The 57671-nt window shown below is 40.9% G+C and carries 38 protein-coding genes (2 of these 38 cut by a window edge); 3 read left to right on the top strand and 35 right to left on the bottom strand.

Going from position 1 to position 57671, the window contains the following annotated elements:
- The 25 genes from GM920_RS01770 to GM920_RS01650 all read right to left on the bottom strand — a co-directional run.
- Positions 1–2892, bottom strand: partial view of an efflux RND transporter permease subunit gene (locus tag GM920_RS01770; RefSeq protein ID WP_182952896.1) — the 5' portion only. 354 nt of this gene lie to the left of the window's left edge; only the first 2892 of its 3246 coding nucleotides appear in the window; its start codon is at positions 2890–2892; its stop codon lies beyond the left edge, outside the window.
- Positions 2889–6149, bottom strand: coding sequence for an efflux RND transporter permease subunit (locus GM920_RS01765; protein ID WP_182952895.1), 3261 nt, complete (start codon positions 6147–6149; stop codon positions 2889–2891). Before GM920_RS01765 ends, GM920_RS01770 begins: the two co-directional genes overlap by 4 nt.
- Positions 6150–6158: 9 nt before the next feature.
- Entirely contained in the window at positions 6159–7352 is a 1194-nt protein-coding gene (locus GM920_RS01760; RefSeq protein ID WP_182952894.1) for an efflux RND transporter periplasmic adaptor subunit, read from the bottom strand.
- Positions 7353–7375: 23 nt separating this feature from the next.
- Positions 7376–8740 (bottom strand): TolC family protein, encoded by a 1365-nt coding sequence (locus tag GM920_RS01755; protein WP_182952893.1) that lies wholly within the window; start codon positions 8738–8740, stop codon positions 7376–7378.
- Positions 8741–8920: 180 nt separating this feature from the next.
- Positions 8921–9826: an SMP-30/gluconolactonase/LRE family protein gene (locus GM920_RS01750; RefSeq protein WP_182952892.1), complete on the bottom strand. Its 906-nt coding sequence runs from the start codon at positions 9824–9826 to the stop codon at positions 8921–8923.
- Positions 9827–9892: 66 nt separating this feature from the next.
- Positions 9893–12535, bottom strand: coding sequence for a glycoside hydrolase family 2 TIM barrel-domain containing protein (locus GM920_RS01745; protein WP_182952891.1), 2643 nt, complete (start codon positions 12533–12535; stop codon positions 9893–9895).
- A gap of 90 nt (positions 12536–12625) precedes the next feature.
- Positions 12626–14500 carry a RagB/SusD family nutrient uptake outer membrane protein gene (locus GM920_RS01740; RefSeq protein ID WP_182952890.1) on the bottom strand — a complete coding sequence of 625 codons (1875 nt, stop codon included), beginning with the start codon at positions 14498–14500 and terminating at the stop codon, positions 12626–12628.
- A 12-nt stretch (positions 14501–14512) separates the two neighbouring features.
- Positions 14513–17599, bottom strand: coding sequence for a SusC/RagA family TonB-linked outer membrane protein (locus GM920_RS01735; protein WP_182952889.1), 3087 nt, complete (start codon positions 17597–17599; stop codon positions 14513–14515).
- A 305-nt stretch (positions 17600–17904) separates the two neighbouring features.
- A complete protein-coding gene (locus GM920_RS01730) occupies positions 17905–19788 on the bottom strand; it encodes a 7TM diverse intracellular signaling domain-containing protein (protein ID WP_182952888.1) in 1884 nt (627 codons plus the stop codon).
- 99 nt (positions 19789–19887) lie between these two features.
- Positions 19888–20391 (bottom strand): FUSC family protein, encoded by a 504-nt coding sequence (locus GM920_RS01725; protein WP_182952887.1) that lies wholly within the window; start codon positions 20389–20391, stop codon positions 19888–19890.
- A gap of 145 nt (positions 20392–20536) precedes the next feature.
- The gene (locus GM920_RS01720) at positions 20537–23038 is read right to left on the bottom strand and encodes a glycoside hydrolase family 2 TIM barrel-domain containing protein (RefSeq protein WP_182952886.1); all 2502 of its coding nucleotides are present in this window, start codon (positions 23036–23038) and stop codon (positions 20537–20539) included.
- A gap of 151 nt (positions 23039–23189) precedes the next feature.
- Complete coding sequence (locus GM920_RS01715; RefSeq protein ID WP_235964399.1) at positions 23190–23558, bottom strand: (R)-mandelonitrile lyase; 369 nt, start codon at positions 23556–23558, stop codon at positions 23190–23192.
- Positions 23559–23688: 130 nt separating this feature from the next.
- A complete protein-coding gene (locus GM920_RS01710) occupies positions 23689–24843 on the bottom strand; it encodes a TlpA family protein disulfide reductase (protein ID WP_182952884.1) in 1155 nt (384 codons plus the stop codon).
- Between the two features lie 7 nt (positions 24844–24850).
- Positions 24851–25528, bottom strand: coding sequence for a hypothetical protein (locus tag GM920_RS01705; protein WP_182952883.1), 678 nt, complete (start codon positions 25526–25528; stop codon positions 24851–24853).
- 162 nt (positions 25529–25690) lie between these two features.
- On the bottom strand, positions 25691–26065 hold the full coding sequence (locus tag GM920_RS01700; RefSeq protein WP_182952882.1) for a hypothetical protein: 375 nt from the start codon (positions 26063–26065) through the stop codon (positions 25691–25693).
- A 123-nt stretch (positions 26066–26188) separates the two neighbouring features.
- The gene (locus tag GM920_RS01695; protein WP_182952881.1) at positions 26189–26569 is read right to left on the bottom strand and encodes a VOC family protein; all 381 of its coding nucleotides are present in this window, start codon (positions 26567–26569) and stop codon (positions 26189–26191) included.
- 65 nt (positions 26570–26634) lie between these two features.
- On the bottom strand, positions 26635–27609 hold the full coding sequence (egtD, locus tag GM920_RS01690) for an L-histidine N(alpha)-methyltransferase (protein WP_182952880.1): 975 nt from the start codon (positions 27607–27609) through the stop codon (positions 26635–26637).
- Positions 27610–27619: 10 nt separating this feature from the next.
- Positions 27620–28825 (bottom strand): ergothioneine biosynthesis protein EgtB, encoded by a 1206-nt coding sequence (gene egtB, locus GM920_RS01685; RefSeq protein WP_182952879.1) that lies wholly within the window; start codon positions 28823–28825, stop codon positions 27620–27622.
- The gene (locus GM920_RS01680) at positions 28825–30432 is read right to left on the bottom strand and encodes an ABC transporter permease/substrate-binding protein (RefSeq protein WP_182952878.1); all 1608 of its coding nucleotides are present in this window, start codon (positions 30430–30432) and stop codon (positions 28825–28827) included. The genes egtB and GM920_RS01680 overlap by 1 nt, the downstream gene beginning before the upstream one ends.
- Positions 30425–31429 (bottom strand): ABC transporter ATP-binding protein, encoded by a 1005-nt coding sequence (locus GM920_RS01675; RefSeq protein ID WP_182952877.1) that lies wholly within the window; start codon positions 31427–31429, stop codon positions 30425–30427. The genes GM920_RS01680 and GM920_RS01675 overlap by 8 nt, the downstream gene beginning before the upstream one ends.
- 66 nt (positions 31430–31495) lie before the next feature.
- Positions 31496–32875 (bottom strand): mercuric reductase, encoded by a 1380-nt coding sequence (locus GM920_RS01670; protein ID WP_182952876.1) that lies wholly within the window; start codon positions 32873–32875, stop codon positions 31496–31498.
- 215 nt (positions 32876–33090) lie between these two features.
- Positions 33091–34227: an efflux RND transporter periplasmic adaptor subunit gene (locus tag GM920_RS01665; protein ID WP_182952875.1), complete on the bottom strand. Its 1137-nt coding sequence runs from the start codon at positions 34225–34227 to the stop codon at positions 33091–33093.
- Between the two features lies 1 nt (position 34228).
- Entirely contained in the window at positions 34229–38569 is a 4341-nt protein-coding gene (locus tag GM920_RS01660) for a CusA/CzcA family heavy metal efflux RND transporter (RefSeq protein ID WP_182952874.1), read from the bottom strand.
- A gap of 79 nt (positions 38570–38648) precedes the next feature.
- A complete protein-coding gene (locus tag GM920_RS01655) occupies positions 38649–39125 on the bottom strand; it encodes a hypothetical protein (RefSeq protein ID WP_182952873.1) in 477 nt (158 codons plus the stop codon).
- 35 nt (positions 39126–39160) lie between these two features.
- A complete protein-coding gene (locus GM920_RS01650) occupies positions 39161–40972 on the bottom strand; it encodes a right-handed parallel beta-helix repeat-containing protein (RefSeq protein WP_182952872.1) in 1812 nt (603 codons plus the stop codon).
- Positions 40973–41154: 182 nt separating this feature from the next.
- Here GM920_RS01650 and GM920_RS01645 point away from each other — a divergent pair, with 182 nt between their 5' ends.
- The gene (locus GM920_RS01645) at positions 41155–41769 is read left to right on the top strand and encodes a hypothetical protein (protein WP_182952871.1); all 615 of its coding nucleotides are present in this window, start codon (positions 41155–41157) and stop codon (positions 41767–41769) included.
- 68 nt (positions 41770–41837) lie between these two features.
- On the opposite strand, the gene GM920_RS01640 is transcribed toward GM920_RS01645, so the two are convergent.
- Positions 41838–44315 carry a mechanosensitive ion channel family protein gene (locus GM920_RS01640; protein ID WP_182952870.1) on the bottom strand — a complete coding sequence of 826 codons (2478 nt, stop codon included), beginning with the start codon at positions 44313–44315 and terminating at the stop codon, positions 41838–41840.
- A gap of 108 nt (positions 44316–44423) precedes the next feature.
- Between GM920_RS01640 and GM920_RS01635 the strand changes: the two genes are divergently transcribed.
- Together GM920_RS01635 and GM920_RS01630 are read left to right on the top strand one after the other, a co-directional pair.
- Positions 44424–45272 (top strand): hypothetical protein, encoded by an 849-nt coding sequence (locus GM920_RS01635; protein WP_182952869.1) that lies wholly within the window; start codon positions 44424–44426, stop codon positions 45270–45272.
- A 68-nt stretch (positions 45273–45340) separates the two neighbouring features.
- Positions 45341–45892, top strand: a complete 552-nt coding sequence (locus GM920_RS01630; RefSeq protein WP_182952868.1) for a hypothetical protein — start codon at positions 45341–45343, stop codon at positions 45890–45892.
- 25 nt (positions 45893–45917) lie between these two features.
- Here GM920_RS01630 and GM920_RS01625 read toward each other — a convergent pair whose 3' ends face one another.
- The 9 genes from GM920_RS01625 to GM920_RS01585 all read right to left on the bottom strand — a co-directional run.
- Complete coding sequence (locus tag GM920_RS01625) at positions 45918–47333, bottom strand: aminotransferase-like domain-containing protein (RefSeq protein ID WP_182952867.1); 1416 nt, start codon at positions 47331–47333, stop codon at positions 45918–45920.
- 55 nt (positions 47334–47388) lie between these two features.
- Complete coding sequence (locus GM920_RS01620; RefSeq protein WP_182952866.1) at positions 47389–47769, bottom strand: hypothetical protein; 381 nt, start codon at positions 47767–47769, stop codon at positions 47389–47391.
- Between the two features lie 74 nt (positions 47770–47843).
- The gene (locus GM920_RS01615) at positions 47844–48497 is read right to left on the bottom strand and encodes a hypothetical protein (protein ID WP_182952865.1); all 654 of its coding nucleotides are present in this window, start codon (positions 48495–48497) and stop codon (positions 47844–47846) included.
- Between the two features lie 3 nt (positions 48498–48500).
- On the bottom strand, positions 48501–49976 hold the full coding sequence (locus tag GM920_RS01610) for a hypothetical protein (RefSeq protein ID WP_182952864.1): 1476 nt from the start codon (positions 49974–49976) through the stop codon (positions 48501–48503).
- 3 nt (positions 49977–49979) lie between these two features.
- Entirely contained in the window at positions 49980–53543 is a 3564-nt protein-coding gene (locus GM920_RS01605) for a hypothetical protein (RefSeq protein WP_182952863.1), read from the bottom strand.
- 6 nt (positions 53544–53549) lie between these two features.
- The gene (locus GM920_RS01600; protein WP_182952862.1) at positions 53550–54998 is read right to left on the bottom strand and encodes an FtsZ/tubulin family protein; all 1449 of its coding nucleotides are present in this window, start codon (positions 54996–54998) and stop codon (positions 53550–53552) included.
- Between the two features lie 11 nt (positions 54999–55009).
- Positions 55010–55459, bottom strand: coding sequence for a hypothetical protein (locus tag GM920_RS01595; protein WP_182952861.1), 450 nt, complete (start codon positions 55457–55459; stop codon positions 55010–55012).
- 1 nt (position 55460) lies between these two features.
- Positions 55461–56723 carry a hypothetical protein gene (locus tag GM920_RS01590; RefSeq protein ID WP_182952860.1) on the bottom strand — a complete coding sequence of 421 codons (1263 nt, stop codon included), beginning with the start codon at positions 56721–56723 and terminating at the stop codon, positions 55461–55463.
- Between the two features lie 8 nt (positions 56724–56731).
- A protein-coding gene (locus GM920_RS01585; RefSeq protein WP_182952859.1) for a type I restriction endonuclease crosses the window boundary here: on the bottom strand, positions 56732–57671 show its 3' portion. 152 nt of this gene lie beyond the right edge of the window; 940 of the gene's 1092 nt are visible here — the last part of the coding sequence; the start codon falls outside the window, past its right edge; the stop codon is at positions 56732–56734.

The raw sequence follows: 57671 nt of genomic DNA, 5'->3' as shown, positions 1-57671 counted from the left end.
GGCTTCTCCTAGATCTACCCTTACTTTAGCAAATTCCACAATCAAGATTGCATTCTTCGCAGAGAGCCCGATCAGGGTAATCAAGCCAATCTGTGCATACACATTGTTGGTCAATCTGGGGAGTAGGCTAAGCACAAGAATGGCCCCAAAAGCACTGATTGGAACTGCAAGCATGACAGACAAAGGAACGGTCCAACTCTCATACAAGGCAGCCAGAAACAAGAATACAAACACAATGGAGAGGAGAAATATATAAACAGTGGTCGTTCCTGCCCGAATTTCTTCATAGGTCAGGCCGGAAAATTCATAGGTATAACCGGCTGGCAAAACCCGCTTTGCGGTTTCTTCCAATACTTCAATTCCCTGGCCGGTGCTATACCCTTGAGGCGTGGAACCATCCACTTCCGCAGAGCGAAAGAGGTTAAAATGAGAAATCAATGGCGTGGTTTCCGTTGGCTCATAACTAATCAGTGTGGCCATTGGAACCATCTGCCCGGCAGCATTACGCACCTGGTACTTACCAATATCAGAAACCAAGGCTCTAAAATTAGTATCTGCCTGAACAACTACATGGTAAGTTCGGTTATATAAAGTAAAATTATTAACCAACATACTACCCATATAAGCCTGCAACGTATTGAATACGGCAGAAACTGGCACGCCCAATTTCTCGCATTTCAATCGATCTACGGTCAGGTTATAAGATGGGGTATGCGCCGAATAATAGCTGAAAGCAGTGGCCGTGGCTGGGTTTTTATTCAGCGCAGCTACATATTGCTTCACAACCTTTTCAAATTGATGTACATCGTCGGTCGTATTGCCTTGTTGAATCTGGATGCTAAAGCCAGAAGCTTGTCCGACACCACGAATGGGTGGCGGCGGAATGACCACAACATTTGCGTTTTTAATCCCGGAAGCTGCGATCCGTTTCTTCATCTCGACAATAATTCCGGGAATCTGCCGACTGGCTACCGTTCTTTCTGCCCAGGGTTTCAGCATACAGAATATCGTTCCATTGTTGGAGTTACTCCCTGAATTGAGCACATTTAATCCGGAAAGCGCAGCATAATGCCCAACACCTGGTGTACCGGAAACTATTTTCATCAACTTCGTGATCAGGGCAACAGATTCTACCGTTGCAGAGGCTTCAGGCAATTGATAAGTGACGTACAAGCGGCCATCATCTTCTGGTGGGATAAACCCTGATGGCTTGTGCTTAAATAAAAAGATAGTCGCCATACAAATGACAGCTAGTAAAGCCAACATCCATCCCGTAGATTGGATACATCGTTCCACCCCACGTGCATATTTCTCTGTGACCTTGGTAAACCAGGTATTGAAATGATAAAACAGCTTATCGATATTTTTAGACTTAGGATTAATACTGGTTGGTCTTAGCAATAAAGTACAAAGTGCAGGTGTCAGCGAAAGTGCTATAAATGCGGAAAGCATCACAGAAATGGCAATCGTTAAAGCAAATTGCTGGTAAAGTTTCCCAACAATTCCAGGAATGAATCCTACAGGTAAGAACACTGCTGCCAGAATCAATGCTATGGCCACAACGGGACCTGATATATCCTTCATTGCCTGATAAGTACCCGCCTTTGGTGACATTTTTTCTTTATCTATATAGTGCTGAACGGCCTCCACTACAATGATCGCATCATCCACCACAATACCAATTGCCAGCACAAAACCAAACATGGTTAAGGTATTCACAGTAAAGCCAAGCGGGATAAAAAAGCAGAACGTTCCAAGGATAGATACGGGAATCGCTAGAATTGGAATCAGGGTAGAGCGCCAGTTTTGTAAGAAAAGAAATACAACCAATGCAACCAGTCCCAGGGCCAGGAACAACGTCTTTACCACTTCGGTAATGGAAACCTTTATGATGGTAATGGACTCAAAAGGCACCATGTAAGCCATGTCCCCAGGGAAAGACTTTTTCAAATTGTCCAAGGCAGCGTAAATGTTATCGGCAGTTTCCAGCGCATTACTTCCGGGGGTTTGATAAATCTGAAGAAAGGAGGCTCTTTTACCATCTGCAAAGGAATTACTGGAAAAAGTAAACTTCCCCAACTCTACCCTGGCCACATCTTTAAGAAAAACGAGCTTTCCAGTCGCAGGAACAGCCTTTACAACCACTTTCTCATATTCTGAGGCCTTATTAAGTTGCCCTTGTATCAATATACTTTGTTCCAATTGTTGGGAGCTCAACTGTGGAGGCGTGCCTACTGAGCCTGCAGCCACTTGCACATTCTGAGAAACCAGGGCGGTAATTACATCCTGAGGAACCAGGCCATAAGCGGCCATCTTTTGGGGATTCATCCAGATCCTCATGCTAAAATTATCGGTACGGGTACTGATGTCTCCCACCCCTGGCACCCGCAGCAAGGCATCCTCAATAAAAACATTAGTATAATTATCCAAGAAGGTGATATTATGCGTGTTATTCGGAGAAAATATAGCCACCATCATCAACATACTTGGATTTCTGGCACGAACAGTCAGGCCCAATTGACTCACTACCACTGGTAAGGAAGGCTTGGCGATGGCTACCCGATTCTGAACATTCAGGGCGGCTACTTTAACATTAGTACCTAAGTTAAAGACGACACTAATGTTCATACTTCCCGTATTGGTATTGGTGCTTTGCATGTATTCCATGCCGGGCGTTCCGTTTACCTGTTCTTCCACAGGTGTAGTCACAGTTTGTTCTACAGTCTGCGCATCCGCACCGGAATACTGGCCGGAGATAGACACCGATGGTGGGGTAATATTAGGATACTGGTCTACAGGTAAGGTAAAAAGGCAAATCAGCCCGGAAATCATGAGCACAATAGAAACCACTATCGCGGTGACTGGTCGTTTTATGAATGTATTGGCAATCATTGCTGCTCAGGTTTAGAGAGATCCCTTGATTTTTTCAATTCATATTCCAGCTCTGCATCAATATTCTGTTCTTCTACTTTCGCTGCTTTCTTCATTAACTCCTCATGGTTTTCCTGCAACCAGGCTAGTTTTTTCTTGCCATAGGATAAGCGGGTGATGACCACAAACAAGACCGGCACAATAAAAATGGCTAAAGTTGTTGCCGCAAGCATCCCACCAAAAACGGTCAAACCAATCGTACGCCTTGCGATTGCACCTGCACCTGTTGCAAATACCAAAGGTAAAACCCCTAAAATGAAGGCCATGGAAGTCATCACAATCGGTCTTAAACGTAGCGTTACTGCCTCTAATACGGATTTTATCAGCTCTTCTCCCCGATCTACCCTTACCTTCGCAAATTCTACAATCAAGATGGCATTTTTAGCAGCGAGGCCAATCAATGTAATCAGACCAATTTGAGCGTATACATTGTTCGTTAAGGCCGGGATGCAGGTCAATGCTAAGATGGCGCCAAATACCCCGATAGGAACAGCCAGAAGTACCGAAAACGGAACGGACCAGCTCTCATACAATGCAGCGAGGAATAAAAACACAAAAGTGATGGAAAAAGCAAAAATGTAAATAGTTGCTGAGCCTGCCTTCATTTCCTCATAACTTAGTCCTGAAAACTCATAAGTATACCCTTCCGGCAATACCTTTTCAGCGGTTTCCTGCAAAGCGGCAATGGTCTGTGTGCTGGAGTAACCGGGTCCGGAAGCGCCATCAATCTCCGCAGATCGGAAAATATTAAAGTGTGAAATGAACGGTGCCGTTTCCGTTTGCTTATAGCTCAGCAAGGTTCCAAGAGGCAACATCTGCCCCGCTTGATTCCGCACATAATACTTATCGATATCAGAAACCACTGAGCGGAACATCGTATCCGCCTGAACCACTACATGGTAAGTACGGTTATAGGTGGTAAAATCATTGACATACAAACTGCCCATAAAAGCCTGTATCGTGGTAAATACATCACCAATATTGACGCCCAATTTCTCACATTTATCGCGGTCTACGGTGAGGGCATAACCTGGAGTTTTGGCAGAGAAAAAACTATAGGCATTGCTGATGCCGGGATGCTGATTGGCAGCAACCGTAAATTGATGAACCACCTTTTCAAATGCGGGTAAATCATCATTGGTATTGCGTTGCTCGATTTGAAAATTAAAACCTATTGTTGCTCCAACTCCTGGAATTGGCGAGGGTTGAATCACCTCAATATTTGCATTGTTAATTCCTGCTTTGGCGATTCTACTTTTCATCTCGGTGATGATACCGGGAACTTTTTCTGATGCTTTCCCCCGATCACTCCATGGCTTTAACTGCACGTAAATTGTTCCTCCATTAGAATTGGTTGCGTTATTGATCACGTTTAAGCCGGATAAGGCGGCGTAATGACCAACACCGGGTGTTGCTGCCACCACTTTCATGAGCTTGTTCATCACCGTTACAGACTGACTGGTTGAGGATGCCGGAGGCAACTGGAAGGTCACGTATAAATTACCATCATCCTCTGAGGGAATAAAACCTGTGGGCTTATGGTATAGGAGTAAAAATGCGGCGACACAAATACCGAGCAACAACAGGATCGCAAAACGAAATCCTTTGATACTTTTCTGAACCCCTTTAGCATAGCCTTTAGTGACCCGGTCAAACCAGTTATTAAATTTAGCAAACCATTCCCCTATCCCCCTGCTGCCTTCATTTGCGGGGGTTGGTTTTAACAGTAAAGTACAGAGTGCCGGAGTAAGTGAAAGCGCAATGAATGCTGAAATAATCACAGAAATGGCGATGGTAATGGCAAATTGCTGGTAGAGGCGACCTACAATCCCTGGAATAAATCCTACGGGAACAAATACTGCGGCCAGAATCAAGGCAATCGCAATCACTGGTGCTGCAATATCCTTCATCGCATAATAAGTCGCTTCTTTTGCGGACATCCCATGTTTGTCTATATAGTTCTGAACAGCCTCCACCACAATAATGGCATCATCTACTACGATACCGATGGCCAGAACAAAACCGAACATCGTCAGGGTATTGATGGTAAAACCCAATGGAATGAAGAAGCAGAAAGTTCCTAAGATGGAGACGGGAATTGCCAGTACAGGAATCAGTGTAGAGCGGAAATTTTGCAGGAACAGGAATACGACGAGCGCCACTAATGCCAGGGTCAGCAGCAAAGTAGTCACCACATCTACCATGGATACTTTTACTACTGTAACCGCCTCAAAAGGGACACTGTAGGTCACATCTGCAGGAAAAAACTGCTTCAACTTTGCCAAGGCGGCGTACACGCCATTTGCTGTTTTCAGCGCATTACTTCCTGGGGCCTGATAAATAAGCAGGTAAGATGCCCGATGTCCATCTACAAAAGAGTTGCTGGAAAAAGTAAACTTCCCCAGCTCTACTCTGGCCACATCTTTAAGGTAGACAAGCTGGTTGATTGCGGGAACGGCCTTGACTACAATATCCTCAAATTCAGTCACCTTACTCAGTCTGCCGTTGACCAGAATACCGATTTCAAAGGCCTGTGTTTTTTGCTGAGGGGGAACGCCTGCCGAGCCCGCAGCTACCTGTACGTTTTGCGAATTTAGGGCGGCAATTACATCCGCGGGTGTAATGCCATAGGAGGCCATTTTATTTGGGTTCATCCAGATACGCATGCTAAAATCATCGGTGAACCGGTTGATACTCCCCACACCGGGCACCCTTAACAACGCATCCTGCACAAAAACATTGGTATAGTTGTCCAGAAAAGTAATGTCATGAGTTCCTTTTGGCGCATAAACAGCCACCATCATCAACATACTTGGGTTCAATGCCCGAACGGTAATTCCTAACCTACTGGCAACAGTAGGAATTAAAGGGGTAGCGATACTCACCCTATTCTGCACATCCAGGGCGGCGATGTCGATATCCGTTCCAATGCCAAAAGTCACATTCATAGACATCAGCCCATTATTGGTGCTGTTACTTTGCATGTATTCCATGCCTGGCGTACCATTAACCTGTTCTTCTATGGGGGTCGCAACAGTTTGCTCCACCGTTTGTGCATCAGCCCCGGTATATTGAGCATTAACCTGTACGATAGGCGGCGTAATATCCGGGTATTGATCTACGGGTAAATTGAGGATACAAATCAACCCTGTAATCACCAATACGATCGATATTACAATTGCTGTTACCGGCCTTTTTATAAATGTATTAGCGATCATAACGCGGCCTTATCTATTGGTTTTCATTTGGTGATACTTTCCCGGAGCGATTGGTGTCCCGTCATGCAAAGATTGAATACCGTCTACGACGATCTTGTCTCCGGGATTAATCCCTGAAACCACGATAACATTGGCACCAATGGTTGCGCCAGTCTTAATCTTTTTTTGAACCGCCATCAGATTTGAACCATGATGAATTGGCTTAGCCCGGTTTGACTTGGCTTCTGAACCAGGTTTTTTCCTGCTGCTGGTATCAGGTTGGGCAATAAATACAAAATACTCCCCCATTTGCTCCGTAACCGCCCTACTCGGGATGAGCATCTGTGGCTGGGTATCTAAATTATGAACCCTGATTAAGCTACTCATTCCTGATTTGAGGGTTTGTTTTGGATTGGGAAAAATAAGCCTGACTAGAATAGAGCCCGTTTGCGGGTCTACTGCCCGGTCAATAAATGAAATTGATCCTTGTTGGTCGTAAAGCTCATTATTGGGCAATAGCAGTGTAAATAAGGAATCCGGACGCGCGGAAGCCTTCGCATTCAGCAGTCTTTCAAAATCCGGCAATTGTTTCTCATTCAATTGAAAATCTACCGCCATGGGATCATTGGTAGAAATCGTGTTTAATATCGTCTGACCAACATTAACCATATTACCCAGTTTCACCTGACTGATGCCAATAGAACCACTATATGGCGCCCTAATCACCGCATAATTCAGGTTGTCTTTTGCTGCTTTCAATACCTGATTTGCGGCTTTCACCTGGCTTTTTGCCACTTGTAAGGCGATCATGGCATGATCATATTGTTGCTTTGCCACTGCTTTATAATTATTCAGGTAAGTATAGCGGTCTGCATCTTGTTGTGCTTGAGTTAAATTATCCTGTGAGACTTTCAGATTTGCCGCCTGCTGGTCATAGGTAGATTGATACACCCGTTTATCAATTTCATACAATACCTGTCCCTTTTTCACCTGACTGCCGTCTTTAAAGAAGATCCCGGTAATTAAACCCTGCACTACGGGTAATAAATTCACCTGATTAAGCGCCTGCATCGTTCCAGGATAATTATCGTAGTACACCACCTGATGTTTATCCACCTGATATAAATTGACTGGCACAGGCGGAACATCCGGCTGTGCCTTTCTATTGCAGGAGAAAAGCCCGAAGCAACACATTAAACCTGTCATTAGTGATACCCTGTTCATAAAAAAACCGATTTATATAAAAATCAATAAGAAATCTCGCCCATGGCCTTCTCTATATCTATCTTGTTGGACAATACCTGGAATAAGGCATTTAAATAATTTAATTCTGAAGTGATGAGGTTGGTTTCCGCAGTAATCATATTCAGGTAAGGAACAATTCCCTGCTTGTATTGCAGGTCAACCACAAAGTATACGCGTTTTGCCATGGCCACATTTTTTTTCAACACCTCCATATTGTATAAATTACCTTTATAATTGGCCATAGCGGTTGTGTATTGCACATTAATTGCTGATTTCAGGTTATCCTGACTCAGGTTTAGGATCTGCTCCTGAAGCCTGGATTTCTTGAGGTTATTGGTCCTGAAAAACCCGGTAAACACTGGAACACTGATCGTTAATCCGACGTAAGAATTTGGATAAGCAGTGTTAAAAAGTTTAGAGAAAGAACTACTTTCAAACTCATGGTTGTAATTATAAGTAGCCCCTACTGATGGCAGGAAAGACCATTTATAATAATTGCTTGTCTTTTGCTGTAATGCTTTGGAAACCTGGAGTTGCTTAAATTCAATCCGACGGTCGTACGCCAACTGTTTGGAAGTATCCACCTGAATATTTTTCATCATTTCCAGTGTATCACTGATGATGTGAAACTCCGCTTCGGGTTTGTAGCCCATGACTTGCTTTAACAGCGCATATTGGGGAATGATGTTTTCATAGGCTTGTTTCAATTGCGCCTTAGAATTATTGAGGGAAATGTCAGCCTGCTGGTAATCGGTTTCGTCAACAATCCCAGCCACGTATTGGTGATAGGCATCGGTTAAACTTCTTCCCAGTCTTAAGGTATCTTCTTTTAAAATATTGACCTGTTGAAGGGTGAGTAATAAGGCGTAAAATGATTTGCTGACTGCAGCAACCAGTTCAATTTTTGTACTATCGGTCACTTGTTTTGCCTGTTCTAAATATAGCGGTGCTGTTTTGGTAGCATACATCAACGCTGGCGTAAACACAGCTTGAGTTACACCAATTCCTGGAACCGCAGTATTGGCAACACCTACCTTTTGCGCGATCACTGCTGAACTGCCGCTTGAGGAATTATTACTTAAACTGGTGGGCAACTGCAGGTAATGCGTAAAATTCCCTGTAGCATTAATTTTAGGCCACCAGTCCGACAAGTTGATGGCATTGTTTATTTTGGCAATGGTGACCTTAATTACCGACTGTTGCAGTAATGGTTGATGGGTTAAACCGTAATCGATGCATTGCTGTAAAGTAAAAGTAGGCTTGGTATCCAAAGGGGCTGCGACAGGTAAACTTTGGCCATATACAAGGGATACTTGTAACATCATCACCAGGAACAATTTGAAAGAGAACCTTAGTCTGATGGCCATAAGAATGCTTTAAAGTTGATGCCTTTTTTTTATAAAAAAACTGAAGAACATTCCCTTATGGATCGGAAGAAGAGAAAAAGAAAGATTGTACTGATAGCACTAAACAGGAGCTGCTAATAATTACCGTAAAGGGAAAACACGCAAATTTTAAAGAATAACCTATTAAATGTGAAATTGTTTTTATTCTATTCCTTTTACCTTCATGGGCAAGGTATAAATCGCTTCGCGGGCGGTAATGAACAGTATATTCTTATCCTTTCCTGAAAAGCAGAGGTTACTGGGTGCATGAGGAACTTTAATTTTGGCAATCATCTCCCCTTTGGAATTGAAGATCAACACACCATCTCTTGCAGTTAAGTAAATATTTCCTTTTTCGTCTAAGGTCATGCCATCAGAACCATAGGCCATCAGCAATTCTTTTCCGGCTAAATCCCCATTATTTTCAATGGAATATCGGAACGTTTTACCTGCACCAATGTCGGCGACATACAAATACTTTCCATCGGGAGTACCAACCAGGCCATTTGGTCTGATCATTCCGTCGGCAACCCGCCTCGCTTGTTTGGCTCCTATCGGAAGATAATAAACATCATTGCTAGCCAGGTCCCTGCCGGTTCTTGTCCAATAATCACGTTTATAATAAGGATCTGTAAAATAGATTGCTCCTTGTGCATTGATCCAAAGGTCATTGGGACCGTTAAATTCCTTTCCTTGAAAATCTGCCAATAACACCTTGATTTTTCCATTGGGTTTTATAGACCATAACTCTCCTTTTTCATCTGCGCAGGCGACCAGATTTCCTTTTGCATCGAAATGGGTTCCATTCGCTCTCCCGGATTTATCCAGAAATACAGATAGTTTTCCATCTGTACTGTATTTCCAGATTTTATCTTTAGGCTGATCAGTAAAAAAAACATTCCCATGTTTGTCAGGAGAGCAGCCTTCTGTAAAACTGAAATCACTGGCTATCAATTTAAGTTCATCCTGTACAAAGAGGTTTGCGGTCCCCGGATCCACTCCTTGAGCATATAGAAATGAAGAACAAAACAACAACAGGAACGTTAAATTAAGCTTAGTGCTATTCATAGGAAATGGGTTACCCTTCAAATTTAGAAAAATTATCAGGTTAAGGACACAAACAACAAGGAAGGTTTAATAGAGTTTCCGAAGCGATAAGGCATTTAAAACCGGTTTTCCTTTGATTGGAATGAAATCAAGTACAATTCCTTTGCCCTTCGTCACCTGGACACGGATCATCTTCTGTACGGCCTTTGTCCGGCCATATTCTTCAGCAATATTAAAATCTTTGAGAAATTCAGCACCATTTACATGGACACTAAAAATACGCTGTCCGGCGTTCTCCTTAACTTCGGAATTATCCAGATTATAAGCCAAAGCTTCTTTTTGTGGCCCTCCTACCAACTCTGAGAAATATAGATTTAGTTCATAATATCCATCAGGAACATCCATTTTGTAGGCAGTTAAACCGACTTGTTGTGTCTGGTAAATAGGATCCGATGGGGTACCCAATATGTTTTTGTCCGAACCATAAGACATGCGGTTGTTCCCGCTTTGAAATGCTGAACCACCAATATAGCCCCATGATCCTTTACGGTAAGGTTGATCCGGAGTCCATAAAACAGACTGTTCGGCTTCTATAAAATAACGTTCCGCACCCAGCAAAATATGTAACGCATTAAAACTGTGCTTATCCGAGAAAATATAAGGTAAAAGCCTAAAGTCAATATCAGCCTGGTCACTCAGTTCAGCATGTTGCGCAGCAAAAGCGCGTAATTGGTTCTTTCCAGCGCGGAAGGGCACATCCCAAGTACACATACGGTCAACACTTTCTTTAACACCCAGACTCTTTCCATTCAAAAACAGCTCCGCAGACTTCAAATTTGTAGCCACTTGAACTACTTGTGTACAGGATGCTTTTGAGGAATCCGCAATACCAGTCCTTTCTGTCCAGTTTTTTGAGGCAATTTTAAGGAATGGCTGGTTTAGCAAATACGCCTGATACAGGTAATAAGTATCTTTAGGTTGACGCCCTAGGGTTAATAAGCCCTTGTTGTTGATATGTGGCATCGTCTCTTCCCTAGTTTCAGAATTAAAATCTGCCAGGTTCCAAACCATTCCACCGTTGACAAAAGGCCTGCTTAACATCTCATTTAGATAAACCTGACTAAATTTAATTGCATACTCCACACTTTTATCAAATCGTATCGGTTTAAAGGATCGGATTCTCGGATCAGCATCGGCACCAAATTCGGTAATTAGTAAAGGTTTATCCGGCAATTCCCGATGGTGTTTATCCAAAAATTGACCAAAGCCATCCAATGACCCACCATACCAACCCTGATATAGATTCCAGCCAATGACCATCGGGATTTTTGTTAAGCCAACTTTGTGGTAACGGTCGAAATCTCCATGAAATGCCATCATCGTATATCTGGAACTATCTTCATGACGCGTCAGCTCTTCCAGGTTCTCAGCAAGTTCCCGAACGTGTTTAAAATACAATTCTTGACGGCTTTTATCATCTCCAAACTTTGGCCTTAACAATACCTCATTCATATAGGCCCACATGACCACACTGGGGTGATTGAAATTTTGACGGATCATTTCTTGCTGCATAACCCTGCAGTTCTCAGTAAAAGCAGGGCTTTCGGTAATGGCGTTTACAATAGGTATTTCTACCGAAGCCAGAATCCCCAGGCGATCACAGGCTTCCAGAATAACAGGATCCTGGGGGTAGTGTGCCACCCTTAGAAAATTACCCCCCATCTCTTTCAACAGCTCGATATCTCTGATTTGCAATGCATCTGGAACCGCATTCCCTAACCCTTCATAATCCTGATGGCGGCTAGCACCCATGAGCTTCATTGCTGATCCATTTAAGAAAAAGCCCTTTTCCGCATCAAATTTAAACCACCTGAAGCCAATTGGATTCGTCACTTCATCCAGAATTTTTGAGTCTCTGGCATCTAGAATACTGGAAACTGCCCGGTATAAAACAGGTGAATCCGGAGACCATAGTTCTGGTTTAATTATCCTAGGTAAGTCCATCAGAATGGTCTTCTTTTCCCCTCCTTTTAAATTGACTACTATGGTTTTCTTCGCCACCAGCTTCCCCTCCTTGTTAAAAACTACCGTATTCAACAGGACTTTGCGACTTTGGCTATCTGTATTCTCGAGGATACTTTTTACAGCTACCTGAGCACTTTCTGCCGAGACCTGAGGTGTACTGATATAAATCCCATCTGCGCCATAATCTCCGTTATAAAAATGAACAGGATCTGTAGCCAGCAAACCTACCTTTCTATAAATGCCACCAAAAAAAGTGAAATCTGCTGTCAAAGGCGCAATATCTTCCTGATAACGATTGGAAACTTTTACCTTGATCTCGTTTTTAAAGTCGCCGGTAAACTTCAAATATTTGGTTACCGGAATAATGAACCGCGTATATCCACCTGCATGTTTGCCTGCCAACTGTCCATTCACATAGACTTCGGTTTCCTGGTTTACCCCATCAAAACAAAGAAAAAGCAGCTTACCTTTCATTTCCGGACTGGTTTTCAAATCCCTTTGATACCAGCCAGTTCCCCGATAATAACCTGGCTCGTCATCCATAACATCTTTTGCATTCCAGGTATGCGGCAAAGTAACCGTTTCCCAGGTCAGTTCATATTTACTAAAAGTCCATTTGTCATTAAAGCCGGTGTACTGACGCCCAGACTGAACAGGAATACCTTGCGAAAAAGAAGCATCGGCAAAAAAAATCAATAGTAACAAAAGGGATAAGTGCTTAAAACAAGTCATAGTGCTGGGGCAGAAATTGGTTAAAATAAGGGCCAGGCGAAAACGACCTGACCCTCTCGTCATCTATTTATCTAGTGCAGGCACATTGGATTCATATCCGCTATACCCTTTATTTTGGTTAATGTGTCCTTTGGTGTTAAACCGCTGTGCACTGGCAGGCACAGGCCACAACACATGATATGGCGCAATTCTGTAATTTACACCTTGGATCGTTCTTACATTATTTTTATAGAAATCATTCTTTTCCATAATGCGATCATAGAAGAAATTCTGGTCAGAAAAAGCACTCAACGTATAAGTCTTTCCATTATAGGCTGTTTTACCAGTCATGGCAAAGATATAAGCCATCCTGGTAAGTTCCGTTTTTCTTGGCTCTTCCCAGAACAATTCTCTGGCACGTTCGTCCAGGATGGTGCCAATATTAATTTTGCTCACATCCGTAAGTATAGTCGCATTTGCTCTTGCCCTTACCACGTTGATGTCAGCCATTGCCAATCCCAGATCACCCTTCCAGTAATGGGCTTCTGCTCTTAACAAATAGGTTTCGGCCAATCTAAACACATACCAGTCTGTATTTGTACCACGTGGTGGCGACCAATATGGATCATTAGCCAACGCATTTGTAGAATTGATGAACACCTTATAATGAGGCCAGCCAAACCAATGGCGAATGGTATCTAAGGCTCCATTCTGGAAAACGGTAGCAATATTCGCATCTGTATATTGTTGTAAAGGTTTTCCGTATAGATCTTTATCCATTTGAAGTTTTGAAGTTTTCAAAGCCGGATTGTTGTACACAAGATCAGTCATATCCATCCACATTCCTTTCGCATGTCTGTAATCGGTCTGATCTGTCCAGATGTATTTAGTACTATATGGCGTCCCACGGTACCTTCCGATTCCTCGTCCATACATTTTGGTCAATGGAATTTCCGCAGTTACCGCATCCGTGATGGCTTGTATGCCGGACCCGGATGGGGAGCGTAAGTTGGCAAAATGCCAGGCTGGCACGGTATTGCGCATCAGCTGTGATCCATTTGGCGTAAAACCCTGGAATGCTTCTCTGTCAATCACCAAAAACAAGGCTTCTTTATTTGTTGAAATGGCCTTATTGTCCATTCTATGCAAGTCCCAAACCACGTTTTTAGTCGCATCAGAGGCGGTGCTTCCGAATCTGCTGGTCATCATTCCATATTTCCCACTACCGATTACATTGGTTGCAGCAGCGATTGCATCATCAAACTTACCCAGAGCCAGGTTTACTTTTGTCAGCAAATGACTCACCGCACCTTTGGTTACCTCCCCTTTGTTCACATTATCGGTCACCCAAGTTTGTGCAAATTCCAGGTCAGTTTTCATTTGTGCCAGGATCACTTCTCTTTTCGTAGAATAGAAATCAGAGCGTGGTGCATCCAGATCAGTCAATAACAAGGGTACATCACCAAACTGGTGCACCAATCGGTAATAGTAATAAGCGCGAAAGAAATAGGCAGAACCTAAAATGGCATTTCTTTCGGCTTCAGAAGCATATTTTGGCACATCAATACGGGTAATGATCGTATTTGCCTGGCGAATGGCGGTAAAGGAATTGTCCCAATACCAGCCAACTTTATTAAAATCATCACTGTTCAAATTTGCATCTGGTGTGATTCGGGTCACCAAATCCTGAGCAGGCGTACTCTTGTCGGTAGTCCCATCTACTGCGACATCGGAAAATAGCGATTCTGTTAACATTGGCGCTGAGTCGCCAAAATATTCTCTTCTCAGGATCAGGGCTACCCCATTCAGAGCAGCTCGCATGGCATTGGGATTATCCAGGTTTTCTGGGGAATAGCTGGACAGTTGATTCGCATCCAGGTAGTTTTTTTTACATCCGGTGTCTGCTACCAGTAATGCGGCAGTACATAACAGGACTAGTGCTTTATTTATTTTTTTCATGTCGCTAAAATCTTATAAGGAAACATTTAAGCCCAGGGTGTAATATCTGGGTGTTGGACCATTGTTCTCTGGATCCCAGTAATTCCAATTGCGGGTATACACCGCAGCATTATTTACATTCGCATAAATTTTTGCATTCTTAACGCGAAGCTTGCTGATCAGATTTTGAGGAATCGTATAGGCCAGAGCCACTGTGTTTAAGCGGATAAAGGAATTGTCACGAAAGACGTTAAAACTAGTCCCGCTTGTTCCAGAGCTCAGCCTTGCATAGTCATTGATGGGATTTTCTGGCGTCCAGTAAGGAAGCACATAAGAGTTCTGACGTGCAAAGCCAACACTTCCAGGTTGATTTTTTGCGGAGTTATATTCCTTCTTCTGTCCCCAGTTAGACAACAGCTGGAAAGAGAAATCAAAATTCTTAAAAATATTGAACTCATTCCTAAGGGCAAAAATAAAACGTGGGCTTCTAAAGCCTAAAAATTGCTTATCGGCATCACTATAGGCATAATCTCCGTTCACATCTTCCAGCTTGAAATCACCAGGTTTAATTGCTCCTTTTGTATATTTTGCAGCTTCAGCCATTTCGTTCTCCTGCCATATACCCAGGACCTTATAATCCCAGATCACATCGATATCTTTTCCGATAAACCAACCATTTCCAGGGTCATCAGCAGGTAATGCCAGACTTACGATTTTGTTCCTGGAGAACGAAAAATTGAAGGTTGTATTCCATTTGATGAAGCCATCGGTGATGTTCCTGGAAGTTAAGCTAACATCCATCCCTTTGTTGCTAATTTCAGCAACGTTAGAATATACATAACCATAACCCGTTACATTTGGCAAGGTTTGTTTCACCAGGAGATGATTTGTCCGTTTATTATAGTAATCTACGGAACCCGTTACTCTATCTTTCAAAACAGAGAAATCCAAGCCCACATTGAATGATTTTGTTTGCTCCCATTGCAAGTTTGCATTCTGCATTTTGGAGGTAATTGCCAGGGTGTTTACAGTTGAGGCGGTACCACTTCCGTCTACAGTCTGATACTTATCGCTACCCAAAATGGCCAATGCGGCATAAGGATCAACGGTATTGTTATCTGGATTTCTCAGGTCTCTGTTTCCATTGATACCATAGGAAACACGCAGTTTACCAAAGTCTAACCAAGTCAGTGATTTAAGAAATGACTCTTCTGTAAATACCCATGCAAAAGCTGCAGCAGGGAAAGTCGCTCTTTTATAATTCACACCAAACACAGAATAGCCGTCTCTACGAACAGACAAGGTCAGGTTATATCTTTGCATCAGGCTATAATTCAACCTGGCCATTAAAGCATCACCGGTATAGATTTTATCTTCCGCATTGACGGTTGGTTTGATTCCGGTAGAGAGGTTATGGTAGCCTAAAACATCGCTTGGAACAAAGCCTTCATTACCCGCTTGTGTCCACCAGGTTTGATATTTCTCCGCATTTGCCAGGAGGGTCACATCAAAACTATGGATGTCGGCAATGGTCTTACTCCATTTTAGCAAATGGTCAATTTGCCAGTTATACCTGGTTTCATTGGATCTTGTAGCCGAGCCTCCCGGGGTGGTTACATTTGGATTCTTTGAAGAGGCATGGTCAAATGTCCGGTACATGTCTATCCCCGGACTAAAGTTCAACTGGTAAGTAATGCCAAAAGGCAGTTTCACCCTGGTATATAAACTGGCAAACAGCGTATTCTGTCTGTTCATCCGACTGTTATAAGTCATGTTTAGAAAAGGATTTCTGGCATTCAAACCATTGTCATCTGTTGGAATCCTTCTTAAAGTTCCATCTGGATTGTACATATCACCATAAGGAGAAAGATTGATCAATTGACCCCAATCCGCTTCAATAGCACTCTCATCACGATCTGCATATTGGGCATTAATCCCGATGGTCATGAATTTAGCGGCCTGCCCTTCCAGGTTTAGGCGTGCTCTTACGGTGCTGAATTCTCCACCTTTAATCAAATTCTGATTCTTCTGATAGCCTAAAGACATGTAATAGCTAATTTCATCCTTTTTGCCACTCATACTTAAAGTATGGTCCTGGCGCAATCCGGTTCTGAAAATCTCATCATACCAGTCGACCGTTTTACCAGCCATATAATTGGCTTTTTCGTTGGCAACCAAGCCCAATCTACCTAACCATACGCCCACAAGATCTGTAGGCACAGGATCTGTTGGTTTAAGATTTAGCCATTGCTCTATCGTTACGCCAGCTGGAAGATTTCTTGGGTCATTATATAGATATGGAGCTGTTGCTCCTCCGCTTCTCATGACATCTCCTCTCCAATTCAGGAAAGCCTCCCCTGTGTATGGACGCATATTTTGCGCCAGCTGAGCCAATCCTACATTCGTATTAAAAGTTATGGTAGGTTGATCTCCACGACCCTTTTTTGTGGTGATTGCCACCACTCCGGTTGCAGCTTTTGCCCCATAGACTGCCAATGAACTTGCGTCTTTTAAAACGTCTACAGTTTCAATATCATTGGGGTTAATATCGGAAAGCTGGCCGTTATAAATTACACCATCCAATACGATCAATGGCGAGCTTCCTGCGGTTAATGTTGATTTCCCGCGCACAAGTAAATCGCCACCACCTTTAGCACTGGTGCTTAATCCTACGGAAAGGCCGGCAATATTTCCTTTTAGGATATCAGCCACACTTTGTGGATTTTCATTTTCCAGCTGGGTCGCTTTGACACTGGAAATTGCTCCTGTGGCATCTTTTCTCGTCGCGGTTCCGTATCCGATAACCACCACTTCTGATAAGCCTTGTGCTTCTTCCTGCAAGGTCACATCTACCTGACTGCGGTTGTTTACTGGAACTTCAACCGTAGTATAACCAATCGCTGAGAATAGCAGCGTGGCTTTTCCAGGAACACTAATGGCGTATTGCCCGTTCCCATCTGTAGAGGCGCCGGTTTTAGAATTTTTTAGTCTTACGGATACCCCCGGCATTGGTGATCCTTGTTTGTCCTTCACTACTCCTTTCACTGTATGGTCCTGTGCATAGGCCAATACAAAGCTGGTTAGAAAGAACACCATTAAAAGTGTAAATCTTTTTTTCATTTTTTGCTTGGTTAGGTTTATAAATGGTTCGATAAAACTAGGCTAACAAAAGCAAAACAGCAAGAATAAATTAACGTAACTATCTACAAAACAACATGTTACACAGCAACATGATACGCTTAAAACTCAAGACTTAAAAGAGATTTTCATTGATTATCACGCAATTAGCGACGATCCTGAAATGGAGGCCGATACGCTAAAAAAACATTAAAAAAAACAGGATAAAAAATCAGCCAGATAGGCAATTAGCCCCATTTCTCTTCTAAAAACAGGGGAATGCTGATATGGAGAAAGCTGAAAAAAGACTAAACCGTTGGTTTTTCGGCAAATGATGGAGCCTCAAAAATCAATTTACTCCAGCCAGATTGACCTGCATTTTTCAGCTCTTTATTTTTCTCCTCCAACAGCTTTTGCATCTTACTGTTGTAAGCCCAACAGGTACTTTGTCTAATCAGGAGCAATTGAGATAATTTGTGAGAAGAAATTTTCCCTTTGGTAGAGTAAACAAGGAAAAGCATGTAGAATGCTTTATTGATTGGAATCCTGCTATTTTGAAAGATCGTATGGGCAATTACAGATTCATCATAACCACATTTAGTACACCTGCGGCTAAAAGGCAGGAAACCGGAAAGATGTTGGGTATTGAAGCATTTTTTACAACTATAGCCATTGGTCCATTTGAGTTCAGCAAGGTATTTAAAGCAGGTATCTCTGTCAGGATAGATTTTACTGAATTCTTCAAAATCCACATCGAGTGACATCACTCTTGCGCGACTCACTTTCTTGATATTTTCATGCAGTTCCAGATTGTCCTTTTCGAGCATGGCATTCATCAGGGAGATTTCTGCATGCTGCTTTTCAATTGTTGCGGCCTTCTGGCTGACCTCCTTCGTCCGCTCATCAACGAGTGAGCTCAGCTCCTTATTCAAGGTTTCCTTCAACCTTTCATTGATCTGTAGCTGCTCAATCATCAACTTTTGAGCCCGATCCTGCTCCTGTCTTAAGCCCCTGATGCTGTCCCCGATTGCAAAAGAAACCAGGATCATTTCTATCACAAAGCAAAAACTTAAGCTGTAATGCGTAATCGGACCATATGGTAACCAGGAGACATTGAGTAAAACCAAACCTTTAATGATAAAACCAAGTAAGAGAAAAGAGTAACCAATCACAAAGAATCTAGCTGGTCTAAAACCCTTTTTCCAAATGTAAATACCGGAGCATAATGCCATCATTAAAGGCACTACTTCCACCAATTTGTAGGTGAACAGATGATGGTCATAAAGACAGGCAATAAAATACAAGCTCCTAATGAAGATCATTCCAATCATCGCTTTATAAAGTAATGGCGCTTTATGTTTCAGGTATAAAAAATTCAAGGTAAACAGCAATCCAAACACGCTGCTTAAATACAAAGCCATTCCGTAGCCATATTGATTTAAAGCCGGATGATCTGGCCATAAGTACTGAAATGCAATGCCATCCACACAGGTTTCATACAATCCAATACTCAGATTGTACAATACATAGTATAAATATTGTTTTTGCCGAATGGCGATAAACATGAGTAAATTGTAAAAACTGAAAACGACGATCATTCCATAAAAAAGCCCGAAAAACATGTACTCTTCCGTCGCATAATGGACAAACCAGCGCATATTTCTAAGCACAACGATGACGCTCGCTGATTGCGAAGATTTTATTCTGATGTAATAAGTCTCTTCCCCTTCTTTGGAGTTATCGAGATTCAGGAGGAAATTCTTATGCGCATATTCCCGCTGATCGAACTTGTATTTTGCACCAAACTTAAATTGTTGGTATTTATGAGGACCAATGGGTGCATACACCTGAACGTCTTCAATCGTTTGATCGAAAAATTCAAGTACCCAATTCTCCCTGGATTGTGGCGTATACTTGATCTTGATCTTAAACCAGTAAGTCGAATTCAGGCTAAATATTTTTGGGGTATAAATCTTGCTTTTACTGAATTTACTTGCTAGTTCAGGCCTCAGAATATCTTGGATTGTCAGGGTTCCCGAAGTATCTGCCAGGGACTCGATCTCTCCATAATTAAAGATATGATGAGGTACCTTGTCGTCAATTTTTACCGGAAGCTGAGCCTGGGTAGGAAGGTTTAAAATACTGAGGATAGCAAGGGTAAAAAGAAAAACAACGCCAGAAATTTTCATCATTTAGTATTCAACATGAAGCGATTAATTCATTGCTGAGGAGCTAGAATTTTGCAGATTATATTTAGTTGCCGTAATGATAGTAAATTCTACTAGAAAACATTAGCCTTTTACTCCCTTTTTTTCCAACAGACGTTTTAGCAGATCGTTATAAAACATGGTCACGAGTAAAGCCACAAGGCAGCCAGCTACAACGCAACCGACCCGTTCTACGGCAATGTACCAGTGTTTTTCCAGCTGCTCCTGGATCGTAACGATCACAAGTGCTGCCAATGCACTTCGCAAAGTTTGCGTCACACGGAAAGCGATCCCGATCACAATCGTCAAAGTCACTCCGATGCATAGGATCAGTACATAGGAAATATGCACAGGATACAGACAAAGACCTACTGCACAACCCAGTAAATTTGCTTTCATCCGATCATAAGCAAGCGTATTGCTGTTATCCGGTGAAAGTGCCACCACAACAGAAACCAAGGACCAATAAAAGGGATATTGGGGGATATACTTATACAAAAGATAACAAATAATTACCCCGGTTAAGCACTTCATTAAATAAATGAAATAGGTGGAATAAGCGGACCTGTTGAGTTCTATTCTTTCCATAAGCAGCTAGCGCTAATTTAAACAAAAAAGCATTGCGCCTATCATCAAAAATTGATCGTATCGGGCTCATCCTATGGCTAAAAAAAAGGAGGGGCTGGATCATAAATGATGACCAGCCCCTCCTTAAATTTTAGGATGCAACAGATTATTTCACCTCGATTTTTATTACCGTAGATTTCAAGCCCTTTGCACTTGCTTCAAAATAAATAACACCTTGTTTTTCATCCGACTTCACAATGGCAGTTAGCTGTCCGCTAAAAGCTTTCATTTTAGGCGCTTGAAAAGATTCCAGACTTGCGCTGTTTCCGTTGGCTACGGCATGGAATTTACCTGCCCCCTTAGCTTTAAAACTAATCTCTCTGGTATCTTCCGAACATAGATTGCCATCTTTATCCACCACATTTACCAGTACAAAAGAAAGGTCTTTGCCATTTGCAGCCAACTGCATACGGTCTGCTTTCAATTCTAAATGATGCGGCTTACCTGCAGTACGGATTTCTTTTTCTTCTGCCATATTTCCTTTCGCATCATAAGCAATCACCTTTACTGTTCCGGGCTCATATTTCGTGTCCATCCACATTAAGCGGTATCTTTTCTGACGATCAAAATCGTTCAACGACTTTTTATCACCAGTATTGTACACCGTAAACGTGGTATCTTTTGTTTTTCTCCCCTGACTTTTACCGTTGATAAACAGTTCCGCAGTTGGGTAATTTGTGTAGACAAAAACCGGAGTGGTTTGACCTACCCTATCTTTGAAGTTCCAGCTTGGAAGAATATGAAGCGTATTCGCTGCCGTATTCCAATGACTTCTATACAGGTAATAACGGTCTTTAGGAATTCCCGCAAGGTCTACAATCCCGAATAAGGAACTATGACTTGGCCAATTTGTATAATAAGGTGTTGGCTCACCAAGATAATCGAAACCTGTCCACACAAATTCCCCTATCGCATAAGGTAAATCATCATGTTGAATAAAGTTATCTTCTGGCAGGTCAGACCAGCCACAGTGCTCTACATCATAGGAAGAAACCTGTAAATCTTCATAGATAGGCATTGAACGTCTAACTACCGGGAACTTATAAATTCCTCTGGAGCTGATGGTCGAAGCCGTTTCCGTTCCGAGAATCAATTGTTGAGGTAGTTTTTTATAAGCTTCAGGATAAGCAAATGGGCGGTAATTAAATCCGGCCACCTGCATTGTTGCCGCAAAATTATTATTGATCACCGATCCCGGCTGGTCCATTCCCTGGGTTACAAAACGGCTAGGATCTTCCCGGAAACAGATGTCCTGGAGAAACTTTGCTATTTTAGCAGCACCAACCATTCCTTGCTCAGGAACTTCATTTCCGATACACCACATCACCACACTCGGGTTATTTCGGTAATGATGAATCAGATTCACCAGGTCCTTTTCTGCCCATTGGTCGAAATACTTGTTATAGCCGTTCTTTTGCTTTGGCTCCTTCCATTCATCAAACGTTTCAGCCATCAACATCATTCCCATTTCATCACAAGCCTTTACAAATTCGGGTGCCGGCATATTATGAGAAGTTCGGATGGCATTTACGCCCATATCTTTCATGATACGAATTTGCCTTCTGATTGCGGCATCATTTACAGCAGCACCTAATGGGCCAAGGTCATGGTGTAAACATACCCCTTTAAACTGCGTTCTTTTCCCATTTAGGAAAAAACCTTTATTGGGAATAATTTCTATGGACCGGATGCCAAAAGTGGTCTTATATTCATCGCGAAGCTCATTTCCTTCGTACAATTTAGAAACGGCAGTATACAAAGCAGGATTTTCTGTATCCCATAATACCGGGTTTAGCACCACCAATTCCTGGCTAAAAACATCCTGATCATATTTGCTCAATGGCGTTTTAACAACTGAAACGACTTTACCTTTAGGATCCATAATTTCGGTGGACAACAGGAAGTTTTCCACTGCATGCTGATCTGCGCCTACCAGTTTTGTCTTGATATTTACTTTGGCAAACTCCTTGTTAATTACCGGTGTACTGAGCTGTGTTCCCCAAACAGGAATGTGTGCCGCTTCCGTTACGACCACATGAACATTCCTATATAATCCTGCACCAGGATACCACCTTGAGGATTCAGGGAAATTCTCCAAACGTACTGCCAAAGTATTCTCTTTTCCAGCTTCCAAAAACTCCGTGATGTCAAAATGAAAAGTATTGTAACCATAAGGCCAGAAACCTACCTTTTTACCGTTGAGGTAAACCGTGGCATTGCTCATTGCACCATCAAAGATGATGGTCGCCTTTTTACCCTTATTAAATTTGGGTACCATAAACTTATTGCGATACCAGCCTACGCCAACAAATGGCAATCCTCCAGTCCGACCAGCGTGCTCGGAAGCTTGTTTTTGACCATCCTGTGCGATGGCCACATGTTGTTTGTCATTATTGGCACTAAAAGGCCCATAAATTGCCCAATCATGGGGAACTGTAACCTGCTGCCATTTACTGTCATTGTAATTAACGGAGGTAAAACCCTCCTGATCTTCCCTGGTAAATCTCCAATTCTCTTCCAGTAACAATTCGGACCTGCTTTGCGCTATTGTGGTCCCATACATCATGCTTAATGACAGTAGAATAACAGCAAAATAATTCTTTTTCATAGTAATTTTAACGTTCTAACCGATTCACTTATCCAGTATTATGTATAATATAATACTGATGGCTAAATATATGTTAAAACCAGATCATTCGGAACGTTTATGGAGATAAAGAAGCTTTGCTGCTTAAATTCCTGGAAAACTGTCGCGGCGATTATGGAGATTTCAGATATTGTTCGTCGGTCACCACTGCAATACAATTGACCAGGGAATCATTTTGCTTTTCCTGAACGGTGACATGGCTCATCGACGTGGTTGCTGTGGCCCCATGCCAATGCTTTTCGCCAGGTAAGAAATAAAGTACATCCCCCGGAAGTAGGTCTTCAATGGGGCCACCCTCCCGTTGCATCCAGCCTGCACCTGCCATGACTACTAGAGTTTGCCCTAATGGGTGGGAATGCCAGGAAGTACGTGCTCCGGCTTCGAAGGTGACCATCGCCATTGAAAGATGGGCTGGGGCCTGTGAATTAATTAATGGATCGATCTTTACTGATCCGGTAAAATGTGATCGTTTACTTTCCATGAGTGTTTTCATTTATTCAAAGTTACCGGTTGAGCCCCCTTTTTACATCAATACCACATCTGAATCAGTAATAATGGTAGGTAATACTGTAATTGATATAAAGATAGCGGGCTCAAATCAGCGCTTAAGGCTATTGCTTGAATATTTTCTTTAATGCGGCCTCCAATTGCTCCCCTCTCAGGTCTTTCCCGATAATTACGCCATTCGGATCTAAGAGGTAATTGCTAGGCACATATTTAATGTCATATCTTTCTACAGCTATATTATCAAAATCACTCAGCTGTGGCCATGCAGTTACTTTGTCCATTTTAATGGCCTCCAGCCAGCTCGTCTTCGCCGATTTATCATCTCTGGTGACGGCAAGAATCTGAAAACCAAGCGGTTTGTATTTCTTAAAAGCTTTAATGAGTACAGGGCTTTCCTTACGGCATGGAACACACCAGCTCGCCCAAAAATCTACCAACACATACTTACCTTTAAAATCACTGAGCTTAACCAATTTCCCAACAGTATCAGCCAGAGCGATATCTTCCAGGGTTTTCCCTATAACAAGCCGCTGCCCCAATGCCAGTTTGCTCATCAATTTGTTTGCAGAAGGTAGTTTCTTGACCTCTCCATTGAACTGACTCAGAATGGCCTGTATTTCTTCAGGGTTCTTTGTCATCCGGTCTCCTCCAAAAGGCCGTTCTGCATAAGTGTACAGGGCTAACAAACCCACTGGAGAATCCAGGTGAGCTAATGCATATTTCTTATAAATGTCTCTGTCAATGATCAGTGATATGGAATCTCTAAGCACATCCATTCTCTTTTCCACTTCGGCTACTTTTTTCCCTTCATAACTTAGACCATTCAAAAGACTGTCTAATTTAAGTTTATAGCCCTGCTCTTCTTTTTTCAAAGCCAACACCTGATCGCCCATAACAGAGGATGCGGATTTTAGTATTTCCAGCTTTAAATCCTCATTAATTTTCATTTGGTAAATGCCGGGACCAGCCCAGAAGGAAATGATACTCATTTTTTTTCCGGGCCAATGTAGTTGGAGATTTACGCGTCCTGGTTCAGAGAATGCTTTCTCATAGCGGAATTTTCTTTCGCTGATCAAATAGGTTTCATCGGTACTCCCGTAACCTGCAAGATCGTCTTTTGTAATTACAGCTTTCAACGGCTGGACTTTTAGCTGACTCAAGTCAGCAGTTAATATAAACTTCGATGCAGTTTCAACCTGTCCAAATACAGTCATCGTTGTGCTGATTAACAGCACAAACAGGGTAGTTTTAAGTCTCATTTCGGTTTTATAAAGCGTCAACTTTTTTCTTTAATGCCTGGCCTTTTTTACTGTTCTTTAGCTTCGGAGAAAGCAAATCATACATTTCCTTTGGGGAACCCCAAATACCCTCGAAATATTCCTTTTTTTTAGGATTATAAAGACTAGTTACATTGCCAACCGCCTCAAAAGAAACTGGCGAATCTGGGTGATTTCTGATAAAATCAAGCGTTGATCTGTCGGCTGCCTTATTCGCATTTTCCAATTCCCTTAATTCTTTCGTCAATTTCCCGCCCGACACGATTTTACCATTTTTCAATTCATCACGTTCCAGCACTTCAAATTTGACATCTTCCAGAATCATCCTTCTCATAAATTTTTCCCTTCCAGTAACCCAGATGAACTGATTAAATTTAGAGTTTACCTCTTCTTGTGAGATATCCCCTCTCTCATCAAGCAATAGACTAGCATATTGCATATCCTTTCCGACAAGGTCAAAGCTTCCCTTTATTTCAAATTTCCCATCTACCACAGGGACGACCAGAAAAATCTTATCACTGGAAACAGGAACTTGTTGAGACTTGGTGGTCAGGTACGCAAACTTTGCACCTTTGGGATTTTCAACAGTCCCCTGAACCGTAAATTTAATGGTTTGAGCCATTGATGAAAATGGGAATAATAAAAACAACAAAACAACTCTTTTCATAAAGTGATACATTTGATTACAGCCTGATTAATTATTTAAATGTAGAAATAATAATTGATATAACTAAGTCTTTAGTAGGTTTTTTTAATCCGCACAAATCCTAAAACAAAACGAGGGCGACAAATCACTTTGTCGCCCTCGTTTTAATATGAATAGATACATTTACCTGGTACAATCTGCTGTCCAGGTTGCTCCTTCTTTGCTCACTAACATTTTAAGGGTACTTGCATCAATCTTGATCCCGGTTAACCCATTTCCGATACTGACATAACTGTTGTCTCCTGATTTTTCAAATTTCACACCAGTGATATCAGGAATATTATTACCGAAAAAGAAACTGTAGGTATCCCCTACTTTACTCACTGTAACTTTCCCATCAGAACTAGTGATGGTATTACCATCTTTGGTGTAAGAAACCGAGCCTTTATAGGTACCTACAAACAAGTCTGTAGAAGCTGGATCTTTGTCTTTCTTACAGGCGATCATAATCGTCGTAGCGATTAAAAGTAAACTGAAAATTCTAATTGCTTTTTTCATAATATGATGTGTTTTATTGTAACACATCAGTTACAAAGCCCATGCCAATATGGATTTTCATCGGCTAAAAAGAGGTCAATACTTTAAATAAAAAGCTGTTTTTATAGATCAGGAAATGGGTTTTTAAGTCTTTTCCAGGATGGAAAGAATATTCCCTGCAGGATCTTTAAACCAAGCAATTACAGGTCCTCCCCCTCTAAAAATTCCTTTTTCGTCTGTTTTAAAATCCGGCTCATTATAATGTTCAAATTGAACTCCTTTTTTTTCCAGCTCATCCACAACATCGGCCACATTTTGAACAGGAAAATTCAAGATAGTAAAGGTTGCGGGCTGATGATTGGACTTTGGATAGATCACAATTGGGCTGGATCCGGCAACCTGGAGTTCCAGAATCCCCATGGGATCATCTTTCAATTCCAATCCCATTACACCTCCATAAAACGCTTTTGCTTTTTCCAGATCATCCACTGAAAACGAGCTAAATGATTTTGAATTTCTAAACATGGCTTTTCTTTTATAATAAAGACAAACCACTACAGATAAAGTTTTTAATGCTCAAAACGACAAGCTTAATCAACCAGCCAAACGGCATCTACGAAATACTTTTGTGCATCAAAAAAACGATGTTTACCATGAAATCCAGTGGCTACTGCAATAGCCTCAATCTCCTGAAGGGAGTATTTCTGTGAAATCTCCATATAAATCGCCTCAAATGGTGCAAAATGGATCGTTTCTCCAGCAATATGAACAGCTTGAGCCTTTAAGCTAATCAGGTAGCTTTTACAAGCGCCTGACTCTGGGTCATAACAGGCGTAATGCTCAAAATTTTGCAGCTCAAAATCGCCATCCAGCTCCCTATTGATCCTACTGAGTAAATTAAGGTTGAATGCCGCAGTAATTCCTTTAGCATCATTATAAGCAGCCAATATTTGCTTTGGCTCTTTTTTTAGATCAAAACCGATGATCAATAAATCACCTTTTGACAGGGAATTGTTCAGCTTGCGACAAAATTCTTTAGCTTCTTCCACATCCATATTCCCAATATTTCCGCCCATAAAAAGCACTACCTTTCTACGGTTGGAAAGGGCAATGCCTTTATCCAGCATCTCAAAATAATCTCCATTCAACCCCTTAATTGATAATCCAGGCAATTGTCGCGGCAAAAAATCTTCCAGATGAGCAACCATTTGTGCCGAAATATCTATTGGAAAATAGCTAAACTCCAAGTCACGGTTACAAAGTTCTGTCAACAAATGAATCGATTTCGTGGCATCACCTGCACCAAGTTCTATCAGGTCAAAAGAGCTACTTTCTCTGGCAATCAGATTGGCAATATCTCCACTTTGCTTAACAAATATCTCCATCTCTGCATTGGTCAGGTAATATTCATCCATTTTCATAATCTGCTGAAAAAGAAGATCACCCGCTTGGTCATAAAAATATTTTGCCTGCATAAACTTTGGCTCAGCCTGTAATCCAGCGAGAATATCTTTCCTGAATTGGGCCAATACAGTCACGCGCTCTTCTGTTTTAATTGTATCCATATCGCCCTTATTATTTAGCAAGTCGTAATCCGGTGAACTGCCACCTTAAATGTGGATGAAAAAAATTCCTGTAAGTACTTCTGCTGTGTCCTTCCGGTGTGGCAATAGATGCGCCCCGGAGTACCTTCTGATTGACCATAAATTTCCCATTATACTCTCCGATGGCTCCTGGTGCTTTACTGAATCCTGGATAAGGTAAATAAGCACTTTCTGTCCATTCCCATCGTTGCCCCCATTTAAAAGAATCTGCGGCTACCTCCCATTCAAACTCCGTAGGAAGCCGCAGTTTAGCCCAGCTGGCATAAGCGTAGGCTTCATAATAACTGATGTGTGTTAATGGTTCATGAAGTGCCACAGGTTGGAGCCCTGCAAGCGTATAAGTATGCCAAACATCCTCCACTAAATGCCAATACATTGGTGCAACAATGTGGTTGTTCTTTAGCCAGTCCCAACCTTCAGAATGCCACCAGTTAAAATTCTGATAGCCGCCACTGTTGATAAATTCAAGATACTCGGCATTACTAACCAAATTGGAACTGATGGAGAATTCTGGTAAATAAACCTGATGTCTACCCAGTTCATTGTCAAAACAGAAGTCTTTTCCGGCATAACCAATCTCATAAAGGCCCGCTTCAATTTTCCTCATTGCGCTGGATTCCAATTGATCTTGGGAATATTCCAGCTCCAGAGCTGGGCCCTGATGATCGCTCTGCTCATGACCTCCAGCATGCGCAACCCTTTCTTTACGGTAAGCAGGAAAAAGCGGATTATGTCCCAGAATATATTTGATATCGGTAAGTAATAATTCCTGATGTTGCTGTTCGTGATTAAAGCCTAGAAACAGTAATTCTTCTACCTTTGCCGGCAATGGATTCTCCAGAAATAGAATCATTTCCGCGTCTACATAAGCCCGATACTGATAAATCTCTTGTACGCCTGGCCGGCTCAAATTTCCTCTGTCCGTACGGATCACCCGATTTCCAATCGTTTCATAATAACTATTAAAAACATAATTATAGGCAGTATCGTAAACCTGATAACCCGCTGAATAGGGCTGTAAAATAAAGGTCTCAAAAAACCAGGTGGTATGCCCTAAATGCCATTTAGGAGGGCTCACATCCACAATGGGCTGCACCACATAGTCTTCAGTCTCTAAAGGTTCACAAATCTGTTCAGAATGTTTTCTAATCTGCAGGTACTGTTCCGAAAGTTTCATCAATTCGTATCTATGTATTTTTTAAGTTCTGTAATGGTAGTAACACGAATTGCTTTCGATTGTTTTTCCCTCATCATCAAGGCATAAGAATTGTTAAAACCTATAGGTTTAAGCCACTTCACCTGATATTTTTGCTGAAACGCTTTATTCACATAATCATAAACCTTCTCTTTATCCTGCCCCATTTCCTTCAGCAGGGACTGCGCAGGGGCTAATAAAACCAGTAAGCCCGTACCGGTATATTCAGGGTAAAAATCTATCTGATCATTGACCAGTGCATCAAAGCAGATTTTTGTACCACCCAAACCAGATTTTGTAGCGACCTGATAATTCGTGTTGCCTTCGATCAACATGCGATAGATCTGAGCAAGAATATATTGTTCGCCAAATATCTTTGAACCTATCCTCAGGACTTCCCCATTTCCATTGCGGGGATTTTTATAGAGTCCGACAGACATTAAAAAATCTTTAGCCACACGCTCCGGGCTTTGCTTCAGATAATCTGTACGATAATTAAGATCGATCATGGTAGCGTCGTTTATTTTCCCCGCCAGCTGATTCAAAACCGCTTCCAATTGTGGAAACTTCTTTAGAGCAGTTTGTCTGACAATAGGTACCGCATCATAAGGTGGAAATATTCCCTTATCATCTTTCAAAACCACCAAATCAAAAGCTTTTAACCTGCCATCAGTCGAATAGCCGCTGATCACATCGATCTCTTTTTCATAGGCAGCTTTGTACATTAGGGCATCACTAATCACCCTGGTCGGGATTTTCAAACCATAAACAGCCTTTAAGCCCAGGTCACCATCCTGCCTACCCATAAATTCAGGTGTAAAACCTGCGGTTAGTTTAGCGCCGATACTAGACACATCATGTCCATGATCATCGTCCGCCATCATCAGCGGCCAAAGTTTATATCCTAACACTGCAAGGATCAAAACCAAGCCTACAAAACTTATTTTTTTTAATTTAATCATATCTAATTTCTGAAGCCTTGATAGTAAAAAATCCAGGCTAATGGCTAAAAAAGCTGCTGGGATTGCTCCAGCAAGAATCATATTGCTATTGTTCAGGGAAATTCCTCCAAAAATAAATTCCCCAAGTCCACCGGCAGCAATAAAGGAAGCCAAGGTGGCTACACCTATATTAATTACCGCCGCTGTCCTGATTCCCGCAAGTATCACGGGCATAGCCAAAGGCAGCTCTACATGAAAGAGAACCTGTTTTTTATTCATCCCTAAGGCATTTGCCGCCTCCACCACATCCCGGTTTACACCGGTTATACCCGTATAAGTATTTCGGATAATCGGTAACAAGGCATAAACGAGTAAGGCAACGATCGCAGGTCTTGCACCGATGCCCAGTAAAGGAATCATAAAACCTAAGAGTGCGATACTTGGGATGGTTTGAAGTACACCTGCAAAGCCCAGAACCCCTGAAGCCCATTTTCTTTTTCTTGCGATAAACATCCCAAGAGGAAGACCTATCGCGATAGCGAGTACCAGTGCGGTAAAAGTGAGGCCAAGGTGTTGTACAGTCTGACTGACCAGCTTATCCTTTTGTTCCCACATGAAATTCCACAACGTTTGCTGACGATCATTCATGAATATTCTGTTGTTGATAGCGGTAAAAAGCCTGGCTCAGCTCCTGAAAATTAAAAGTTTTTATCCAGCCAGGACCATTGTCCAAAATAAAGCTAACATAGTCATTTTCTGTAAAATTAAAATAGGTAATTGCCAGCCAAACACTCAAATCTGCGGATTGAAATCTATCCTTTATTCCACCAGAATCCTTAGAAAAAGCAGCATCATTCCTTATTGTAGCAGGTTGGGGCAGCAACTCCCATAGGTCTTTGATGCGCGCGCATTTAAATTCCAATGCCAGCCGGGCACCATCCAGAAATTGACGCGCAAAATCATTCACAGGCCTATAAAGTAAATCTTTGGCTGTTCCAATTTGTACCACCTCCCCTTTGTTCATCAAACAAATCCGATCGGCCAGATCAAATGCCTCCTGAACATCATGCGTTACCATGACGATGGTTTTTCTTTTTAGCTCCTCCAAGGCCTTAAATTCTACATGGATCTCCGACCTGGTTACGTTATCGAGCGCCCCAAAAGGTTCATCCATCAGTAAAATTGCAGGATCCGCGACCAATGCCCTTGCCAAACCAACCCGTTGCTGTTGCCCCCCACTCAGTTCATGAGGAAACAAGGCCAGACAATCTGGAGACAGCCGAAGTTTTTCCAGCAATTCATGCGTCCGCTCCCGGGTCTTCTCGACCGTCCATTTGAGCAGTTTTGGGACGATGGCAATATTTTCAGAAATGGTATAATGAGGGAATAGCCCGATATTCTGCATCACATATCCTATTTTTCGCCTCAGCATTTCGGGCTTTTCATCTGATGCAGACTGACCATGGATACTAATTTTTCCAGCATCAGGTTCTATTAAGCGGTTGATCATTTTAAGCGTCGTAGTTTTACCACAACCACTCGTCCCTAAAAGCACCATGGTTTCACCGGATTCCACGGTAAAAGAAACATCTTTTACCGCCTGGGTATTTCCAAAACGCTTACTGACACCTGATAGTTCGATCATCTATTTGTATTCAAGGTTTATATATTGGTAATTTAAAGATTCTATCATTGAATTCCATTCCCCTACTTAATCTAATTTCATAAATAAATTATTCAAAGACTCCGAGAATGTGGGGTGTGCAAAAACACCATATCGAATTTTATCATAAGTAATCCCTCCTGCCATCGCCATTTGCAATACTGCCATAATTTCTCCAGCTTCGGCGGCAAGTATACTGGCACCCAATATTTTTTTACTTTTAGGATCCACAATGGCTTTCATAAAACCTAAGGTCTGACCGGTTTCTATGCCACGTGCGACCTGCGACATTGGTATTTTGGCTACTTTAAAATCCAATCCCTTTGCTTTCGCTGCTGCTTCAGAAAGCCCTATCCGGCCGAGCTGGGGATCAGTGAACATGCAATAAGGAACTTGTCTATCCTTTGTACTATGTTTTCCCTTTTCGATCAGATTCCGGTAAACAATCGTATAATCATTATAGGCAATGTGTGTAAATGCCGGACCTCCGTTGACATCCCCCAGTGCATAAACTCCCTTCACATTGGTTTCCAACCGTTCGTTCACCAAAATATATCCTTGCTCATCTGTTTTTACTCCTGGGATGTCCAGGTTTAAGGAACTCGTTTGTGGGGATCTGCCAATGGCGATTAAAAGGTGACTCGCTTTAACTGTTTTTGTTTTAGTGCTGGAGCTCAATTGGATTTGGAGCACTTTCAGCTCCTCCTTAACTTCTTTAATGGTCGTATTGGTCAGGATCTCCAAGCCCTCATCCTCCAATATTTTAGTCATTTCGGAGGAGACATCTTCGTCTTCACGCCCCATAATTTTGGAAGACTTTTCAAGGACCGTCACTTTACTGCCAAAGCGCTGAAATGCCTGAGCAAATTCCAATCCGATGTAATTCCCACCTAGCACCACCAGATGTTCAGGGATTTCCGTTAAATCCAGGATGCTGGTAGAAGTCAGGTAATTGATGTCATTCAAGCCTTTCAACTCCGGTATTTTAGGTTGGGCTCCGGTATTGATGAAAATCCAATCTGCAGAAAACACCAATTGCTCACCTGTACTTGTCGCAATCGTTAATTCTTTTGGACCAGAAAAAGTAGCGCTCCCCTGAATAAGATCCAATCCTTTAGTTGAAAAGATTCCTTTCTGCGCCCCATTTCTAAAGGAATCCACGATTTCGTCCTTCCGCTTTTTAATCTTCTTCAAATCAACTTTTACGGAACCGATTTCTACGCCCAGATGGCCAGCCATTCCGGCTTGATGTGCAGCATGAGCAGAAGCGATAATGGTTTTTGTAGGCGTACATCCATCATTGATACAAGTTCCCCCGACCATTCTTTGCTCGACAATCGCTGTCTTTTTCCCTGCTTCAGCCAGCTTTTTGGCCAATGGTACCCCGGCCTGTCCTGCGCCAATAATGATTGCATCGTAATGTTTCATATGCTGCTGCTTTTATTGATTCCAAAATGAACTAATTATTATAACTCCTATTCCGCGCAAATGTTTGGGTACAGCAAAGGAGCTTTTTGATAAAAGCTTAGCAATGGCAGAAGAAATATCATCCCATAAAAAAGCCCCCTGAAATAAATTCAGGGGGCTCCATTGCTCATTGCAATTGCACATATCATGAAGAATGCCGGCGCTTAAAAAACCAATTAATCTTCCGAGGTATTTTTCAATTTCATCAATAATGAATACGCGCCTTTTACCACGATCTGTTTCCCTTTTAAATCTGATTTTACCGCAGAGAAACCTTGTTCAGCAGCTCCTTTTTTCACTTCCGTCATTTTGAAGGCATCCTTGCCGTTTTGCACAAACACATAATCCTTATTTTCATAACTCACAAAAGCATCCTCAGGTAAAGCATCCACTTTATCGCTATTTACCTCCAATACTGCATTCATATACATGCCTGGCACCAGTTTTTGATCATATTGTTCAAAATCACAATGGACCGTTGTACTTCTTTCTTCATTTAGCGCGTGACTCACCAAGACCACCTTGGTCAGGTGTTTTTTATCTGGCTTGGAATTGCTGTAAGCCATCACCTGCTGACCAATTTTAATTTTGCTCAGGTCTTTTTCAAATACGGTAAGGTTCAAATGAATATTATCAGGATTCACCAATTCAAAAATCACATCTGAGGGCACCACATACTTCCCTATATTCACATTCACTTTACTCACATAGCCGTTAATCGGCGAATAAATCCCGATCGTCCTGCTGATATTGTCTTCTGTAAGTTTAGCCGGATTTAATCCGATCAACCTCAGCTTTTCTGCTAAAGCTTTACTTTCAATACTGAAATTTTTATACTCATTTTCTGCTTGCTGAAAAACCTTATCACTACCCGCTTTTGCCTGATGAAGTTCCCGCTGTCTGTTGTATTCTTTCAGCGCAAATCCCAATTTATTTTTTGTACTCAGGTAGTCCTGTTGCAATTGAATATACTGCGGATCTTCAATGGTGGCCAAGACCTGCCCCTTTCTTACCTGAGTTCCAGGCAGCATTTGTGTTGACTTCAAATACCCCCCTAGTGGCACACTGACCGACACCAAATTTTGAGGGGGCACTTCAATCTGTCCATTCAATTTAAGCACAGTGCTGATCTCCCGAGGTTGTACTTCCTGAATCTGCAAATCAATTTGTTTAACTTGCTCCGGACTGAGTTGTACGATACTTTCATCTGTTTTAAGGGCAACTTTAGACTCTTCTTTTGCAGTACTGCTGCATCCATAAATAAGTACAGGGATCAATAATGCTGGCAAATATTTAAAAACTATAGATTTCATGTTATTTTGATAAAAGGTAATTCAATTGAATGATACTGTTGTTCAGGTTAATAATGGCATTTAAATAATCCATACGGAGTGCTAAAGCCTGTTGGTTTAACATCGTCCATTCCAGGTAATTGATCTCCCCTTTTTGCAACTGTGTATTCAGTGTTTGCGTAATTTCTCTGGCGTTTTTTAAAGCATTGATTTCAAAATCATGCACGATTTCTCTATTCTTTTTCAACTGCTGAAGTCCGTCCTCCAACTCGGCTTGTAACTGTTTCCTTGCATAGCTGGTTTCATTGACAGCCAAATCCTGTTGTGTCCTGGCTGATTTTATCCTGGCCTTCTGTGCGCCAGAAAAGATCGGAATCCCAAGCCCAAGCTGAACGGAATGAAATCTCGAGCCTAAATCATAACGGAGACCATCCTGAAGACTCATGTTTTGATAGCCCAGGTTAATTTCTGGAAGCAATTTTGACTGTGCGACACTTGTTCCTGCTTTGGCCACCTGTTCCTGCTGTAAATGCAGCTTTAAAAAAGGATGATTTTCCAATGCTTCCGGATCTACCACAGTAAGCTCCAGCTTGAAATTAGCGGCTTGAGGTAAACGGCTTTCCGAACTATTAATCAACAACATAAATTGCTGCTGCAGGAAACTAAATTCTTTTTGTAACTCCTTCTTTTGTCTGTTGATTTGTGTCAATTGATTCTCCGCACTTGCCTTTTCCAGCATATTGGTTTCCCCTGCCTTGAACCTCAACGTGGCAATTCTCAAAAACTCCCGGTAGGTACTGTCCATAGCCTTTAACAAAGCTTCCTTTTCAGCGATCACCAACATTTCATAAAACATAGTGGTGGTCATCTTTCTTACCTCCGATTGCTTTAAATTTACATCCAACAACTTCAATTTCCAATCTTCGGACAACTGCTGCTTTTGTCGGCTGTAAACCGTTGGCAAACTGAGACTTTGGCTAATCCCAAAGGAATTGTCAATCAAATTGCTATTGAATTTCCCATACTGTCCGGATAAGTTTGCTTGTGGAATATCCATTCCGCTTTTAATCAATTGCTGCGCTTGTTCTGCCCTTAACTTTTGACCTTTAACCAACATGTTTGCGGCCGCTGCACTGTCTAAGGCTTCCTTTAAATCGATCGGTCTTTGTGCAAACGCAGAATTGGAAGGACTAAAAGCAAAAAACAACAAGATCATCGTGGCGATAGTCTTTGCTTTTTTACCCGGCTTTAAACCTTTCTCCACTGCGATGTATAAGATTGGTAAAACGAATAGTGTCAACAAGGTGGCAATCATTAATCCACCAATTACTACCGTAGCCAATGGCCGCTGTACTGCGGCACCTGCACCATTACTCAATGCCATTGGCAAAAAGCCCAAGGAAGCTACAAAAGCAGTCATCAGTACCGGTCTTAACCTCGTGTTTGTCCCCTGCATCACTACATTTTTCATATCCGTTTCTCCTGTTTTTTTAATGCGGTTGAACTCTGCAACCAATACAATCCCATTCAGCACGGCGATTCCAAATAAAGCGATAAACCCGACTCCTGCGCTGATGCTAAACGTCATCCCGCGAATCGCCAGCAGGAAGATCCCTCCAATTGCCGACAATGGGATGGCGGTATAAATTAACAGTCCATATTTTATAGAGTCAAATGCAAAATACAACAACAGGAAAATGAGAATCAGCGATACCGGAACAGCGACTGACAATCGCGATTTAGCTTCATTCAGATTTTCAAAAGATCCACCATAAGCCACAGTATAGCCTACCGGCAATTTGATCTCTTTATCCACCTTTTCCTGCAACTCATTTACGATGCTTTCCACATCTCTACCGTTCACATTAAAGCCTACCAACACCCTTCTTTGAGTGTTTTCCCGTTGAATTTGGCTTGGGCTATCTACCAGTTCCACTGTGGCCACCTGGCTCAATGGAATCTGGTTACCTGCAGGTGTTGGAATCAATAATTGCTGTACATCTGACAAGTCTTTTCTATTGTCATTATCTAGTCTAACCACCAATTCAAATCGTTTTTCTCCTTCAAAAACCAGCCCGGTACTCTGGCCCGCAAAGGCTGCATTGATATTCCTGTTGACTTCAGAAATGTTCAATCCATATTGCGCAATAGCAGCTCTGTTGTACTTAATTACTATTTGGGGTGTGCCACTGATCTGCTCCACATAATGCTCCGTTGTCCCTTCCACAGTTCGTACCACATTGCCTAACTTCTTGGCATAGACACTCAAAGTATCCAGGTTTTCACCATAAATCTTACAAACGACATCCTGCCTTGCCCCGGTCATCAGCTCATTAAATCGCATCTGTACAGGAAACTGAAAACTGGTGGTTACCCCAGGAACTTCAGCCGCTGCTTTGCTCATCTTTTCAGATAACTCATCAAAAGAACTGGCAGATGTCCATTCACTTTTCTTTTTAAGGTTGATGATCATATCGCCCATATCCATTGGCAATGGCTCGGTTGGCACCTCCGAACTCCCGATTTTAGTCACGATATTTTTTACTTCCGGGAACCTGGATTTCAAAATCGCAGAAACCTTTTGTACGTTTTCTATTGTGGTGTTCAGACTACTTCCCGAAAGCACCCTCGTTTCCACCGCATAATCACCTTCTTCGATAGAGGGAATAAACTCCCCACCCAATCGCGTCAATAAAAACACAGCAAAGACAAACATGGTCACCACTACGGTCAGAATGAGTTTTGGAATGCCCAATGCACGATTTAAGATCTTGCTATAACCGGCTTCTATTTTTGCCATCAGGCGATCCGAGAAATTCTTTTTATCGCTTATCTTTTTGCTTAAAAATACCGTGCTCATCATCGGTATATAGGTTAACGATAAGATAAAGGCACCCAAAAGTGCAAAAGCCACCGTTTGTGCCATCGGCTTAAACATCTTCCCTTCAATCCCCTGCAAACTGAAAATCGGCAGGTAAACGATCAGAATAATGATCTGTCCGAATACGGCACTATTCATCATTTTTGAAGAAGCACTTTTCACTTCTTTATCCATTTCCTGCTGTGACAGCGTATGTAGTCCGGCGAATTTCTTGCTGTGTGTGAGCTGATGCATGACCGCCTCTACGATAATCACCGCACCGTCCACAATCAATCCAAAATCCAGGGCGCCAAGGCTCATCAGGTTTCCACTTACGCCAAATAAATTCATCATGATGATGGCAAACAGCATGGACAGTGGAATCACAGAAGCCACAAGCAAACCTGCCCGGACGTTCCCTAAAAACAAAACCAATACGAAAATAACAATCAATGCCCCTTCCATCAGGTTAGTTTTCACGGTGTCTATCGCATTGCTCACCATATCTGTACGATCCAGGAATGGCTCTACAACGACCCCTTCCGGCAAAGTTTTTTGAATTTCGGCAATCTTGGATTTGATACTTTCAATCACCACATTACTATTGGCACCTTTTAACATCATAACAATTCCGCCGGAAACTTCCCCTTCATCATTGTAAATTAAGGCACCATATCTGGTTGCTGAACCAATCTTTACTTCTGCAACATCGCGGATGAGCAAAGGCACATTGTTATTCTTGTTTTTGATGACTACATTTTCGATGTCGTCTTTATTTTCAATCAATCCTTCACTTCGGATGTAGCTTACAGAAGATTGCTTTTCTATATAGGAACCGCCAGTATTTTGGTTGTTGCTTTCCAAGGCATTAAACACATCGGCAATAGTGATTCCATGGGATTGTAACTTATTGGGATTAATGGCCACCTCATATTGCTTGAGCTTACCACCAAAACTACTCACCTCAGCCACGCCTTTTACGCCTAAAAGTTGGCGCCGGACCACCCAATCCTGGAGGGTTCGCAATTCTGTAATGTCGTATTTGTTTTCGTAGCCTTTTTTCGGTTTCAATACATATTGGTAAATCTCACCGAGACCTGTAGAAATAGGCCCCATTTCAGGTTTCCCAATTCCATCTGGAATACTGGCCTGTACCGTCAACAATCGCTCTGAAACTTGCTGTCTGGCCCAATAAACATCTACATCGTCATTAAAAACGAGCGTCACCAAGGATAGACCAAACCTGCTATAGCTCCGGATTTCCTTAATTCCTGCGATATTACTACTTGCCTGTTCTACAGGGAAAGTCACCAGTCTTTCGATATCTGTTGCCCCATAAGAAGGTGCAGAGGTGATGATTTGTACTTGATTATTAGTGATGTCAGGTACCGCATCTACGGGCAGCTTTGTCAATTCAAAAGCACCATAAATGATCAGCGCAATTGTAAATAGCGCCACTATGAGTTTATTCTTTACAGAAAACCCAATGATTTTATTCAACATAAAAAAATTGTATTATGATTTATTCTTCTAACAATAAAAGCTAAGCCAAGGAATTATCCCCTTGGATTAGTAGCATAAATCATACTTTTGGCGGCTGCCAAATGGTATCCAGGTAGGCAAATGGAACATGATCATCATTATAAATGACCGGACGATTCCGTATGATGGCACTGAAAGTTTTGATGAGGTATTTATGGAATGGTGGAGTCGCTGAACTTGTTAAAACGAAGTTTTGATCGATCGACTTAAAGGGCAATTGGTTATCGCGCTCCTGGTCATTGTCAGTATGCGGAATAGAATTATAATGGTCAAAAATAAACGTAGAGAAGGTAATATCCTCATTTATAGCCTTGTGCTCAAAATAGTGTTGAAAAAGTAAGGGCAGTTTAATTAATTCCTGCAATCCGGTAGAAAAAATGAGGAGGATTAAAGTTATAAATATGGAAACGTGCTTCTTCAACTCCCCAAATGTATTGGTTTCTTTGCTCCAAAAAAAGGAAAAGACCGTAACTTTTATATTAAATTTAGTTACGATTCTTAAAAAAACCTCAGCCATCAGTTGGCTTTAACTGATGGCTGAGGGCTTATCATTTATTTTTCTTTAAGCACAAAAGGCAGATCAGCTCGAATATCCGATTTCTTCATATTCCTTAATTCTACCAATGGGAATTTCTCCGATCCAAAGGAATTGTCTTTAATGATCACTTTTGTATCGGCAGTTAACAAGATCGCTGGTCGTTTATCTCCCCTTTTCATGAAATTGGTTTGTATGATTTTATTGCCTTGGAATATTAGACCGTTGGTACTTCTGGCGGCAAGTATCGGATCATCATATACCTTAAAAGTATTGTTCAGGATACGAATGTTTTTATGCACCCAGTAATTTGGAACAAGTTCCGCATTTTGAGGAAAGATGTTGATGACATAATTGTTTGGATAACTGTTATAAGCACAGTCTGTAAACTCATTATTTCTGATGGTCACATCTGTTACCGGCCCGGATTCGAACCACCCCATAGCATCATTTTCAATTAGAATGGCGTGCATCCCCAGGCGGAAGAAATTGTTATTTTCTATCAGCACTTTCCTGCGGGTAGTCACCAATATTCCCCGCGCATTTGAAGCTGCAAACCTGGAATTTCTTACCGTCAAGGAGGGAGTCCAGGTTATATTTTCGACAAAATCACCTGTTTTAAGCAGTCCGGAAACTTCAGAAGTTAAGGTGATCAGGATTTCCTTTTCATTGATCAGCTTGACGCTTTTGACCACATTATTTTCGAATATCTGTAAGGATTTAGCGCGAAGTAAGCCAACGGTATCTCCCTTTACAAAAGCTTCGAAGCCATAAGTCTGGCCATGCATAAACCGCAGCCGCAATTGATTTCCAGCTACAATTTCCATCACTTTCAAATGGGTACCATGTACATTTATGGCATCATCATGCAGGCCACTGAACCTGCAGTTCTCAACCGTAATCTGTCCTTTACAACCAGAGAAATGCATTCCATCCGCGGAGGATGCAATCAATCTCCCGCTGCCTTTTTTAGGTTCCACATAAACGCTATCGTAATGGAGGTTTTCAGAAAACTGGGAGATAATTCCCAGACCATGCATGAAATTCATGTGTACATTTTGCAAGGAGATATTTTTAGATCGATTGTTAAAAGCCCCCACATAGTCGCGGTAACGATCACGTACAGTGAGCACTTCTCCCGGTTTTGCCTTGAACTTCGAAAAATCTCCTTCAAATTTAACCAGTAAGGGAGCAACAACATGTGCAGTGCTTTTCAAGAAAGGATCCCAGGAACTGTAAGTGTTGACACCAGTTTCCGGATTCAACAGTACCGCATGAAAATTCTTAGTGATCCATTTTTCACCGTACCATTGTAAGGTTCCATTGATAATGTCGAATTTAGAATCCGGATGTATTTCTGCGAGCACAAAAGCCGGATTGACTTCCTTTATCTTCAGCTCTGACATTCCCGGACGTTCATAATCAAAACTCAGATTTTGAATGCGAATGTTCTCGCAATTGTCCAGAATCCAGGTGGCCATTTTCCCATGAAATACAAAATTGGAATTATTCCCCTCTATGGTTATATTTTTCAACTGCTTCAGTAATAAGCCCGCCTTAATTTTTTTGGAAGCATATTCCTCTACTGTGGAAGTATTACTGATGTAATAAGTATTCTCCAAAGCCTGGTCTGGCCAGAAATCATACCTGCCTTTAGGGAAAATAACTCTTGAATTTGGTTGGTCCCGACAGGCTTCAATTGCTTTCGCAAGCCCGGCAGTAGCATCCGCAAACGTATTGGGTTCAACACCAAATTTCCTCACATCAATATCTTGAGCGAAAGACAGTTTACAGCAGAAAAGTAATAAAATCAGTAGTCTAGGTTTCATAAGGGTATTATTTGGTATTTGTTTCGTTATTGAAGCATAAATGTGGTTCCTATGCCCCTCCTAAGTATAGAGCCAAATATAGGTCGGCACACACTTATGTATTTTAATTTTTACAAAAAAAACCAAATGCAATTCCTGTCCACACAAAAGCAGTATATTTATACTCCTATTAAAAACACGACATGATGAAACTACAATTTCCAGTTGTTGGCCTCCTAAGTGGGATGCTACTACTTAGCTGCAATTCCTCCGACAAAAAATTAAGTGCTGACAAAAATAACAGTGACAGCACAGTTAAAATGCAACAATCTGCTGAAAGTACTAATGATACCACGGCCACAAAAGAACATAAAACTGACCTTAAAACAGTTGAACTGGTCAAGCTTAAATTAAGTACCATGTTCAAGGATGATCTGGCTAAAAACCTGATTGACGCGCAAAGCAGAAAATTTAAGCTATTTGAATACAACCTCAATGAAGATCCTAAAAAGGAAATATTTGTGGGCTTAACAGGCTCCTATTTCTGCGGATCTGGAGGCTGCACCCTACTTCTACTTAGCCCCGAAGGAGAATTGATCAATAAATTTACAGTTGTAGACTACCCTATTATGGTTGGCAACACCACGAGTAAAGGCTGGAAAGATTTAATTCTTCCTAGTAATGGTAAAGACCACCTGATGAAATTCAATGGCAAAAACTACCCTTCAAATCCGAGTACACAAGCAGTTCATCCTGTGGATGCTAAACAGGACCTAGTGAAGGGTTTAAATCCTACGGATGAATCTTTCGATTGGTAAACCTTCACAATCCAGGGCTGCTCAATAAGATCATCCCTGGATTTTCTTTAGATAGCACACAAAACCTCCTACACAGGATTTGACTGATCAGCCAGATTACGGATATACACTTCTTGTTGTGGAAAAGGAATATTGATTTTATGCTCCTTGAAGGCCGCTGTAATTGCTATAATAAGGTCACTTCTTGTGGCATATGCTTCTCCAATATGTTTTGTCCAGAAATAGATTTTAAGGTCAATAGCGCTATCTCCAAACTGTTCAAATTGAACAATCGGAGCTGGATTTTTACCAATGCGTTGATCCTTGTTTAGGATATCGGTTAGTAATTGTCTGCATTTTTCAAGATCTGAGTCGTAAGCAATACCGATCATGATGGATACCCGTTTCCGGTTTCCAGCAAGGGACCAATTGATCAGATGCGCATTTAAAATATCACCATTCGGCACAACTACATCTGCGCCATCCCAATTGGAAATCACACTACTTCTAAAGCCAATGGACTTCATTGTACCCCCTTGGCCGGCGATGTCTACGATATCCCCTACATTAACGGGTTTTTCAAAGGCAATAATCAATCCGCTCACCAGGTTGTTCACTAAGGTCTGCAAACCAAAACCGATACCTACACCTAAAGCTCCCAGGACGATGGTAATCCGATCTACCGGTATACCTGCCGCAGCAACTGCTAAAAATAACCCCACACAAAGGATCGCAATACGGACCAACAGCAACCAACTTCCAATCCCTTGTCGCTCGTTCTTATCCTTTCCCGTGGAAACCTGCCTATCTGCAACAAAAAAGGAAACGATCTTAGAAATCAGGACAGAACTCCCCATAATACCCACAAAAAGGAGCATATTATTAATACTGAAAGTATAATTACCGAGTGTGCGATCCTCGCTAAAAAAAGTTAACAACGGTTTTGAAAGGTAATCAAAGGAAGGGAAATTACGTCCTAATAGCACCAGCCAGCCGATGATCAACAACACATAAAACAATAGCGGAGCCTTTTTGCCTACCCTTTCCGGATTCAGGTAAAACAACTTTCTATCCTGAGCAGAATACACATTAAAAGCCATCAATAACCCCTCATTAATCAACCTCAGCGTCCATAGAAAGAGAATTGCAATCACGACATTGAGAAATCCACTAATGAATAGTGTTTTTGACAGGTTATAACGCCCGAAAACATTGGCGATGACCGCGGCAAACTCCAGGAACACCATGAAAGCGATTGACCAGCTGATCCATTTTTCCTTTAACTCCTCCTGATTTCCTTTGATTAAGGTTAAGGCCCCTACTAATACCGCAAGGATCGAAGTGATCAACATAAACCAACGCTCCGCAGCAGAAGCTTGTAAGATCAGATTATCTCCTGCGGCAAATAGAAAAAACAACACCATAAACAACCATACACGCATCCAAAAGGCGCTTACAAATCCCTTGAAAATGACCGTTAAACAAATGCAGGAAACCGTCCAAAAAATAAAGTTTAAAATAAAGGGAGGTGCAGGAAAAATGAACTGAAATAGAGTGACCACAATCAATATGGCGGAAAGCAAAGGATACCTCAATACCAATTGCCCCTCAAAATCAGATTTTAGGAGATTACCCTTAACATAAATATTTTTAAGAGATCTCAAATAGACGAAGGAAGTGATGCAGAGCAACACCAATAAGATCATTTTACCTGCATTATTTTCAACGTAAAAGCTGAAAGCCAACAGTCCTTTTGTTTTCGAAAAATCGAGAATCTCTATCAGTGGACGATTAAAGTTCTGAGGATGCCAGATGTTTGGAAACTCCCTTTTGAAGGTATGATCCACCATATCTTTCTGATAAGCGTCAATCTCTTCTAAACTACCTTGAAGTTTAAAAACAGTCATATTGACCTGATTCAGGAGACTTTGAATGTTGTTACTTGCGATGTTTAAGGTGGTATCCACAGGACCTGTTTCATAGGCAATGACTTCTATTTTTTGAAGGTATTTCATGAGTGTGGTAGAATCCCCTGGAAACTTAAACAAGGCTGGCACACTCAATAGAGAATCCAGCTGGTAGCGTAAAGTGTTGATATCCTGCTGACGAACTTCTAATTTCGCTTTTCTGGTATTGGCTTTATTGAGCAGCTCTGATAATATTTTAGCTGTAGCGGTTAAGTTCCGAAAAGTTTGAGCTTTACCTTTGTTGGTAAAAACCCCATCACCGGCAATGGTAAAATCTTTGTCAATCGCAATCAGGTCAGTCTTTGTACCAGTGGTATCCAGATTGGTTTTCAGATAGATCTTTGCTTTTTGCATCGTTCTCCTGATCTCTTCAAAAGTTTTAATCTGAGCAGTTGTGGCCTTATCAGCAGCAAAATCATCGGCACTCCTCTTTGCAGACACTTTTGCAAAAGCCTGCATTTTGCCTACAAAGTCGAGTTTTGCACTATCCGTTCTATTGCCCTTTTTCAGTGAATCTTTTGTCTGCGCATTTAAAGACAACAGGCTAGATACACACGCAAAAAACAGAAACAAAACACTAATTTTTCTAAAAACGACCATCTACTCTTGTTTAAACTTCAATAATACGGAAAATGCAGCATTTATTTTTCTTCAAAAAGGCAAAGCAAAAAAGCGCTGTATTTGTTGTATAAAAAAACACAGATTAAAATGAGAAAAATTCTCCTACTTGTCTTTGCGACAATATTAACCCTAAACACCTTCGCGCAAAACCGTCCTGTTGTAAAACAAGATATCATTCAAAAAACCAACGGAGAAGAATTGAAGGGTAGGCTGACTAAAATTAACGAAAATGAAGTCAGCTTCATATACCCCGGTGAAACCGTAGAATACACGATCAAGAAATCTGAAATCGCCAAAATCATTCATTCCAGCGGCAGAGTTGAGGTTTTCGGACAAGCGTCCCTCCCTGCTGTTGATCGGCAAAAAGACCCGGTCAGCATGTCGGCCACACCAGTTGACCACCATAATAAAATTGCCATTTTACCCTTTACCTATCTGCTGGACAACCAGCCAGGAGCTGAGCAAATCGGTTATAAAGCACAGGAAGATACTTATGAATTCTTGTCTAAACATGCTGCAGGATACACCATCCTTGATCCTAGAACCACCAATGCTAAATTAACTCAGGCGGGTGTTACCAAAGAGAAAATGATGGGATTTACCATGAAGGACATTTGTGATATCCTTGGCGTAGAATATGTGATTGATGGTACGGTTATTCAGAATAAAGGTTACCAAACCAGTACCGCTACCGGAAGCTCCAATACTAAGGTAAAAAGAGATGCTGAGGAGAAAGTAAAAGGAGTTTCTAATGCGAACACCAATTACGTTAATTCGGTACAAAGGTATGAAGTGAGTGTTAGCCTGCACATTTACATGGACAACAATGCGAGTATTTATAATCAAACGCACAAGGCCTTCCTAACCAACACCGATGGAGCTTACAATAGTCCATTGGAATATTTGCTAAAAAGATCTCCCTTGTATCGAAAATAAGCGTAGAATGATATCCAATCAAAGCTCTGGCATGAAAGTGGTACTGTGTTTTGTAAAAATCACAAATTATGAATCTACCATCATTTAAGCGGATCAACTTTAAAAAGGTGAAGAAGGATGTCAAGGAAGGTTTTAATAGTCTTGCTTCTGGGGGATTTAAACAGATATTTAGTAGGATTGACCAGGTAAATATCAAAAAAGGAGTGGATACCATAGGTATCGACAAATTCGTGAATCAATGTGCATTAATGGCTGCTGGTTCAGGCTTAATCACCGGAGTAGGTGGCGTTGGAACAATGTTGATTGGCACTCCGGTGGATATGGTCAACATCATTACCCAGCAATTCCGGGTTACCTTGGCTATTTCCTATTACCATACCGGCAAATATAGAATCAGTTTTGAAGACTTCTTTAAAATTGTAGCCTCCTCTGTTAAGGCCGATACCAAATTGATCTTAAGTAAGAACATCATGGAAGAAGTTGCAGAGAAAATTTTGATGAATTTAGGCGCTAAAGCTAGTCGGCGGTTAGTACCTGTAGTTGGTGGCGTGATTGGCGGAACAGTTAACTACCTGTTTATTAAAAACCTGGCAAAGGAATTAATGGAGCGGCCGCGCTAAATTCGCGCATCCGCATTTGCATTCACTAAAGATTAGCTTTAACCAGACGCCCTAAGCGTTTAATGTCATTCTCCAGTTTATCATTCCATTCCAATGCAAAGTTCAAACGCATACAATTGTTGTACTGGTTGTATTGCGTGAACATCCTGCCAGGCGCAAAGCTGATCTTTTGCTTAATGGCTTGATCAAATAACTCCGCGGTATCCACTTTTTTATCTAATTCGAGCCATAGCATAAAGCCCCCTTGTGGTTGTGATATCTTCGTATGCTCAGGAAAATAGGCTTCAATTGCGCCCTGATATTTGAGGCAGTTGCTATAAAGCTTACTTCTCAGCGTCCGTAAATGGAGGTCATACCTGCCATTTTCCATGAAATCAGCAATCACTTCCTGATATAAAGATGGCGTAGAAATGGTCTGAACTAGTTTTTGTCTGATGATTTTCTCCTTATACTTTCCAGGGGCTACCCATCCTACCCGATAGCCGGGGGCTAATGTTTTAGAGACAGAACCGCACCACATTACAATACCTGCTTCATCATAATATTTACAGGGTTTTGGTCTTTCCGTTCCAAAGAATAGGTTACCATACAGGTCGTCTTCAATCAATGGAATATCGTATTCCGTCAGCATCCTTACCAGCTCTTTTTTATGTTCATCTGGCATCAGACAGCCCAATGGATTGCTGAAATTGCTGATGAAACAACAGGCGTTCAATCTTGGCAACACTTTCTTAATCGCCTCCAAATCTACACCGGTAATCGGGTGTGTAGGAATTTCTATTGCCTTTAAGCCCAGCGTTTTTACAATTTGCTGGATCCCGAAATATACCGGACTTTCAATCGCCACGGTATCTCCTGGTTTGGTCACCGCCATCAGGCAGTTAAATATGGCATTCATCGCACCGGAAGTGGTCACCAGATCATCCTCTCCCAATTTACCTTCTAATACAAATGACCATTTGGCGAGCGTTCTACGCAGGTTTACGCTGCCCTGTACTGGCTCATAACCTGTTCCGCCATTATCCAACCTCCTTATGGCATTAATCATCCCCTTATTTAGCTTCGCAATTGGCAACATGCTGTTCGCCGTAACACCCAATGAAAATTGAGTTATTGTCTGATCATTCAGCGTATTGAAAACCTTACTAATCAAATCTTCCGGTTCCTTTTCCTGAGTCGTAGTTTTCATTTTAGCTACCGATGGTAAGGAAAATTTCCTCCTGCCGGCTTTACTCACAAAATACCCAGATTTGGCCCTTGGCTCAATTAGTGATTTACTCTCCAACGCTAAATAAGCTTGCTTAACCGTATTGATACTTACATTATAAAGTTTTTGTATCGTCCGGATTGATGGGAGCTTATCCCCTAACTTTAGGGTTTCACTTTCAATCTGCTCCTCCATCACTTTTGCAATTTTAACGTATAAGGTTTCCTTCTTCATTTGATCCATGCGCTGTATCCTGTAAATTTAATAAAAACAAATCTGTATCCTTGTGTTAATTTGAGCAGGTATTCAACCAGCTCAGCAAATGCTGGACTGCGTTTTTAAATGGAGTATGGTCTTGTTTGATACTTGTAAAGGTTTCCTCTAAAGTTTTCTTCGCTTGCAGTTTAAGCAAGCTTCCCATCTCATGATCTTCTTTAATGCAATGGGCAACAACAGTTAGTTCATCTGATGCATTTAGGGCTGCAGCGGCAAAACCTAATACTTCTTTATTGCAAATGGCGACACTTAAGGGAAGGCCAAAATGAGCGGTCAGCGCTTGAGTTGCTGACCGCTGGTTTTTCATTTGGTAGATGCGGATCAAGGTATTTAGATCAGCGAGGTATACTTTTCGGATTTCGATGTTGGTGTTTTTAGGATCTTGATCATTCATAGCTTAGCATTTGATGAGCAAAACTAAGGATCAAGAAGAGTTAGATACAGACACAGAAAACCGATTATTGTAGGTTACAGATCCTCCTCCTCCACTTTGTATTTCGGTGTAATTTGAATCGTAAACCTTCTATTATTTTGCTCATTAGGATCTCTGTTACCAAAATAACCACTTCCGGCAATGATCAATTCACAATTGGCTAACCTTTCCTTACTTGTGAAGTCGAAACCATGGCTTATCCAATAATTAACCAGACCTAATGATCTTCTGTAGCTATACACATACCCGGTATCTCTGATCTTTTTATAATTCCATAAATTCCGCTGTGCGAAGCCTTCTACGACCAGCAAATAACTCACGTTCTTATTGGTCTGGGTTAAGGAATCCATTAACTTATACAGATTTTGTCCTGCCTTAATGAGGTCTTTTTTTGTTGCTTTATCAATATCATTAAAGTCTACACTATTGAATTTAAAAGACACATTTACCTTGAGTTTATGGCGCTTACTATCTTTATCGTACGTAAAAGAATTTGAATCTAACTTCGCCAAAGCACTATCAATTTGTTTGATCATTTGCATTTGTTTGTAGGATGCCTGATATTCCTTATTTTTCTTACTAAACTTCACATAGCTCAATATAAATAAGACCAGCATCACCACAAACAAACTTGTCATGAGGTCTACATAACTTGGCCAGAAGAAATCACGTTTTCCATTTTCATTCATAGCTTAGTTCTTTGCGCTTATAGGAAACCAACTCCAAACACCTTTACCTTTGAAGGTTTTTTGACGCCAGGTAACCGGCCTCTGTTGCTCCTTGTATATCGTTTTTAGATCCGACAAATGCTGAATTATCGTTTCAAGTTCAGTCGTTTTCCCATCTGATTGCTCCATACTTTTCACCGCATTTTTCATCTCAAGTGTATGTTCATTAAGCGGCTTCAAATAGTTGAGATTTTGCATCAGATTCCCTTCTACATTAAAATCAAATGCCTGATCAAGATTATTTTCAATCTTATGGGATAGGACTTTTATCCGTTCCAATGCGGACTCCAAAAATGATTCTACATCTTTTGTAGAGGCAGATGCATATCCAGCAATTAAATGTTCTTTTTGCTCAATGGAAGTCAGGTGTTTCTTCACCACATTGATCACCTCAGATCCTAACATTTCCGAATTATGAATTTCCCTGCCTAGGCTATTTATGCCATCTTCAAAAGTCGTTACCCGATTTAATAGGTTACCGATTTTGTCGGCAAAACCATTTACATGTTCCAGATTGGCATTAAAGTTTTGGTGTTCTTTTATAAAAGAGATCAAGAGCGGACCAGCTTCTTTCAGCTTATCAAAGACCTTGATGTTGGCTTCAGCCATTCTATTGTAGCCAATGCTTCTAAGTTGGTTTAAGAAATCCAGTTGAACCTGGGTGTTTTTATTCACCGTTTCTATTTGGCCAGACATCCCGAGCACCGTTTCTTTTAAATGCTTGATATTGTCCCCAAAAGAAGCATCAAACAGATCCAGATTCTGGGTAAACTTAGTATTGAAATCTGAAATATTTGATTTGAACTGATCCAACACAGAATAAAGGCTGTTATCCAACTGAGGAAGTAACTCAGACTGTAGAAAATTGAAATAGTTATTTCTGTTTTTATCTCTAACAGCAATCGCTTGTTTCAAATAAATTGAATTGTTACAAGTTGTGAAGATTAAGCCAATCAGGCTCACAATCATAGCAAGGAGTACCCCTGCAATGAATGAACTAATGGTAGATGAGCTCAAATCCCCATCTCCGTTACTCAGGCCAAAAACCACACTTCCCAAACCTAGAATCACCCCAAGAAAAGTACCCATTAAGCCCAGGTACAAAGGAAGAGAAACTTCGGAGGAGATCTTATTCTCCTGTGCGGAAGTTGCCCGATCCGCAATGTTCTTAATGATGTTAAAGTCTGTTGAACCGATATTTTTCTTTAAATAATAGTTCGTTGCAGCAATAATCTCCTGAAACTGTTTCACGTTATGACCTGGAACATCAATCTGCTCATAGGCCGCAATTTCATTTCCCCAGGTGTTAATATTGTCCCCATCTAAAGCTGCAGCAGGAAACAGCGTTTTTAAATCTTGTATTTCCCGCTTCGAACCGATGAAAAAATGATACTGGACAAAAATGATTAGTGCAAGGATCAGTAATTCTATAAATAGCATAGGTTAATTATTAATAAATTCAATTCTTAATCTTTCCGTTACGACCCAGGTATCCCCGTCTTTCCTCAATTTCCCTGTGTTGGTTTGTTTGAGAAGATAGTTCGAGGTAGAAGTTGGAAAGGCATCACAGATGCATACCGGTTCTAACATGGTATCATAAGACATCCAGCCTCTTCTGTAAATTTCCTGGTCGTCGATAATCTCATACACCGCTTCATTTGGATTATTTTCTGGAATCATAAGCCTGAAAATACTGTCAATGGTAATTTCAGGATGTATTTTATCTTGGTGAAAAACGTTCTCTGAATGAGGTGCAGACATATATCTTACATGTTTTGGGATAAACTTTTCTAAAGTATCATTGGATACTTTTGCCAATTCGAAAATGATTCCGGTGAATGGATAAAAGAATAAACTGTCGGTAACATCCTCTTCAAAAGCAACTTTACCTTTTCTGATATTATAACCTTTATCAAAAAACGAATCCAACTGACTCAAGATCATATTCTTTATGGAAGAGATATTATAGTCGATGCTCAGCATTGATTTAAAAGAGAGTCTTTCATCTAAGGCCTTAATGATTTCGAATAAATCAGTGATGTTATGATTAATACTCTGTTTTATAGAATTCAAGTTATTCTCCACATCGGTATAAGTCTTGATCTTACTTCCTTCATGATGATTTAATTGCGTCCCTATATGTGTTTTAGAAACAAAATCCGAACTATGCTCTTTATAAATCCCACCGAAACAGGTCGCTTCCTTTCTGTTTTCCTTCGGCAATATGACCTGTTGATCACCTTCTGAACTACCAAAGACTTTTTCTGTAATGAATGCGGAGATTTTAGATAAAATACTGGTATCGCCTAATAAATCGATGTATTTACTCCCATTGCCACTAAAAATGATACAGGTTGGAGCGGGCTGATTATTCATTTTAATAAACTGCATCAAATGAAACACAACTGCGCAATAATGTACCAGATAAACCACCCTAAAATCAGCTGCCTTTAACAGATCAAAAACTGGCAAATCTTCCGAATTTGATATCCAAAAGTTGATGATTTCATCTGTTGATTTATGTTGTAAATCCGAAAGATGAGGACTTAGAGCCTGATTTTGTCTCATTTTGGCCTCCATGGCTTCATGCATCTTCTGATAAAAGCCATTGGCCCGGGAATCATTTGAAAATTGATCATAGCCATTGGACCATAATACATTTCCTGCAAAATTAAATGAAGTTCCAATACGTGGGATGTCATTCACAAAAAGCATCGCATCTGTTGAGCCTCCTCCTATATCTATCGATAGCACAGAACGTGGGTTATCAATTGCCGCATTTTTCTTCAAGAAATAATAAGGAGCTTCTGATTCATAAACCTTTCTTGGGGCAACCAGGGATTGTAAGCTTCCAGAAACCTCAGCATCCCATATCTCTGCATAATCTTTTATTGCGCCATAACTTAAACTCTGAGGTATAAACCAGGTCACATTAACGGTTGCTGGATCTCCATTATTCAACAGGGTCTTGTATTTGATTAATAAACACAACTCTTTGATGAAATTCTGTATTCTTCTCTTAGATCCAAGATCAGTTTTATTGGTGATATCCCATTTCAAATTCGTAATGGTTTCCTGATAATTTTTCGAGTTCTCATCAGATGGCAATTTCTGGTATGCAAAATGAATATTTAGATCATCAAACAGGTTGAAGTTTTTAATATTCTGTTGCTGAAAAATTGCTGTTCTGAAAGGCATTCTGAAAGGACTTTTCTCTTCTTTGGGCAACAATACCGGAGGCACAAATTCTTGATTAAAGAGCGCAACGACCAAAAGATCATTTGTACCCTTTTTAAAGGTCGTGGTGATGGATTCGCCAGGGCCTGCTTTTGGCACTTCGTGTAACATGACCATTTGAACATCATCAATACCAATCTCAAAATGCTTTGGCTTTGATTCCGGAATAGATTTATCAGCATAAGCGATAAAAGTATTGGTAGTCCCAAAATCAACGGAGAAATTAAAAGATTTAGAACCCAAAACCTTACGTCTCCATTTTGGAATAATCAATCCTGATAACCCATTGAATTTAAAAGCACCTGGTAAATTTAGTTTGATTACATCGAAGGTGGTATTTTTGACCTCATAATAGATCGAAGCTATGGGATCACCAGCTTCAAAACTCCTCCGATTAAACCTTTTTGAGTTAAACAAAGTTGTTTCTGAGGTAATCTGATTGACCATTCCCCCCTCTTTTTTAAAGAAATCCAGAGAGAAATCGTTGGTGTTTTTTAGATGACTATTGGTATCATATACTGCCAGTAATACTTTATAATAGTCGTTATATCTAGGATCAAGTTGCTGCTCCTGATCAATGACTTGTAGAAAAGGAAATATCCCAAGCGTAAGTTTATAACGTAGGTCTGAGCTTATATCTATAATTTTTCCTTCCAATTTAACATCAGGCCCGTCAGGAAGCCTATAAATCTTGTGCTTGGGCTTAATTAATGAAGAAGCGGTATAGGACACTTTTAGGTTTGCACCGATAATCTCATACTGAAACAATTCCCCTATTTTATTAAGATCGATATGATTTAAAAAACTTTCCTTAATAGGGAGCAGGTAATCAAAATCTCTTGAAGGCACATCATTTAAATAGGTTGGAATTTGAAAGGATTGACCATTTAGCCTGTAGCCTACTTTTACAATATGATCGTTGAATATATCTAAAGATGATTCGTCCACATTACCCTGAATATTAACGCCAAAAACACTGAGGTATCCCCCGTTATCTGATCTTACATCTGCTAATTTCAACGTATAATTAGTGCCTATTTTCTCAATACCTTCCTGTCTGAAATAGTCGTAAAACACCTTCATTTTCTCTTTAAGAATCGGGTGATCATTAAAAATTTTCAATATATATAATTGAAATTCTAATTTCCTTTTAGAGAATGGAATGGTCTTTTTAAAATATTGGGTTTCGGTATTCGGGTTAATTAAATCAAACTGTTGGTCAAGATATGGATCTCGAAAAGCTCCCTCAGTATTCCTGTCAAAACTAGGTGCAGAAAACAATAAAGAAAACGGTGAGGTTCCCCCCAATACCATATCTTTATATTTAATGATTGAGATGGTTCCATCTAAAGAAGGTAAATCCGTTCTAAGATACATGTCAATCGTTTTCTGAAAGGTTTTCTGCCCCTCTGATCCCGCCTTGAATTGGTCAAGATCGTTAACTGTCCAATTTACAATGCTAATATTATCACCCTGTGATTTATGAAAATTGAGGTTAAACACAAGCTCCAAAATATCCAGGCAATTAGAGATTAGCCCCTTATAAACGTCGGAAGCATTATTTTGGCCATCTATTGCATCTTTTACGATCAGCTTAAATGCGGTTTCAAAAATGTGCATTCTCGCAAATGGTGAAGGAACTGCATTTAATGCATTGCTTGTCTTTGCGGATTTATCCATGAAATCTCCAATGGCTCTATCGCTTAATTTGTCGACAGATCGCCAGCCAGTATTTGGATTTCCAGCATCAAAAATATTTAGTGGTTTCATAGCTATCTATTTGTTGTATTCTTCATTTAAAACTTCGATTATAGCGCCATTTAACAAGGCCAGATATTTTGAAGCCTTTGAATCTATGGGGATGTGTTTGTATTTTGAACGGAGGGTTTCCATTCTATTGATAAAATTAGAGGTATCGAACCTGCGGTTTTTCAACCCGAAAAGTGTTTTATTTTTAATCGGTGAACCGACTTTCAACAGGTGCAGGGCATCTGTGGAGGTAGACAAATTAAAAGGTTTGAACTTCCTTTCATTTTCACTAAGCTCTGAAAGCCATTTCGAGAAATAACGGACATTAAACTCTTCCAAATCTCTGACAAAGTCCGACCGATAGAACTGGTCATTGAATAATTCATTTTTATTGATCGCAGCATCCGGAAAGCTTTTTAGCAGCGGATTTAATTTTGTAAAGACCAGATAATTGGTCAATTCACTATCTATCAAATCTCTCAATTCATCACCCAGATTTTTAAAATCAATCGTATTCGCATCTTCTTTCAATGCATAGTCATAATGATTTGAATCTATCTTTGTGAAGTCCTTATTTAGGAAATCCAGTATTCCAGATGCACCAATAAGCTCTACCAAATGCGCTTTATTGTCCTGCGACTCCTCATTATTGATATAAGGTGTGGATTGTTCTGTTGGATCAGCAACATAATACAAGGCATTTACACCTGTTAAGTTTTTATCATAATAGCTGAGTGCTGATTTGGTTTTAGTAAAGAAATTATTGGAATCAATTTCCTTATGATTAGAAGCAGAGTCAGGTTCTGTTAATTTAAAATATGGCATCACTGGCAATGCGCCAATCACGATGTTTTTAACTGTTGGATTACTGCTTTCTCTAAGTGTTTTAACCAATAATGGAAAGCCTGAAGCCCCTGTTCCACCAAATATTGAACTCACAATAAAAACCCGATCCTCCGCATCTAAAATGCTCTCAAAACTCTTGTACCAGGCTGCATCTTCAAAATTATTCAGAACGACGGTGCCAATATTCGGATTTCCTTTAAAGCCTACGGATAGCGGAGTCCGCAATGTTCCTTCCGTGTATAACAAATCAATCAGGTCTCTATTCACATCACCTTTCGCCAAAGTATTATAGGCAATTAGATCCCCAAATGATGCGTCAATCCGCTCATCCTGATCAAAACTATTCGGTCCCACTTCCGGCATAATTTCATTCAATGAAATCATATTTGAATGGAAGAAAAGTCCTTTTTCATTTCCTTTACCATCTTTATAGGTGCTATTGTGGATCTTTTTATATAGCCGCATTAAATTCTTACAGTCCTTTAATTCAGGAAGATCTTTATGAGGGTCTATAATAATGGGGACAATTTCATAGCCATTGGTTTGCACCCCAGCGGCTAATAATAATGTTAAAGATTTAATGACCCTGGCGCCAGTTCCGCCAATTCCGAAAACAAATAATCTAGGCATAAAATAAGAGGTTAAAATGGGGTGGTATTCGCAACCGACGCTCTTTTAAAGGCGATTGATAATAGTATAAAAAAGATAGCACCATATAGTGCATTCGTTAAGCTCATCGCTAACGTATACTTAAATGGGTGTAGGATTGAAAAAGACTGAGTGAGGTTGGAGCCAATAAAAAGGGTGATTCCAAATATTAACACCACACTAATTAAAAGTGTGTATGCCCAATATCGTAGCTGGAACCAATAACCTGATCCCCCTTTTTTGTTTAAGACAAAGTAATATACAAATATAGCCAGCGCAGATATGCCAAGGCATACATATCCTGAATAGGTATAAATCTCTGTTAGGTAAATACTTCTCATTCTAGTCGCCATTTCAGCATTATCACTATTCATTCCTAGAAAAGAAGACCATTTTAAGTTGGCGAATGCCTGAACTAAAGTATCATAAAAGAATTTCCACATGTTATTGTTTGTTTTTAGTAATCAGAAGTTTAAAAGGATCTTTGAATAGTAATGCAGTACTGCCATATGCTTTTTCCAAGCCTTCTATCATTTTAGTAAGACCTAAAGTTTTGTTGCGCTGATGGTCTTCAATATCCAGGTTGGACGCGCTAATCCATTCTGGTCGCTTAGCTTTAAAATTAAGTTGAAGGAGTGCAAAATCATTGTAGATATGGTCAACTTCCATTTTTAAAAGATGGGTTGCTTCAATACTTTTTGCTAAGGTCTGATCTTCTGTGTTTTTTAATACCGGTAGGGCTCCGATGGATTTCAGCGCAATTTTAGCATCTGAAGGTCCAGCATAAAAATTCTCCTTTAGAAATGCTGGATCACGTTCATTTTTTGAAAGCTCACCCAGATTCAGCCCTACATTCATCATGATTTTTGAATTTTCAGCATCATTGAATTCAGCATAACAATAATATAGTTTTTTGCGCTCACAGCGGGTTGCAATCGCATTAAAGGTTTCATCAATATGTGGGAGAATGGTGTATTTTGGCTGATCATGACTGATGCCAAAGTCCACCTCATTATAATCTGATGGCATGGCGGATTTCAATTTCCCAGCAACTGATTTCACTCCTTTTTCAGATCCGATTACCCAAACATAATATGGGCTACTATTTGACACCAAAACTGATTTACTATTGTAAATTTTAGACTTCAATTGGTAAATTATGGAAGAGAACTTCTTACCAGAGAACCTTTTATAGATGTCTGAAGTAATTTGTAACAAAGAAGCCTTTGTTCCGCTGGAAGGTGAAAAAATCAGGTCAGATACAAAGATAGAAACCTGATTCTCATTGGTCTTTAAAAGAATAGAATCCAGGATCTCTGGAATATCTGTAGAGGCCGCAAAATCGAAATTTCCAACGTTTAACCGATCTCTAAAATCATTCATACTGCTGGGTTTAATGGATTTCCCCTTGGCAGGAATCTGAAAAAGTGTAAGTCCTGACTGGGCACTTCCATCCAACTGATTGACCAAAGCATAAACGTCCTTTTGGAATTCAGTTCCCTTTTTGGACATAAAACCATTCATACTTCCTGAAGTCTCCATAAAGAAATTAACCTTGTATTGTTTAGGGTCTGTAGCTACCTTTCTATCATTGACCAAACATACATCTTCGTTAAAACTTGACTCCACTCCTTCGTTTATGCTGTTGCATCCTAAAAATAAGAGGCCTAGAAAAAACAGACTTATTGATTTGCTATATGTGTTCATTCGGAAGATTAACTAGTAATTTTATCCTTAACCCTGGCGTCATCTAATCTGATCACCACCTCTGTTAAACTATGCACATGCTTATAAAGGTCATCCACACAGTCTAATTCGTATTTAGTTTCCTTTTTGTTCTCATCCAATACTGCCAGATATTTCTTGTTGTTCAGGTATAACCGACAAATGGTTTTACGGTTGTTATCATCTAATAAAATCGCGAAATAGGAAAGTGCATCTCTGTAGGTAATTCTTTTCGAGTCCACAGTTTCCCTAAGTATAGATTTTACAATGAAGAACCCTTCAATCTCTTCCTCTGTGGTGACAATGCCGGACTCTGGCTCTGCGGCGCTGAGTTCTTCAATTTTCACGGCCTCAGCCACATCTTTCTCTTTTTCCTGATTCAGGGCAAACTTCAATCGCTCATTGATGGCATCACTGATCAATTGATTGAAAGAGCGCTTAATAATTGGGGCAAATTGCTCTTTTACTCTAGCGGTGATCACCTTCGGATATACCTGCTTCGTGAAGAACGTAATAAAGCCGTCTGAGGGTTCAGCAATCTCTTGATGAAGCAAAGCCTTCAGTTCATTCAAATACTTCAGCTCACTCGCTGTATTGGTGATGTTCTCTACATCGAAATAAGACTTATGGAATTTCTTCAACTCTGCGATCTCTGCCTCTTTGATCTCCGTAAGTTTGAATTCGAAAAATGGCGTACTGTCCATTTTATTCTTTTCCACCAGGTCGGTATAGAAACGATAAACAATTCCATTGGTGAGCAGACCAAATTTGGCCGTCGTGGTATGAAAATATCGGAACAATTGCGAATTGTGCGGATCTAAATTTTCCAGGTGGTGCTTACATTCAATTAAGATGGTTGGCTCGCCGTCTTTCATGATGGCATAATCAACTTTTTCGCCTTTTTTAATGCCCAAATCGGCAATATATTCC

Origin of the sequence: Pedobacter gandavensis, from assembly GCF_014172405.1 — a bacterium.
GTDB classification, from domain to species: Bacteria; Bacteroidota; Bacteroidia; order Sphingobacteriales; family Sphingobacteriaceae; genus Pedobacter; species Pedobacter gandavensis.
This window is presented reverse-complemented; position numbering and strand designations above follow the sequence as displayed.

What these genes read in the sequence shown, in the direction of transcription:
- GM920_RS01660 (WP_182952874.1), bottom strand. Translation starts at nt 38,569, where the DNA reads ATGTTGAATAAAATCATTGGGTTTTCTGTAAAGAATAAACTCATAGTG.
- egtD (WP_182952880.1), bottom strand. Translation starts at nt 27,609, where the DNA reads ATGGATACAATTAAAACAGAAGAGCGCGTGACTGTATTGGCCCAATTC.
- GM920_RS01750 (WP_182952892.1), bottom strand. Translation starts at nt 9,826, where the DNA reads ATGAATAGCACTAAGCTTAATTTAACGTTCCTGTTGTTGTTTTGTTCT.
- GM920_RS01695 (WP_182952881.1), bottom strand. Translation starts at nt 26,569, where the DNA reads ATGTTTAGAAATTCAAAATCATTTAGCTCGTTTTCAGTGGATGATCTG.
- GM920_RS01670 (WP_182952876.1), bottom strand. Translation starts at nt 32,875, where the DNA reads ATGAAACATTACGATGCAATCATTATTGGCGCAGGACAGGCCGGGGTA.
- GM920_RS01630 (WP_182952868.1), top strand. Translation starts at nt 45,341, where the DNA reads ATGAATCTACCATCATTTAAGCGGATCAACTTTAAAAAGGTGAAGAAG.
- GM920_RS01675 (WP_182952877.1), bottom strand. Translation starts at nt 31,429, where the DNA reads ATGATCGAACTATCAGGTGTCAGTAAGCGTTTTGGAAATACCCAGGCG.
- GM920_RS01710 (WP_182952884.1), bottom strand. Translation starts at nt 24,843, where the DNA reads ATGAGACTTAAAACTACCCTGTTTGTGCTGTTAATCAGCACAACGATG.
- egtB (WP_182952879.1), bottom strand. Translation starts at nt 28,825, where the DNA reads ATGAAACTTTCGGAACAGTACCTGCAGATTAGAAAACATTCTGAACAG.
- GM920_RS01655 (WP_182952873.1), bottom strand. Translation starts at nt 39,125, where the DNA reads ATGGCTGAGGTTTTTTTAAGAATCGTAACTAAATTTAATATAAAAGTT.
- GM920_RS01625 (WP_182952867.1), bottom strand. Translation starts at nt 47,333, where the DNA reads ATGAAGAAGGAAACCTTATACGTTAAAATTGCAAAAGTGATGGAGGAG.
- GM920_RS01595 (WP_182952861.1), bottom strand. Translation starts at nt 55,459, where the DNA reads ATGTGGAAATTCTTTTATGATACTTTAGTTCAGGCATTCGCCAACTTA.
- GM920_RS01765 (WP_182952895.1), bottom strand. Translation starts at nt 6,149, where the DNA reads ATGATCGCTAATACATTTATAAAAAGGCCGGTAACAGCAATTGTAATA.
- GM920_RS01705 (WP_182952883.1), bottom strand. Translation starts at nt 25,528, where the DNA reads ATGAAAAGAGTTGTTTTGTTGTTTTTATTATTCCCATTTTCATCAATG.
- GM920_RS01645 (WP_182952871.1), top strand. Translation starts at nt 41,155, where the DNA reads ATGATGAAACTACAATTTCCAGTTGTTGGCCTCCTAAGTGGGATGCTA.
- GM920_RS01730 (WP_182952888.1), bottom strand. Translation starts at nt 19,788, where the DNA reads ATGATGAAAATTTCTGGCGTTGTTTTTCTTTTTACCCTTGCTATCCTC.
- GM920_RS01755 (WP_182952893.1), bottom strand. Translation starts at nt 8,740, where the DNA reads ATGGCCATCAGACTAAGGTTCTCTTTCAAATTGTTCCTGGTGATGATG.
- GM920_RS01760 (WP_182952894.1), bottom strand. Translation starts at nt 7,352, where the DNA reads ATGAACAGGGTATCACTAATGACAGGTTTAATGTGTTGCTTCGGGCTT.
- GM920_RS01635 (WP_182952869.1), top strand. Translation starts at nt 44,424, where the DNA reads ATGAGAAAAATTCTCCTACTTGTCTTTGCGACAATATTAACCCTAAAC.
- GM920_RS01720 (WP_182952886.1), bottom strand. Translation starts at nt 23,038, where the DNA reads ATGAAAAAGAATTATTTTGCTGTTATTCTACTGTCATTAAGCATGATG.
- GM920_RS01740 (WP_182952890.1), bottom strand. Translation starts at nt 14,500, where the DNA reads ATGAAAAAAATAAATAAAGCACTAGTCCTGTTATGTACTGCCGCATTA.
- GM920_RS01620 (WP_182952866.1), bottom strand. Translation starts at nt 47,769, where the DNA reads ATGAATGATCAAGATCCTAAAAACACCAACATCGAAATCCGAAAAGTA.
- GM920_RS01735 (WP_182952889.1), bottom strand. Translation starts at nt 17,599, where the DNA reads ATGAAAAAAAGATTTACACTTTTAATGGTGTTCTTTCTAACCAGCTTT.
- GM920_RS01600 (WP_182952862.1), bottom strand. Translation starts at nt 54,998, where the DNA reads ATGCCTAGATTATTTGTTTTCGGAATTGGCGGAACTGGCGCCAGGGTC.
- GM920_RS01590 (WP_182952860.1), bottom strand. Translation starts at nt 56,723, where the DNA reads ATGAACACATATAGCAAATCAATAAGTCTGTTTTTTCTAGGCCTCTTA.
- GM920_RS01650 (WP_182952872.1), bottom strand. Translation starts at nt 40,972, where the DNA reads ATGAAACCTAGACTACTGATTTTATTACTTTTCTGCTGTAAACTGTCT.
- GM920_RS01680 (WP_182952878.1), bottom strand. Translation starts at nt 30,432, where the DNA reads ATGAATGATCGTCAGCAAACGTTGTGGAATTTCATGTGGGAACAAAAG.
- GM920_RS01665 (WP_182952875.1), bottom strand. Translation starts at nt 34,227, where the DNA reads ATGAAATCTATAGTTTTTAAATATTTGCCAGCATTATTGATCCCTGTA.
- GM920_RS01605 (WP_182952863.1), bottom strand. Translation starts at nt 53,543, where the DNA reads ATGAAACCACTAAATATTTTTGATGCTGGAAATCCAAATACTGGCTGG.
- GM920_RS01615 (WP_182952865.1), bottom strand. Translation starts at nt 48,497, where the DNA reads ATGAATGAAAATGGAAAACGTGATTTCTTCTGGCCAAGTTATGTAGAC.
- GM920_RS01725 (WP_182952887.1), bottom strand. Translation starts at nt 20,391, where the DNA reads ATGGAAAGAATAGAACTCAACAGGTCCGCTTATTCCACCTATTTCATT.
- GM920_RS01700 (WP_182952882.1), bottom strand. Translation starts at nt 26,065, where the DNA reads ATGAAAAAAGCAATTAGAATTTTCAGTTTACTTTTAATCGCTACGACG.
- GM920_RS01715 (WP_235964399.1), bottom strand. Translation starts at nt 23,558, where the DNA reads ATGGAAAGTAAACGATCACATTTTACCGGATCAGTAAAGATCGATCCA.
- GM920_RS01640 (WP_182952870.1), bottom strand. Translation starts at nt 44,315, where the DNA reads ATGGTCGTTTTTAGAAAAATTAGTGTTTTGTTTCTGTTTTTTGCGTGT.
- GM920_RS01610 (WP_182952864.1), bottom strand. Translation starts at nt 49,976, where the DNA reads ATGCTATTTATAGAATTACTGATCCTTGCACTAATCATTTTTGTCCAG.